This window comes from Embleya sp. NPDC050493, assembly GCF_044458105.1.
Lineage (GTDB): Bacteria > Actinomycetota > Actinomycetes > Streptomycetales > Streptomycetaceae > Embleya.
This window is the reverse complement of the sequence record NZ_JBITHP010000012.1, coordinates 241,941-297,822: the sequence shown is the minus strand read 5'-3', so window position 1 is coordinate 297,822 and position 55,882 is coordinate 241,941. Positions and strand designations below refer to the sequence as shown.

Sequence of the window (55,882 nt, the reverse complement as noted above, 5' to 3'; positions counted from 1 at the left end):
AGTCATCGCAGTCGAAGGATGCGCGCGTTCGCCGACCGCGTCGACTGGCTGACCCTGGTATTCCTGCCACCCTATGCTCCCGATCTCAACCCGGTCGAGGGCGGTTGGGCGCACCTGAAGGGCGGGGCCCTGGCCAACCTCGGCGCCCGCACCCTCGACGAACTCGTCACCGTCGCACGCCAAGGCCTGCGGGACATCCAACACCACCCCGCACTCCTCGACGGCTTCCTCGCCGCAACCGCCCTGACGCGATGAACACTAACAACCGGATCCGCAAAGCTCAGTATGTCCTGCTGCACTGACGGACCGTCACCACCCCCGATCACACAACTCTCAGCCCGGAATCACCGCCGCGCGGAGGGAGAGGATGTCCGGGAGGTGTTGGGCGATGCGTTCCCAGTGGTCGCCGTCGTGGTGGCCGCGGTAGATCTCGCCGCTGCGGGAGCCGAAGTACAGGCTGGTGTCCTCGGCGTCGTCGGTGCACATCGCGTCGCGCATGACGGCGGTCCAGAAGTCGTCGGGGAGGCCGTCGGACAGGGCCGTCCAGGACTTTCCGGCGTCGTCGCTGCGGTAGACGCGGCATCGGCCGTCGACCGGGAAGCGCATCATGTCGGCGGTGAGCGGGACCACGTAGACGGTGTCCGGGCGACGCGGGTGGACCACGATGGTGAAGCCGAAGTCGGCGGGCAGACCGTCGGCGATCGACTCCCACGTCGCGCCCGCGTCGTCGCTGCGGTAGACGCCGTGGTGGTTTTGCAGGAACAGCCGGTCGGGGCGGTCCGGGTGCCGGGCCACCTTGTGCACGCACTGGCCGTATTCGGGGTACTCGTCGGGCTGGAACGTGACGTGGATGCCGGTGTTGGACGGGCGCCAGCTCGCCCCGCCGTCCTCGGTGACGTAGACGCCGCCGGTGGACATCGCGACGACGATCCGGCGCGGGTCGGTGGGATGCGGGAGCACCGTGTGGATCGCCTGGCCGCCGAAACCGGCCTCCCAGTGCGGCCGGTGCGGGTGGTCCCACAGCGCGCGCACGAGTTCGAAGGAACGCCCGCCGTCCTCGGAGCGGAACAGCGCGGACGGTTCGACACCGGCGTAGAGCACGTCGGGTTCGGATTCGGCGCCGGCCACCAGTTGCCACACCCGCTCGACCGAGGCGCCCGCATCCGCCGGGAAGCCGACCCGGCCCAGGTCCGGCTCGCGCCAGGTCTCACCGAGATCGTCGCTGCTGACCACGATCGGGCCGAAGTGTTGGTGGACCACGCCCGCCAGCACCCGGGGTGCGCTTTTTCGGGTGTCGATCGCGACCGAGTAGACGCCCGTCATCGGGTGGTGCGGTCCGGTGTACGCCCAGGATCCGTCGTCCCGCGAGCGACCGATCCACAGGCCCTTGCGGGTGCCGATGGCGAGCAGGACGGAATTCGTCATGGTGACCTCCAGGCAGCGTTCCGTACACGGGCACGCTACGCGGCACCGGTGACATTCGCCCGATTCGACGCGATCCGGGGCACTCTCGCGCACTCGCGACGTGCGGAGCCCGTGACGCACACGCACCCTCGGCACGAGCAACGCACACCCTCGGCACGCGCCCCTGGGCACGCTCGGCCCCGGCCCGCACACCCTCGACACACCCGCTCGGCTCGCGCACCCTCGACACACCTGCTCGCCTCGCGCGCTCGCCCACCCTCGCCTCGCGCGCTCGGTAGCGCACCCTCGGTCGCGCGCCGTCCGCCCCTACGGCAGTGGTCGTCGACCGGCGAAGCCGAGGTCGAGGCGGTGGTACCAGCCCAGCCGGCGGTCGCCCTCCAGCCAGCACAACAGCACGGGTACGCCGTCCAGATCGGCCGGGAAGTCCACGAGCAACGGCGCGAAGCCCTTGAGCTCCGCGCCGGTCTGCTGGACCTGGGTCATCAATTCGTCGAGCCGCGCCTGCATGCCCTTGAGTTCGGGCAGCCCGCCCAGCTCGGTTCGCGCCTCGCCGCGCTCCAGTGCCACCGCGACCTCCGCGGCGTCCGCCCGGACGGCGACCAGCTCGTCGAGCACCGGCAACAGCCGGTCCAACTCCGCACGCGCCTCCTCGACCGTGAACAGACCCATGCGGCACAACCTCCCGTGTCGTGCGCCGGCCGACGATGGCGCGCGCCGATGGTACTGCCGCCGGCGCCGCCACGCGCCGGCGCCCGCGAACAGGGTCGGTGTCCACGGGATGAACCGGCGCCCGGGATCGGGATCAGCCGAACTATCCGGTCTTCTCGTCCACGCCGGGAAAGGAGCCGTGGTTGGTGTGCACGCTGAAGATGCCGCCGGAGGCTTCTGCCCGACCGGTCCGGTCCCGTTCGATCAGCAGGCCCTCGTGACTCGTGGTGTGGCCGCGTTTGCCGACCGCGACGGTGAGCACCGCGACCACCGCGATCAGGCCGGCGACGAAAGTAATGATCGTGATCACGATGGCGCTCCCTGGAGGTTTGCCCGGTCCGACGTCGCAACGGACCGATCTGCACGGTCCGGCGTCTCGGACTGCCCGGTCCGACGTGACGGTCGTTCTACATGATCCATGCCCGCTCCGGTCCCGGTGACCCATTTCCCGCACAACGAGCCGCCAGCGCCCGCAATCGGGCCTCGTCGCCGTCGGTGGACGAGTCCAGCCGCAGGATCTCCTGGACGAAGCGGCGGTTCATCGGCCGGCAGCGGATCTCCTGGGCGGCGACCGCCTCCGCTTCGAGGAGCGCGCCGACCGCCTCGCCACGGCGACCGACCGCCGCGAAGGCGCGGGCGAGGTCGATCAGGTGCCGCGCCTGCCGGCCGCGCGGGAGCACGGCGAGTGCGGCCGGGGTGAACCGGCCGGCGATGGCCCGCGCGTACTCGCCGAGCAGTACGTGGGTGGTGACCCGGTGCAGCGGGACCTGGATCGCGCCGGGGTCGGCCCGCTCCGCCCCCTCCAACAGGTCACGCGTGGCGGGCCGATCGCCCAGCCGGGCCGTGGCCAGCGCGGCCCCGAGCCGCAGCGTACGCAGCGCCGCCCGGCCCGGCCGGCCGCGGGCATCCAGCGCCGGGGCCAGGTCCGCCTCCGCCCCCAGCGCGAACTCGACGGCCGCACCGGCGCCTTCGTGCCCGACCATGGCATCGGTGAGCCGATGGGCGGCCCGGGCCAGGACCACCACGTCGGCGCTGCGGCCGGCCGAGGTCACCGCCCGGTCGGCCGCACGCCAGGCCAGATCCGGCTCGCCGTACACGTGCGCGACGGCGGAGGCCAGAGCGAGCGCGGCGGAGCGCACGACGGTCGACGTGAGCGCCGCGCCCCCGGAACTCCCGTCGGGTCCACCCGCCGACACCGTCGCGCCCGCGGCCACCCTCCCGCTCGGCCCAGAGGCAGGTCCCCCGCGCGCTCCCACGGCCACTCCCCCACCGGCCCCCGCGGTCGCCCCCAGGACGGACGACACCACACGATCCAGGCATCCGTAGTCCGCCGCCGCATACGCGGTCCACCCGTAGGTCAACTCCCGCCGCAGTACCCCGAGGTCGGCCGGGACGGCGGCGGACCCGACCGCGAGCGCCGTGTCGGCCCGGCGCAGCGCCGTCCGCACCGCGGCGAGCGGATCGTGGTCGTGGTACTCCCGGTTCGGTTCGGCGGGCAGCAGTCGGTCGATCCCGATGTGCAGGACGAGCGCGGCCTTGGCGAGCACCGACAGGCGCGGGTCGGCCTGTCGGTGGCCGGCCTCCACGTCCTCGACCCAGCGCACGGATCGGCCCATCAGACGGGCGAATTCGGCCTGGGTCAGACCGCGCCGCGCGCGCCAGTAGGCGATTCGTCGGCCGATTCCGGGCGCCGGATGCATGTCGGGCCGCTCCTTTGGGTATTGCCGAGTGCGCGCCCGGTGACCGAGTCGCCGCGCGCCGCCGTACGTTCGTCGTTCTGTGCCGTTTGTGCCGCACGGGCGGGAAGTTCCCCACGCAGACTGCGTGGATTCTGTCGGGTGCCCCGCCGGTACCTTCGGCCGGGTCGCGGCAACCGCATTTCGGGCCGGGTTGCCCTTGCGGGAGAGTCGATGAGAAAACTGATGCGTGTCCCCGGGGTCGGTCGAACCCGAGCGGCTCGCTCGCGGCCGGGTCGTACGCTGTCCATCCGAACCCTGCTGGTGTTGTTGACCGTGGTGCCCTCGGTGGCCATGGTCGCGCTGTGGGGCATCGCCACCTACCGCTTGGCCGACCACGCGAGCAACCTGGACAACGAGGTCTCGGTGGCCGAGCGGGCCGGTACACCCAGTTACAACACGATGGTGAACCTCCAACTGGAGCGGCGGCTGACCGCGGCGTGGATGGCCAAGCCGTCCCCGGCGACGTCCGAGGCGTTGCGCGCGCAGCGGGTCAAGACCGACGAGGCCGTACGGCTGTTCGTCGCCTTCGCCGGCAGCGGTGCGCGGGAAACGCCCGGGCACGTGGTGCGCCGGGCCCACGAGGTGGCGCCCCAGCTGGCGCAACTCGCCGACGTCCGACGCCAGGTGGACACGACCGGCGCGACCGGGCGGGACCGTTGGTTGGGCTACTACACGAAGCAGGTGGCCAACCAGATCTCGATGGTCCAGGCGCTGGCCGAGACCTCGGACACCGATGTCACCTTCGCGGGCCAGTTCCTGGTCATCCAGTTCCGTGCCGGTGAGGCGCTGGCGCAGGAGGACATGACGGTCTCGTTCGCGCAGCCCGGCGGTCGGTTGACCCCGCCGGACTTCGCCGCGTTCGTGCAGAACGTGGGCGTGCGTCGGCACACCCTGGAGGACGAGGTCGAGCCGTACCTGCCCGCCGGGCTGCGTCCCACCTACCTGGCACTCACCGAAAGCCCGGCCTGGCGGGACCTGGCCGCGATGGAGGACGCCATCATCGCGGCGGTCGACGCCCCCCGGGACCAGCGGGCCGCGGCCGGATCCGGGATCGCCCTGCCGGCCGAACTGGCGAAGTGGCGGGAGACGTTCGACCAGATCGCACTGCCGAACTCGGCCTTCGACTTCGCCCGGGTCGATCAGGTCTTCGCGGCGGGCGACGAGGCCACCTCGGAGACCTGGAACCAGGTGTATCTGCTGAGCGCGATCGGCCTGGGCTTCGTGGTGATCGGCGCCCTGCTGTGCTGGCGGGTGACCCGCTCGGTGCGGCTGCGGTTGTCCCGGCTGCGCGACGCGACGGTGGAGCTGGGCTCGCGGCGACTGCCGGTGATCATCGACCGGTTGCAGCGCGGCGAGCGGGTGGACCTCGCCGTCGAGGCACCGGACGTTCCGGCGGGTCCGGACGAGATCGGCCAGGTGGCCTCGGCGTTCAACACCACGCAGCGTGCCGCGCTCGACGGCGCGGTGCAACTGGCACGCCAGCGCGAAGGTTTTGCGAAGGTGTTCGTCAACACGGCGTTGCGCACCCAGTCCCTGGTGAACCGTCAGATCGGTGAGCTGGACGCGATGGAGCGCCGCCACCAGGACCCCGAGTTGCTGCGCGAGTTGTTCACCATCGACCACCTGGCCACCCGCCTGCGCCGCTACGAGGAGAACCTCGTGGTGCTCACCGGCAACCGGCCGGGTCGACGCTGGAGTCGCCCGGTGCGCATCGTCGACGTGGTGCGCGGCGCGGTCGGCGAGGTGGAGGACTATCACCGGGTCGAGGTGTATTCCGACCGCGACCTGCAACTGTCCGGGCCGGCCGTGGGCGGGTTGATCCACCTGCTGGCCGAGCTCGTGGAGAACGCGACCACGTTCTCGCCGCCGGACACGCCCGTGCACGTGCGCGCGGTGTCGGTGGCCAAGGGCCTCGCGATCGAGATCGAGGACCGCGGCCTGGGCATGTCGGCCGACGAGTACGAGGCCGCCAACCGACAGTTGGCCGTCCCGGTCAGTTTCGACGTGATCGCGCTCGCCGAAGACGTGCGGATGGGCCTGTTCGTGGTCGCCCAACTCGCCGATCGGCTCGGTGTGGAGGTGACGCTGCGGCCGTCGCCCTATGGCGGCACGCTGGCGATCGTATTCCTGCCCGAGGAGTTGATCACCCGGAGTTCCGGCGCACCCGGTGAACCGGACCGAACCGCGGGGCCGTTCGAGCACGCCCTGGCGGCGGAGTCGGACCCGGAATCGCAGCCGAACTCGCAGTCCGCGGCCGAGTCGGCCTCCGAACCGGCCCGAGTTGCGGCGGCGGGGTCCGCGCACGCGTCCGAGGACGACGCCGAGTCGGGCTCGCCCGATCGGCAACACCCCGAGCCGGTGGTGCGATCGCTGGATCGGGTCCCGGCCACGCCCGAACCCGCCCGGCCCGCGGCGCCCACCCCCGCCGCCGCCGAGGAGACCACCGCCGACGGCCGTCGGGCCCTGCCGCGTCGGGTCCGGCAGCGCAATCTGCCGATGCCGCTGCGTGCCGAGCCGGCCACCGGGAGCGACAGTGACCCACGAACCGGGTCGAAGCCCTCCTCTCCGCGTGAAGCTGCGGCTACCTTGTCCTCGTTCCGGTTCGCGAGCCAACGAGCACGCGAGGCATCCGAACCGAACGCGGCCGGCGACGAGTCCGCGATCGAGACCGAACCCGGAACCGGGACCGAACCCGCACCGGGTCCGAACCCCGCCGCCGGAAGCACCACGCACCCTGGGGAACCGTCATGACGAACACGCACGATCTCGCCGGCGGCACGGCCACCACCGCAACCGACAGTCGCCTGGACTGGTTGTTGACCGACCTGGTCAAGCGCGTGCATCAGACCCGGCACGCGATCGTGTTGTCCGAGGACGGGCTGCTGATGAGCCGGTCCGAGACCATCCCGCGCGACGACGCGGAGCAGTTGGCCGCCGCGGCGGCCGGGTTGCAGAGTCTGGCACGCAGCATCGGCCGTGGTTTCGCGGGCGGTTCGGTGCGCCAGACGCTGGTCGAGATGGACGACGCCTTCCTCTTCCTCACCGCCGCCGGCAAGGGCGCGCATCTGGCCGTGCTGGCCGAACAGAGCGCGGACGTGGGGGTGGTCGCGTTCGAGATGAACATGTTGGTGAAGAAGGTCGGCGAGTACCTCGGGACGCGCCCACGCGGCAGTGATGCCGGCGATCCGGCGGGCGGTCGGGCATGACGTCCCGCTGGGAGCAGCCCTGGGACGAGGACGCCGGTCCGCTGGTGCGGCCCTACACGCTCACCCGGGGCCGGACCAAGGCCGTGCGCGACGCGGATCTGACCCTGATCACGCTGGTCACCACGGTCGCGCCGGACGAGCCCGCGGGCCGCGCCCAGGCCGCGGACGATCCGTCCGCGGCCGCGCGCCGCAAGGCTCGGGACGGGCGCGGCCGGCAGCCCGAGCATCAACAGATCCTGGAACTGTGCCGGGAGCCGCAGGCGGTCGCCGAGGTGGCCGCGCTGATCGATCTCCCGGTGAGCATCACCAAGGTGCTCGTCGACGACCTGCTCCGCGACGGCCTGGTGACCGTGCGCGCCCCGCTGGCTCTGGCCCGAACCCCCGATCCCGCCCTGTTGAAGAAGGTACGTGATGGTCTCCTTCGGCTCTGACCGGCTGCCCGAGCATGCGGCGGCGGTCAAGATCCTGATCGCGGGCGGGTTCGGGGTCGGCAAGACCACCCTGGTCGGCACGGTCAGCGAGGTACCGCCGCTGCACACCGAAGAGGTGATGACCGAGGTCGGCGTGGGCGTGGACGACATCGCGGGCGTCGAGGGCAAGTCGCGCACCACGGTCGCCCTCGACTTCGGTCGGATCACCCTGTCCGAGGACTTGGTCCTGTACCTGTTCGGGGCGCCCGGTCAGGAGCGGTTCTGGTCGTTGTGGGACGATTTGGCGATCGGCACGCTGGGCGCGATCGTGCTGGTGGACACCCGGCGCCTGGACGCCGGCTTCGGCAGCATCGACTTCTTCGAGCGCCGGGGCATCCCGTTCGTCGTCGCCATCAACCGCTTCGACGCGGCCGTGGAGTACACGGTCGAGGAGGTCCGCGACGCCCTCGACCTCGGCCCGGCCGTACCGATCCTCCCCTGCGATGTGCGCGTGCGCTCGTCGGGACGGGACGTGCTGCTGGCGCTGGTCGACCACCTGATGGCGGAAGCGTCGCCGGCGAACGCGGGACGGGCCGAGTTCAGCCCGTCCGGCGTTTGAGGACAAGCGGGCTGTAGCCCGTCCGGCGTTTGAGGACAAGTGGGCTGTAGCCCGTCCGGTGCGTGAGGACAGACGGGCTGTAGCCCGTCCGGCGTTTGAGGACACACGGGCTGTAGCCCGTCCGCGTTGAGAACAGGCAGGCAGCGGCCCATCCGGCTGCGAGGGGCGAGCGGGCCGCGAGTCGGCCCGCTCGCCACCGGTCACCGTCCCGGGGCCCCTGCCCGGACGCCCGCCAACCGAGCGGCCGAGGTGCCGAGCCCGCGCGGCCCGTACCCCACCCGCGGCACCGTCGGCGGCTCGGCCCCGGCCCGCGCCGCCGACCCACCCGCAGGCCCACCGCGGGCCGCGGGCACGTGTGCGAGGCGGTCACCGGCCGGCTGCCAGGGAAAGGGCACCAGCGGCTTCGGGTCCGCGTAGCGCAGGCAGTCCTGGTGCCACTTCAGGATCGCCGCGTTCCAGTCACCGAGCGCCATCGCGTACCCGTCCAGTGCCGCCCTGGCCGCCGCGTCCAGCGTCAAATCGTCGTACATCGCAGGGAGTTCCACGGCGACCACCCGCTCGAATTCCCGCATCCTGGAGGTCATCAGGTCGTTCACGATCGCCAGCGATTGGGCGAAGTCGCAACCGAAGAAGTTCTGCACCACCAGCAGCAGGTTGTGCAGTTCCCCCTCGACCTCGATCTCCTTGCGGTAGGAAAACACGTCGTTGATCATCCAGCCGAAGTCCGCGGCCGAGTTCTCCATCGCCTGCACCGCGCGCGAGCGGTACGCCTCCTCCGGCACCACCTCGTCGTGCGAGAGCCGGGACAGGCTCTTGGTCAGGTCGGAACCGAACGTGCGGCGGCGCATCTCGATGTAGTCGACCGGGTCAGGAATACGATTGAGCGCCATGTTGGCCAGCTCCCACAGCCAACTGTCCATCATGTCCTCGATGGTGCGCCGGAACCTGCGGCGCGACGCGGGCGGCATCGGCCCGGCGGTGCGCGTCCACAGGTCCACCAGCGAGCGCTCGATCGCGTCCGTCGGTACGGGAGTCGGCTCGCCGTCGATCGGCATCAGCGTCTTGAGCCGCTCGGTGTACACCTTCGCGCCGGCCTGGTCGAGCGAGCGGCCGAACACGATCGGGTAGTAGTCGTCGCCGTAGGTACCCCAGGCCAACCACCCCGACGCCACGTCGAGTTGGTCGAGCGACGCGTCCGGTGCGATGCCGGCCGCGCACAGCGGCAGGTCGAATCCACGCAGCGCCCGCTCGTCCCAGATGCCCTCGCGGGTGATGCCCATCCGGGCGGCCCACTCGACCAGGTTCTCCCGCGAGGTGTCCAGGTGTCGGTTCAGTCGCGGTGCGAACGGCAGGTAGAAGTCCGGGATGTCGTACGGCTCGACCGGTTGGAACGGCACGTGCGTGAACGCGCGCAGCCCGTTGTGCAGCCCGGCCACCAGGCCCGGCAGGATCCGCGCGGCCGAGGTGCCCATCCCCTGCGGCCCGGCCAGGACCCCGGTCACCGTCGGCACCGCGGGCCCATCGGCGGAACCGGCGCCCGCACCGGCCCCGTTCATGTACCGGCTGGAACGCATGTGCCACTCGTGTCCGCCGGACTGCCAGTCCTGCAGGCCCTTGACGTAGGCCATCACGTCCATGCAGGACTGCGGGTCCAGGCCGTGTTCGAGGAACAGCGGCGGGAGTTCGGTGAACGTGGTGTGCTCGAACTGGTGCAAGCGCGAGGTGAGCAGTTCGTTGACCGCCTCGGCCGCCTCCTGGGTGGTGCAGCCGAGGAACTTCTCGAAGACCAGGATCGCGTTCGCGTTCTCGCCCTCGTTCTCCACCTCGCGCTGGTACGAGAACAGGTCGTTGCGCAGGTGCACGCCGTCGGCGAAGGTGTCCTTGAGCACGCGCAGCGGACGTGAGGCCGCGATCACCGCGGGCACCTCGGCGTTCGCCGCGTACTCCACCAGGTTGGCCGACCACGGCGCGCCGCCCACCTTGCGACGCATCTCGATGTATTCGACGGGGTTGGCGATCCGGCCCTCGTTGATGTTGGCCAGTTCCCACATCGACTCCTCGAGCAGTGCCTGGGTGCTCTCGGCGAACCGCTCCCGCCAGTCCTGCGACATGCTCGGCACGGTCCGCGCCCACAGGTCGGCCAGGCCCTCCTCGACCTGGTTGGTCGGCGCGGGGATCGCGGCGGTGGAGTCGACCGGCATGAAGGCGCGCAGGCGTTCCAGGTATGCCTTGGCGCCGGCCATGTCGTGGGTGCGCTTGAAGATGTCCAGGAAGTGGTCGTCGAAGAAGAAGACCCACACGTACCAGTCGGTGACCAGGTCCAGTTGCGGCCCGGTGCAGTCGGGATGGGTGTACGCGCACAGCAGCGCGTAGTCGTGCGAGTCGAAGTCGTGCTCGTCCCAGATGTTCGAGCCCTCGATCATCCGCATCCGGCGGGCCCAGGCCTTGGAATGCTCGCGCGCGCCCTCCAGGTGAGGGTTCAGTCGCGCGGGATACGGCACGTAGAACTGCGGTAGTTCGAAGGGTTGTGGCATCGGTGCGCCCCTTTCGCCAGGGCACACGCTAGGTCGCCCGAACCCGTCCGAGCGGGCGACGAGTCGGTTCTCGCTCGATCTGGTGAAACGGGCCGCGACAGGCTTAACGATCTTGTTCGGCGGCCACACGGACGAGCGACGCGACGAACCGGTCCACCACGTCCGCGTGCGCCGGGTCCGGGCGGTGCGGGCGGACCGCGTACACGCTGCGCCGCGGCGGCTCGCTCGGCCGATGCAGGGTCGGTTGCGGGTGGAGTGCCCGGGGTCAATGGTGGGATGGATGGCGGACGGGTGAGGATGGGCGTCATGACGACATCGCATCGCCTGACCCACATCCCGGCGCCCGAGGGTGTGCGACCGGGCAACGGCTACACCAACGTGGTCACCGGCACCGGCCGGCTGGTCGCGGTCTCCGGGCAGGTCGCCTTCGACGAGGACGGCAACCTGGTAGGCAAGGGCGACCCGGGCGCGCAGGCCCGCCAGGTGTTCGAGAACCTGCGGCGCTGCCTGGCCGCCGCGGGGGCGACCTTCGACGACGTGATCAAGCTGACCTACTTCCTCACCGACGTCGGGCATCTCCCGGCGGTGCGCGCGGCTCGCGACGAGTTCGTCGACACGACCCGGCCGCCGGCCAGTTCGGCGGTCCAGGTGAGCGCCCTGTTCCTGCCCGATCTGCTCTTGGAGATCGAGGCGTTCGCGCTGGTCGCGGACACGAACGAGGACACGAGCCACGACCCGAGCGGAGCCGGCGCATGAAAGTCGCCGGTGCGGTCCCGGCCGGATGGGCATGGCCGACGACGCGCCGGCGACGGTCGGACACGAGGTGACGTTCCGGAACCGGACGCCGCGTACGGTGGCCGGCGCGGTCGGGGCCGGGAGCGCGGCCGAGGCTGCGCGTGGTGTGGACGCCGTCGTGCTGTTCGTCTTCGACAGGCCGGCCGCCGAGGCGGTCCTGCTCGGGCCGGACGGAATCGCGGCCGGCCGCCGCACCCGGCACGCTCGTGATCGATGCGACGACGCCGGCTCCCGAACAGTCGCGCCGGGTCGCGGCGCGGCACACGCGGCACCTGGTCACCGAACATCGCGAGGGCGGTGACCGGTCACCGCATCGAACGGCGGGCCGACCCGTACCAGCCGTGAATCGCCGCCGAAGGTGTGCCGGCATCATGGCCGGGCAGGTCGGCCCGCCGCGCGCGGGCCCCCGACGGTCTCCGAAGGGTGGCGGCAAGTGCTCGTGCAGGTGCGCGTGGTCGGCGACGAGGGCTGCGAAGTCGCGTCATTGCAACGCTGGTTGGCGCTGGACCCGGACGTCTCGGGCGGCACCGCGACCAGTTACGCCGAGGACGCCACGGTCGGCGCCATGGGGTCCACGCTCGATGTGGTCAACGTCGTGCTGAGCAATGGCATCGGTCTGGGCGGCCTGGTGGTGGCGATCGCCGGCTGGCGCCGCTCGCGGGCACCGATGGCGGGCCCGGGCGGACCCGACATCGTGATCCGGCGCGGCGACGTCGAGGTGGTGTTGTCGGGCGCGACGGAGGCGGACATCGGTCGGGCCGTACGCGCGCTGGAGGAGCCCGGGGATCCGGCGTGACGGTGCCGGTGCGGCGACACCCCGACCCGGCGGCCTCGTGTGCGGTCTCCCGGTGGGCACGCACGAGCCGACTCCGCATGCGTTTCGGAGGTGGCTCTCGGCCGCGCCACGGCGCCGTGGCCTGCTGCTCCCCGGTCCCGAACGCCCCCGACCGGCCGGCGCCCCGATCGACGGCAAAACGCCCGACGGTCGGCCATCCGGCCGACCGTCGGGCGTGGTCCCGCCTTCGACTACACCAGCGCGTCCACCGGGTCCGCCACCAGGACGCCCGCCGCGACCGCCTCGTTCAGCCATTCCGGGAACTCCAGGAGGAGTTGGTCGTACAGTTCCGCGTCGGTGAGCAGCCTCGGGTCGTGTCCCGCGTGGAAGAAGCCCGCGTTGTCGACCACACGCTGCTCCGGCACGGTGAGTTCGTCCAGCTTGCGGAGGAAGTCGAAACCCTTGGCCTCCGGGTCGCCGAAGCCGATGAACTGCCAGAAGATCGGCAGCCCGGCGGCCTCGCACAGCGCCTTCGCGGCGGCGGGGCGGCTGGTCGGCGCGCCGTCGGTCTGGAAGATCACCAGCGCCGGGTCGGTGCTGCCGGACGCGCGGTAGTGCTCGACCACCTTGGCGATCGCCCAGTGGTAGTTGGTCCGGCCCATGTGCCCGTAGGAGCCGTGCAGTTCCTCGATCCGGCCGACGTGATTGCCGGGGTCGAGGTCGGCGACGCCGTCGACGTCGGTGGAGAAGAACACCAACGGCACGACGGCCTCGCCGAGTTGCGCGGACAGCGCGAGCGTCTGGTCGGCGAGGTGCTGGACGGTGCCGTCCTTGTAGTAGGAGCGCATCGAGCCGGAGCGGTCCAGGACGAGGTAGACCGCGACGCTGCGGCCGGCGAGGCCGCACTTGGCCACCGCCGCCGCGGCGGTCTCCACGCGAGCGCCGAGGCCGGGCGCGACCTCTTCGACCCGGGCTGGCGGCACCACCGCGACGGTGGTCGGAACCGGCGCTGCCTCGGCGATCACGAACGGCTCGGCCTCGACCTCGGTCGCCGACACCTCCGCGGCGGCCGGTTCGACGACGGTCTCGACCTCGACCTGTTCGACCTCGGCGGGTGTCGTGATCGACTGTGCCGGTACGGGAATCGATGTCGGCGTCGGCCCCGACGCGTCGAACTCCGCCCGGGACTCCGGGATGACGACCGGCTCCGGGAGAACGACCGGCTCCTCGAGGGCGGTCGGCTCCTCGGAGCTGGTCGTCTCCTCGACGGCGACCGGCTCCGCACGGGTGGCCGGTTCCGGCTCGACCATCGGCTCGCGGACGGCGACCGGTTCGTCGACGGCGACCGGCTCGGGCTCGGACGCGATCACCGGTTCCGGGCTCACCGACTCCACGCGCGTCGTCGTCTCGACGCGTGTCTTCGGCTCCGCTCCGGCGACCGGCTCGGGCGCGACGACCGGGGACTCGGTCGGCGCGCCGCCGAGGTCGGTCGGCGCGGCGGCCACGTCCGTCGTCTCGGGTGTCTCCGCCGCCTCGCGGGACGTCCGCGAACGAAAGACGTTGCGCAGCAGACTCCTCAAACCCATCGGCGAATCCTTACCTGTGTGGGGGACGCCGTCCCGATGATCAGGACGGTTACGTAAGGCTAGTCATGGCCCCGGCCGACGCGTGGGCGACCCGCGCGTACGACACCCCGACGGACCCCCGAACAGCCGAAGCCGGCCCACCCGTACGCCGGCTGCCGACCCCTCACACCCCGGCAAGCAGTACGAACGCCGCGTCCACCGCCGTGCACGCGGCCGAGACGTCGTCGTCGGTGAGCGCCGCGGACACGAACCAGCACGCCGAACCGACCGCGTCGACGTGTACTCCGCGCTCCAACAGGGCGTGCCGGAACAGCGCGTAGCGCGCGTCGTCACTCGCCGCCAGGTCCCGGTAGTTGCGCGGCACCATGCCGTCGGCCGAGAAGACCACCTGGAACATCGCCCCCACCCCTGCACCGCGCACGGAATCGCGTGATCCCTGGCGGCTCGCCGGATCGCCTCCATCACCCGATTCCCGGCCGCGTCGATGTGCGCGATCACCACCGGCTCGGCGAGTTCGCCCAGCGTGACCGGCGCGCCGGCCGCACACAGCGGCGAACCGTTGTACGTCCCACCGTGTTTGATCCGATTCGCGCCGACCTCGTCCATGATGTCCCGGCGCCCGGCGAAGGCCGCGATCGGCAACCCGCCGCCCAGCGCCTTCGCGTACACGGCGAGATCCGGGAGCACGCCGAACAGGCCCTGTGCGCCGCCCGGTCCGGTCCGGAAGCCGGTGCACACCTCGTCGAAGATCAACACGATCCCGCGCCGGGTGCGTTCTTCGCGCAGCGTCTCCGAATAGCCTGGCACGGGCATCGTGCACGCGTTGTCGGCCACGATCGGCTCGCGGATCACCGCGGCCGGTTCGCCACGATGCGCGTCCAGGATCCCGCGCAGCGCCGCGGCGTCGTTCCACAGCCAGACCACCACGTCGGCGACCACGCCGGGGCGGGCACGCCCGGCGAGTACGGGTGCGCGTGCGGCCGGGCGTACGGTCCCGCCTCGGCGGCGGTGGGCCGGTTCGAGACCGCCAGTGGGTCCGCCCATCCGTGGTGGTGGCCCTCGAACTTGAGTACCTTGTCCCGACCGGTGAAGCCGCGCGCGGCCCGGACCGCGCCCTGGATCGCCTCCGACCCGGAGTTGGCGAACCGGACCAGGTCGGCGCACGGGATCATCGGCCGCATGGTTTCCGCCAGTTCGATCTCCGGGACGGTGCCCGCGCCGAACATCGTGCCGCTCGCCGGGACGTCGGACCCGGCCGCGCCGATCGCCGGATTCGCATGGCCGATCACCGCGCAGCCGTACGAAATCAGTTAGTCGACATACTCGTTCCCGTCCACATCCCGAATGTGCGCGTCCTTACCGCGCGCGATATGGAGCGGATAGGGAAAGGGACCGGTGCTCGTCGAGCGTGCGGAAGAAGCCGTTCAGCCCGCCAGTGAGCGGCGGGCGCGCTCGAAAAGGAGCCGACTGGTTTCGGTCGACTCGGCCGAGATCACGGAATTCGCCACCTTCGCTCTCGACACCCGCCATGGACACTACGCAAGGTTTCCCTCCGTACCGTCGCGGTGAATGCGAACGGATCAGCCGTACCAATTCCGAGGGGTTCACCCATGATCGGGAAGGTCGCCGTCGTCACCGGCGCGGGCAGCGGTGTGGGGCGCGCGTGCGCGTTCGCCCTGATCGACCGGGGCCGGTCGGTCGGTCTGGCCGGCCGGCGCAAGGTCGACCTGGAGGAGACCGCCGCGCCGGCCGGCGCCCGTTCCCGGTTCGCCCTGCCGGTGCCCACCGACATCACCGACCCCGACGCGGTCGACCGACTGTTCGCCGCCGTCGTGGAGCGGTTCGGCCGGCTGGACCTGCTCTTCGACAACGCCACCGACACGATGGCCTACGTACCCACCGAGGACGTCGAACTCGCGGACTGGCGGCGGGGGCTCGACTCGATCGCCACCGGCGGATTCCTGTGTGCGCGGGCCGCGTTCCGGATCATGAAGGAGCAACAGCCGCGCGGCGGCCGGATCATCAACAACGGGGCGGGTCAACAGCGGCGGTTGGGTGGCCAGTTCACCGTGCGCGGCGAGTTCGATCTCGACCGACGGGGGCGGATCCGGACGGCTCGGATCCACACACGCGGCGATCGACCGCTCGCGCAGTCCGGAGTCCGGAGTCCGGAATCCGCAGTCCGGAGTTCACCCAGTGGTCCACCTCGACTTCGAGCCGGGATACCAATTCACCGGGCAGGAAGCCCGGTGACAGCAGATATCCGCACTCGGCGAATCCGTCGATCCGGCTTCCACGGTCGGCATTTTCGGCATATGGAATTTCCCCCGCGTCGATGGTGCCGGGCAGCCGGCCCATCGGTGGAAGCGGGAATACCGCCTCGCATTTCTCGGGTGGAGAGTACGTGACCCACAGGAAAATGGAACATGATCGAGCCAATACAAGAAATATCCATTGCCGAGGAGATCCATGCACACATTCGACAGCTTGGCCGGAACATCTCCCCGGCGGCCGGAGCGGCCGGGGGTGGCCATCCGTTGGCCGAAAACGGCGCAAGGGCGTCGAAACACGTCGAGCGCGCCCGGGTGTTCGACCCACGGCCGAACACCCGGGCGCGTCGGCCCACACGAGCGGAGCAGACCCCGGCCGGTTCAGCCCATGAAGGTCAGCCGTACCGTCCGGTCCGGGTTGTCCCGGTTGGTGTCCACCATCGTGACCGACTGCCAGGTACCCAGCGCGAGTTCGCCGCCGATCACCGGCAGCGTCGCGTGCGGCGGCACCAGCGCGGGCAGCACGTGATCGCGCCCGTGCCCGGGACTGCCGTGCCGATGCCGCCACCGGTCGTCGGCCGGCAGCAGATCCGCCAGCAGCGCAAGCAGGTCGTCGTCGCTGCCCGCCCCGGTCTCCAACACCGCCACGCCCGCGGTGGCATGCGGCACGAACACATTGAGCAATCCGTCCCGGCCGCCGGCCACCTCCCGCAGGAACTCGGCACACATACCGCTCAGGTCGTACACCCGCTCCTGCCGGCCGGTGCTGACCCGGAAAACCTGCGACACGACACGCTCACTCATCCCGCCATGCTCGCGCAGCCACACCCCGGTTCCGCGTCCTCGACACGGTCGCGGTGGGGATTCCTTTGCCTTCGGCCGAATGCGTACGGACAATATGGAGCAGTACCTACCTGTCGGTAAGGATGGCTCGGGATCGGTGGGGATCGGCAGGGATCGCCAGGAACGGGAGACGCGCATGGCTCGGCGTTACCAGTGCGGCCTCGATGCCGCCATGGATGTCATCGGCGGCAAGTGGAAGGCGTTGATCCTGTGGGCGCTGCATGTCCAGGAGCGGCGCTTCGGTGAGTTGCGCCGGGCGGTGCCCGGTATCAGCGAGAAGATGCTGATCCAGCAGCTGCGCGAGATGGAGGGCCGGGGAATCGTGCACCGCGAGGTGTTTCGCGAGGTCCCGCCCAAGGTGGTCTACTCGCTGACCCCGCTGGGACGCTCGCTCAACGAGGCGCTGTTGCCGCTGGGCGTGTGGGGGCACGAGAACGTCGAGCAGATCGTGGCCACCGCGCCCGCGACGGCCGGCGCACAGAACCCTGCGCAGCCCGCCGCGTAGGCCGTTTCCGGGCGAAGTTTGCGGCATCGGCGAATGCCGAGAATAGCGTCGAGGGGTCTGATATAACCGCGCGGACGCACTCTGGGTGAGTCCTTGTTGACTTTTCGTAGCGCTCGCCGTAATTATTTCGGCAGCGAATATCCGGATTGTCTGCGACGTCTTCGTTGAGCCGCCGGGGTGTGAATATATGACCGAATACGTCCGAGTGTCCGAACAGTTGGCGCTGCCACGCGGTCCGGTCGATCCGATCATGGCCTCCGCCCGGCGGCTCGACACGTACCCGGTGCACGTGTGCCTCGACGAGGCCACCGCGCTCGCGCGGCTGTGCACCGAGATCGACGGTCGGCGCGTCGCCCTGATCACGGACGACACCGTCTACCGGCTGCACGGGCACCGGCTCGCCGAACGCCTGTCCGCGACCGGGCTGGACGTGGTGCACACCTCGTTCCCGGCCGGCGAGGCGAGCAAGAGCCTGCCCACCGCGAGCACCCTGCTGGACTGGCTGGCCGGCACCTCGCTCGTCCGTCGCGACATCCTGCTCGCGGTCGGCGGCGGCGTGGTGATGGACACGGTCGGCTGGGTGGCCAGCGCGTACATGCGCGGCATCCCCTACATCAACGTGCCCACGACGCTGCTCGCCCACGTGGACGCCGCGCTCGGCGGCAAGGTGGCCATCGACCATCCGTCCGCGAAGAACCTGATCGGCGCGTTCTACCAGCCCAGGGCGGTGGTCTCCAACGTCGGGTATCTGAGCACCCAGGACCGTCGCGGGCTGCGCGCCGGGCTCGCCGAGGCGATCAAGACCGGGATCATCGCCTCGCCGGAGTTGTTCGAGCTGATCGAGCATCGGCATGCGGCCATCCTGGCCGCCGAGCCGGTGCCCACCGCCGCCCTCGTGCATGCCTCCAGCGTGCTCAAGTGCCGGTTGATCGCCCGTGATCCCTATGAGCGCGACCTTCGCCGGCCGCTGAACTTCGGGCACACCGTCGGCCACGCGGTGGAGACCGCGACCGGCTACGGCCCGGTCCTGCACGGCGAGGCGGTCGCATTCGGAATGGCCTGCGCGGCCCGGATCGCCGAACGACGCGGGCTGCTCGACCCGGCCCTGTGCGCGCGGGTGACCGGGCTGCTGGACCGGGTGCGATTGCCCACCACGCTGGCCGGATTGCCCGCTCGGCTCGATCCGGCGACCACCGTCGAGGCGCTCGGCCAGATCCGCAAGATCCGAGACGGCCGGCTGCGGTTCGTGCTGCCCACCGCGCTCGGCGAGACGGTGATCACCGACGACGTGAGCGACGAGGAGATCCACGCCGCGCTCGTGGTCTCCCCCGCCGCCGAGGTCTCGTTCGCTCGCAGCCACGGAGGCACCGATGACTGAGCTGGATGTGTTCGTGGTCGGCGGCGTCGGTGTGGACATCATCGTCCGCGTGCCGGAACTGCCACTGCCGATAAGCGATTTCAAGGTCCCGCCGATCCGGCAGTACGTCGCGCATACCGGCAACGGGGTGGCGCTCGGCTGTCGGGCGCTGGGCCTGCGCACCCACTTCGCGGCCGTGCTCGGCGCCGACCCGGAGGCGGACTTCGTGCTCGCCCACTACGCCGAGCAGGGCCTGTCCTTCGCGCACGTGTCCCACCCCAGCGGTACCCCGCGCAGCGTCAACCTGGTCGGCCCGGACGGCGAACGACTCTCGCTGCACGACAGCCGGCTGCCCGCGGACCTGGTCGTCGACCCCGAGTTGTACCGCCCCGCGCTCGCCCGCACCCGACATGCACACGTGTCGATCGGCGGTTGGTCCCGGCCCGCGCTGGCCGAGGCGATCGAGGCGGGCGTGTCCACCTCGACCGACCTGCACGGCTGGGACGGGAAGGACCCCGGCCGGGCGGACTTCGCGTACGGGGCCGACCTGGTGTTCACCTCCACGAACCGGCTCGGCGACCGGGTCGAGGAGGCCGCGCGGGACGTGCTGGCCCGGGGCCGGGCCAAGATCGTGGTCGCCATGGCGGGCGGCCGGGGCAGCTTCCTGGTACTGGCGGACCAACCGATGCGGCACGTACCGGCGCTGGCCATGCGGGTCGACGAGGTGGTGGACACCAACGGCGCCGGGGACAGCTACGTCTCGGGCTTCCTGTACGCCTACCTGGCCGGCCGCGACTGGGCGGGCTGCGCCGCCGCCGGCACCCACGCGGGCGCGCACGCCGTCCGGACGGCGGGCACGCACACGTCGTTCATCACGGCGAAAGAGTTGGACCGTGCGCTCTCCTGACGGGGGCGGGAGAGCGGTCGGCGGGTGCCTCGCAGGACGGCCCGGGAGGCGGGTCTCAGGGCGCCTCGGAGACCGGCCGAGGCGGCGGGTCGGTGGGTGTGGCCGGCTGGACGATGCCGGCCGGGGTGACGATGGCGTCGCGAACGGTACACCCCGCGCGGACCGTGGCGCCGGGCAGCAGCACCGAGCGCAGTACGCTCGCGCCCGGCTCGATCCGGCAACCGGGGTGCACGACGCTGTGCTCGACGTGCGCCCCCGGCGGTATCTCGGCGCCCAGCAGACTCCCCTCGACGTAGCGCGGGTAGCCGTCCGGCAGACCCGCCAGGGTGCGTGGGAGCGCCTCGGACCCGATCGGGTGCGGTTGCTCCGCGAGCCGCAGCTGCTCGGTGCGGTAGCGCTCGACCGTGCCGATGTCGGCCCAGTAGTCGGGCACCGGGTACGCCGTCACCCGGCGGCCCCCGGCGATCATCGCGGGCAGCACGTCGCGGCTGATGTCGTGTTGCCAGCCGTCCTCGCCGAGCGCGGCCAACTCGGCCAGGACCTCGCGCAGCGCGTCGATCCGGAACACGCAGAACGCGGTGAACACCAGGTCCGACGTCGGCCGCGCGGGCTTTTCGACCAGCGCTCGGACCCGCAGTTCCGAATCGGTCTCGACCATCCCGAACAGGTGCACGTAGCGACGCTCGATCCGCTGCACGCCGATCGTGCAGTCGGCGCCCGCGGCCCGGTGCGCGGCGACCAGCGGCGCATAGTCGAACACGTAGACGTGATCCGCGTGTTGCACCAGCAGGTCGCTCGCCCCCGGGGCGAACAGGTACTCCGCGTTGGCGAGCAGCGCGTCGGCGGTGCCGCGTTCGGCCGGGCGCGCGGGCAGGATCGCCCCCGGGCCGCTGCGGGCCAGTGCGTCGTGTGGGCCGAAGTGCAGCCGGGTGCCCGGATGTTCGTCCCAGTGCGTGACCAGGTGCCGGACCAGGTCGGATTCCCGGTGCTGGGAGAGCAGGACCAGTTCGGGCAGGCCGGAGCGGATCGCGTTGGCCACGCTGAAGTCCACCAGCCGACACGACGCGGCGTACGGCACCAGGGGTTTGCACACGTCGGCGGTGAGCGGGCCCATGCGCTCGCCCAGGCCGCCCGCGAGCAGCGCGCCGCGTACTCCGTCGAGCGTCACCAGGTCCGCCCCTGGGCCGGTCCGGCGGGTATCAGGGTGCGCAACAGTGCGAGCGACGTGGTGATGCCCTGCTCCGTGGGCAGTAGGGCGTCCTCGTGTTCCACGTAGATCACTCCCCGGTAGTCGTCGTCGAGCAGCGCGGCCACGATGGCCGGCCACGGCAGTTCGCCGGCGCCGAGTGCGCGGAAGCGGATCGCCGGGCCGGGGCCATAGCGCGACCAGCCGGCGCCGCGCGGCGATTCGGAGCCGGACCAGCGCTGGAGGTCCTTCGCGTGCACGGCCGCGAGCCGCTCGCCCCAACCGCGCACGGCAGCCACCGGGTCGTGTCCGGTGGCGGCGAGGTTGGCCGGATCGAGGCACAGGCGAACACCGCTCACCGCCGAGAGCAGTGCTCTCGCACTTGCCGGGTCGTACGCGACCTGCTTGGGGTGCGGCTCGAACACGACCCGCACGCCCACCGCGTCCGCGAGATCCAGGATCGGCCGCGCGGCAAGCGCCCACGCATCCACGTTGTCCTGCCAACTCGCGTCGCTGCCCGACCAGGACAACCAGCGCGCCAGATCGGGCACCCCCAGCATCAACCGGGCCAGCGGTGCGCCGAGCCCGGCGGCCAGCCGTACCGTGTCGAGCGCGGCGCGCAGCCCGTGCGCCCGCTTGGCCTCGGCCGTCCCGACGAGCACCGGGTCGGTGTGCGGCCCGTGCGGCCCCAGCACCAATTGGGTGTCCCGGCTGTTGCTCACACAGCCCACCTCGACCCCGGCCGCCGCGCATTCCTCGCGTACCTCGCGATGCAGCCCGGGATCGGTGAGCCGCCCGCGGTCCACCAGCGCGAAGTGGGCGTCCGCGGGCAGATCAACCACGCCCACCCCGGCATCCCGGGCCACCCGCAACGCCCCGCTCAGCCCCACGGGCGCCAGTGCGGCCAGACACAGCCCGAGCCGAATCGGCCCGGCCTCGTCCGCGCGTGCGTGCGTTCGGCCGGCGGCGGATTCCGTCCCGGGCTGCCGGTGTCGCGGGACGCCTCGTGGTGCCCGTTCGTGCGGTTGCCCGGTCATCGGCGATCCCCCTCGCTCGGCTGTGCCCCGGCCCATCAGAGGTTGCGGATATGTGCCCAACTCTTGGGTGGTGAACCCTCGTTCGCCAGCAGCGCGGCATACACCGCGGCGACCGGATCGGCGATCACGGTCGGCGGTTCGGCCGCGCCCAGTTCGCCGACGATCCGCCGGCTCAGCTCCGCGGCGTACGGCGGACACCCGCGGAACACGCCGCCGTTGAGCACCGCCCGCCAGGTCCCGGTCAGCCCGGCCGCGTCCCGGGCCGCGCGCACGCCCGCGATCAACTCGTCCAGGCCGGCTCGCACCACCTCGCCCGCCACCGCGTCGCCCGCCTGCCAGGCCGCGCACACCTCCGGGGCGAGTGCGGCCACCGCCGCCTTGGGGAACGGCTCGGCGGCCAGTCGGCGCGCGAGTTCGCGCGGGCCCGATGCGGCGAACAACGACGTCGGCCGCCCGCGCCCGTCCGCCCCGCGCACGGCGGCCCGCAGGCCCGCCTCGCCGAGCGCGTACGCGCTGCCCTCGTCGCTGCCCAGATACTCGCACCCGCCGATCACGACGGGTGGGCCCGCGTCCGGCCCGGCACTCGCCACGCAGGCCGAGCCGGTGCCGGCCACCACCACGACGCCGCGCCCGGACAGCGGCGGCGTCAACAGCAGTGGCGGCACGTCGCCGGAGACCACGAGTCGGCCCAGGAAGCCCTGCTCGCGCGCGAGCACCGCCAGTCGGTCGATCGCCTCGGGCGCGGTGTCCATGGTGATCGTCGAACTCGCGAACCAGCCGACCGACGCGCCGGCCAGGTTTGCGGCCATCTCGGACAACAGTTGCGCGAGCGTCTGCTCGGCCGCCGCCCCGGCCGAGGCGGGGTTGACCGACTCCCGGGTGTACCGGATGGTGTCGAGCACGACGGCCGTGGTGCGCGTGCCGCCGGCGTCGATCGCCCAATATCTGCCGGCCCGGTATCCCACGGTCGAAAGCCTCCCCGGTCCGTCGAAGCGCGATGCGCCGAAATCCAATGCTCCAGGTCACGCTACCCGTGCGGGATGCCGGCCGAGAGTGGTGACGGGGCAGTACGGTGGGCGGCACTCTGGGTCACCCCTCACGGACGGAGCGTCGATGCGGCACGGCGGCGGTGTGCTCGGGCTGGTGGCTCCCGCGACGAGTTGGGGGCTGTTCTGGGGTGGTTGGGCCGCGTTGATCCCCACGCTCAAGGACGAACTGGCGCTGGACGACCGGCAACTGGGCCTGGCCCTGTTCGCGGTCCCGGTCGCGGCGGTACCCGCGATGTTGCTCACCGGGCCGCTCGCGCGGCGACTCGGGCCGCGCACGCTGCCGTTGGTGACCGCCGCGTTCGCGCTCGGCACCCTCGCCGTCGCGATGGCCGGATCCCGGTGGACGTTCGCCGCCGCGCTGCTCCTGATCGGTGCGGCCAGCGGCGCGATCGAGGTGGCGCTGAACGCCACCACCGCCGCACGCGAGGCGCTCACCGGCGAGCGGCTGTTCAACAAGGTCCAGGCGGCCACCCCGCTGGCGATGGTGCTCGCCGCCCCGGGGGTCGGCCTGGCCCTGCATCTGGGCGCGTCCGCACGGGCGATCCTGGTGGCGATCGCCGTGCTGGTCGCACTCAGCGCGATCCTGGCGATCGACCGGCGGCGGTGGCAGGAGCAGGAGCCGGACCCCGAACCGGCCGCGCGGACCGACCGCGCGCACGGCCGGCTTCTGGTCGCCCTGCTCGTGGTCGGCGCGGTCGGCGGCACCGTGCTGCTGATGGAGAACACCGTCGAGCAGTGGGGCGCGATCCATCTCGCGGACGACCTCGGCGCGGGTTCGTTCCTCGCCGCGTGCGGCCCGGCCGCCTACATGGCCGGCCTGTCCGTCGGTCGCATGCTGGCCCAGTGGCGCGGCGAACGCGTCGGCGACCGGGCGTTGGTGCTCGTCGGCGGGGCACTGGGCGGCCTCGGACTCGCCGTCGCGGCGGCGGCCTGGTCCACCGCGAGCACGCTCGCCGGGTTCGCGCTCGCCGGCGTCGGGCTGGCCCCGGTCGTGCCGACGCTGCTCGCGGCGACCGGGCGCGCGGTCGCCCCGCAGCAGCGCCCACAGGCGATCTCGCTGGTCACGACGGTTTCGTACGCGGGCTTCCTGGGCGCTCCGCCGCTGGTCGGCACCTTGGCCGGGCACCTCGGCCTGGGCACCGTCCTCGGCCTCGTCGCGCTGTGCGGGGTGGTGGTGGTGACGGGCAGTCAGGCACTGCGGCTGCTGCCGACCGAGGGGACCGGTGATCCGGAGGCCGACGCGGGTACCGATCCGGTGGACCCCACGGATCCGGCGGAAGCGGCGGACCCGACCGTGGGCCCGGCGGGCCGGAGCGTGGACCCGGCGACGGATCCGGCGGGCCGGACCGACCGTGCGGACGACCGAGGTTCGCCGCACGGCCCGAGCCGATCGCACGGGTCGAGTGAGCCGAGCGGATCGCGCGAATCGGGCGGGCCGAGCGGTTCGCACCGGCCCGACCGGCCCAACGGGTCGAACCGGAAAGGGGTTTCCCGATGACCCGGGTCCTGGTGTTCGGGTCGGGGTACATAGCCGGCCACGTCGGTACCCGGTTGAGCCGCCTCGGCCACGGTGTCGTGCTCGGCTCGCGGCGCCGCCCGCGCACTCCGGAGACCCGCGGGCTGCGCTGGCTCCCGGTGGACGTCGCCGATCCGGGCCAGGTGCGTACCGTCGTCGATGCGGTCCGCCCGGACGCGGTGGTGGCCGCCCACGGGCCCTCGGACATCACCTGGTGCGAGGCCGATCCGGCCGGGGCGGCGGCCGTACACGCGGCCGGGGCCCGGCATGTGGTCTCCGCGCTCGCGGGTCGGACCGCGCGGACCCTGCTGATCTCCACGGACAACGTGTTCGCCGGACACGCGGACAGCTGTGCCGAATCCGACCCCACCGCGCCGGCCAACGCCTACGGCCGCGCGAAACTGGCCGCCGAGACCGCCTATCTGGCCGGCGGCGACGCGCTCGTGCTGCGGGTCAGCCTGGTGTACGGGTGGGACCGGGCCGGTCTGCGGCCGAACTTCTTCACCACGTGTGCCGAACGCCTCGCCGTCGGCGCACCCGTCGCGGTGCCGGACCAACACTGGAACACGCCCGTGCTGATCGACGACGTGACGGCCTGGACCACCGCGCTGCTCGACTCGCCGCACACGGGCGTGGTGCATCTGGGCGGTCCGCGCCGACTCTCCCGGGTCCGGTGGGCCCGGCACATCGCGACGACCTACGGCGTCGACCCGGCGCTGGTGACGGCCGTGCCGCAGGGGGACACGGCGTACGCGTGCCGCCCGCGCAACGCGTGCCTGCACAGCGAGCGCGCCGCGCACCTGCCCGAACTGCGCGGGCTGGCACCGGTGGACGTCTTCGCCGCGGATGCCGCACTGATCGCCGCGCCGGCGGAGCACCCCTCGCCCGGGCCGCACCGGACCCCCGACACCCCCGACACCGCAGCGGCAGCCGACACCGACGCCACAGCCACCCTCGACGCCTCAGCCGCCTTCGACGCCCCCGTCGTCTTCGGAAGGGACCAGCCCTGATGGACCGTCATCTGTTCCTGGCCAGCAAGCGCGCCGCCGTCAGTTTCGCCCCGGATCCCGAGTGCGGCACGTTGCGACCATGGCTCGCCCCCGGTGGCACCGGAAACGTGGTCGCCGAGCAGGCGGGCGTGCTCGACGTCACCTGGATCGCCAGCGCGGATACCGACGACGACCATCGGGCGGCCCGGGAGAATCCGAACGGCCTGGACCTGCGGTTGCGTTCCGGCCGTGACATCCGGGTCCGCCTGCTCCGGCACGATCGGGACACCTTCGAGGTGGTGCAGAACTTCCTCACCGCACAGCTGATGTGGGCCGCGAACAACTACGGCTGGGACAGGTGGAAGACGCCGACCTTCGGGACCGAGACCTACGCCGCGCTGGACCGGTTCGCCCGGTTCACCGAGGACTTCGCCGGTGCGCTGCTCGCCGACTCGGCCGACGTGGCGGACCCGGCCTACCTGGTGCACGACTACCAACTCGTCGGCGTACCGGCCAGGTTGCGCGCCGTGCGGACCAGCGCGCCGATCCTGCTCTTCGTACACATCCCGTGGCCGTCGCCGGACTATTGGCGGATCCTGCCCAAGGCGATGCGGGTCGGCATCCTGGAGGGCATGTTGCCCGCGACCACCATCGGCTTCTTCGCGGAGCGCTGGTGCCGCAACTTCCTGGACTGCGTGGCGGATCTGATACCCGACGCGGAGGTGGACCGGAACGCGGGCGTGGTGCGTTGGCGCGGCCGGCGCACCGGGGTGCGCACGATGCCGCTCGGCTACAGTCCGCTCGCCCTGGAGGCGGACCGGCCCCGCCTCCCGGAGGGGATCGCGGAGTGGGCCGGCGACGCGCCGCTGGTGGTGCACAGCGGCCGGACCGACCCGATGAAGAACGCCGAGCGTGCGGTGCGAGCCTTCGTGGCGGCTCATCGCCTGGAACCGTCGGTGCGCTCGTCCAGGTTGCTGATCCGGATGAATCCCAATCGGCTCTACGTCGAGGCGAACGCCGAATACCTGCGCCGCGTGGAGTACACGATCGCCGAGGCGAACGCCGAACTGGGCCCTGACACCGTGCGGTTGCACTGCGACAACGAGGTCGAGCACACCATCGGCTGCTTCCGTCGGGCCGACGTGCTGATGTTCAACTCGACAGTGGACGGCCAGAACCTGAGCACGTTCGAGGCACCGCTGGTCAACGAGCGGGATGCGGACGTGATCCTGTCCGAGATGTGCGGTGCGGCGGAGATCCTGGGTCCGGTCTGCCGCACGGTCAACCCCTTCGACCTGGTCGAACAGGCCGAGGCGTTGGTCGCCGCGCTGACCGCACCCGCCGCCGAGCGCAAGGCGGCGGCCGAGCGGCGGCGCCGGGTGGCCGAACCGTGGACCCTGGAGGCCTGGGTCCGCACCCAGTTGGCCTGGCTGGACGCGGACCACCGCGATGACTGAGCCGGCACGCGAAGCGTCAGCCGGGGCCGTGCAGGTCGCGCAATACCAGTTGGGCAACGCGGTGTTGGTGCGCGGCGAGGGCATTCGTTCGTGGGATTCCACCGGCCGGGAGTATCTGGACTGCGTGTCCGGGACGTTCAACCTGGTGCTCGGGCACAACCATCCCGAAGTGATGGCGGCCGTGCGCGCACAGACCGAGGAACTGGTCTTCGCCTCCTCCTCGTTCCGCACCGAGCCCACCGACCGACTGATGTGCGATCTGGTGGACCTGGCACCGGCCGGCCTGACCCGGGTCAACCTGCGCAGCAGCGGCGGTTCGACCGCGAACGAGGGCGCGATCAAGATCGCCCGACACCACACCGGGCGGCGCGATGTGATCGTGCCGTTCCGGGGCCACGTCGGGCAGACCATCGCGGCCACCGCGTTCAACGGCAGCAGCCGGATGCGCGCGCCGTTTCCGGCACATGCCGCCGGCGCCCTGCACGTGCCCGACGCGTACTGCTTCCGCTGCTTCTACCGGCAGACGCCGGACACCTGCGGAATGTTGTGCGTGGAGCGGATCGAAGACTTCATCACGTACGCGAGTTCCGGCAGCGTCGCGTGTGTGCTGATCGAGCCGATCAGCGGGATGGGCGGCAACATCGTGCCGCCGCCCGGGTATTTCCAGGCGCTGCGGGCGCTGTGCGACGAGCACGGGATCGTGTTGATCTTCGACGAGATCCAGACCGCGTTCGGCCGGACGGGCGAGATGTTCGCGGCGGACCACTTCGGCGTCGCCCCGCACATGATGACCGTCTCCAAGGGCCTGACCGGCAGCGGCCTGCCGCTCGCGGCGATCCTGACCGAGGAGCGGATGGCCGACTGGGACCGGTCGCTGCACGGGTTCACCTACGGCGGCCACACGCTTGCCGCGGCTGCGGCCGTGAAGACGTTGGAGATCGTCCGCCGACCCGGGTTCCTGGCCAATGTACGCCGGGTCGGGGCGATCCTGAGCGAGCGGCTGCGGGCGCTCCAGCGTGAGCACCCCGTGCTCGGCGACATCCGCGGGCCGGGCCTGATGATCGGCGTGGAACTGGTCCGCCCGGACGGCGCAAAGGCACCGGAGCTGGCCCAGGCGTTCCAGCGCCACCTGCATGCGCGGGGCATCCTCACCCGCGTGTCGGAACACGGCCTGGGCAACGTCATCGAGTTGCGCCCGCCGCTGATCCTGACCCCGACCGACGCGCATCTGATCGCGGACGGGTTCGGCGAGGCGCTGGAGATGTTGCGGACGCAGACGGCGCACACGGCGCCGACGGCGCCGGCTTCGGCGACGCGCTTGGGTTCGGGTTCGGCTTCGGCGCCGCGCACGGATCCGGATCCGGCTCCGGCGCCGCGCACGGCTTCGGCGGCGCACGCGGGTCCGACTCCGGCTCCGGCGGCCCGTACGGCTGCCGCAGCACCCACCGCCGCCGCGGCGCGGTCGGGCACGGAGACGCGGTCGGTCCCGGAGACGCGGTCGGATCGCCCCGCCGCGGGTACACCGTGCCCGCCGGTTCGACCGGCCGAGTCCGCGGCGGCGACCACGACCACCCCCTCGGACTCGCAGGAATGAGGGTCGAGTTGGGCCCGGACGGCCCCTGTCTGCGGCACGACCGGCCGGACCCGCCGGCGGGTGAGCACCGGGTGTCGATCCGGGTCGAACTGGCCGGCCTGTGCCGCTCCGACCTCAAGGAGGTGGCCCGCGAGCGGCACGGCCCCAGCCAGTTCGGGCACGAACTCGTGGGCGTGATCACCGAATCCACCCTTCCGGATCGGCTGCCCACCGGTCGGCGGGTGGCCCTGGACCCGAACGTACGGCTCGCCCGCACCACCGGCTTCGCGACCGAGATGTACGCGGCCGGGCCGGCCGACCGCCTGCTCACCGCACTCCCCCGGGTCCCGGACCTGCTCCCCTCCCGACAGGCCGTGTTCGCCGAACCGCTCGCGTGTGCCGGGCACTGCGTCGCGGCACTGGCCGGCCACCTGGGCACTTCGCCGGCCGGCCGCCGGGTCGTCGTGCTCGGCGCGGGCGCGGCGGGTCTGCTGATCGCCCGCCTGGCCGAACTCGCGGACGCCGACGTCACGTTGGCCAATCGCAGCGCCGACCGGGCGAAGTTCCTCCGGGACCGGGGCTTCGAGGTGTGCGCCATCGCCGCGCTGCCCGCCTCCACCTTCGACGTGGCGGTGATCGCCACCAGCTTCGTCCGCCCGGACATCCTGGCCGAGGCCCTGCACGTCCTCGTCCCGTCCGGTCTGGCCCTGCTCTACGGCGGCACCGCGCCCGGCGACGAACTGTCGGGCCTGCCCGTCGACCTGGACCATGTCCGCCGGCACGAACACGCGGTCCACACCACGTGGTCCGGCCGCCCGGTCACGGTCGCCGGCAGCTACGGCACCACCTCCGCCGACTTCGCCACCGCCCTGACCACTCTCCCGACCCTGCCCGTGGAACGCCTGATCACCGACGAGATCACCCTCCCCGAACTCCCCACCGTCCTCCGCGAGCAACTCACCGGCCGCCCCCTCGGGAAAACCGTCATCCGGCCGTAGATCCGCATTGCCCCTCGTCAGCCACGCACAGCCGGGCGTTCTTCGAGCCTGGCCACAAGTCGCTCCCATCGCTCCTTGAGCTCGGTCGGGGAATATTCGGCGAGCACCCGTCGCGCCTCCACCAACGGCCCCAGCTCGGGGCCGGGTTCGGCCACGCCCCGAAACAACAGCGCCGAGGCCGCCGCGGCCTGGGCGGTGACGGCGCCGGGTTCGAGGGCGGGCGGCAGGTGCCCCGCCTGACCGTGCAGCATGCGTGCCCGCAAAATCGCGCTCTCCCAGACCCGCATGCTCTCCAGCCTGACCTGAGCCGCAAGTTCGTCACACACCGCCTGAAGATCGCTGCACACCTGCTCGTGCGCACAGAGCTTGACCTCGACCCGACGCGCCAACCGCGCATACCTACGGTCGGCCCGACGCAGCCGCCGACGCGCCTCGACGGCACTGTCCGCGTAGGGATTGTGGGCAACCACCTTCATGGCCATCGCGGTGAGCGCGAGGACCAGCATCAGGACGGCCACCGAACCGGCCGGGTAGCGCTGCGCGATCGTCGCGTCGGCCTCCTTGGCCGCGTCTCCCACCCGCAACACGGCCCACATGCCCACCGTGATCAGTACGCTCAGGAGATAGAGCACCGGTAGCAGGAAACCGGTCAGGACCGCCATCCCCGGCCGGTCCCGGAGTCGTTCCCGCAGCGCGTCACGCAGGCGGTGCAGCGGAGACGCGATCACGTGCCCGGCCAGCAACATCGCCACCGCGAGGGCCACTCCGGGCAGGAAGGAGACGACCTGCTCCGCGCGCGACGGCGACTCGCCGTCGACGGTCAGGTCCTGGAAGACCTGCTTGAAGAACCACGCGTCGAACGCGCCCAGGGCGAGCACCATCGGCCAACGCAACATCCGGATCCAGGCGTCCCGGCGACGCCGGTCGTGCGCACCGTCCTCGTGATGGCGTGCCTCGACGGCCTCGTGGGCGCTCCGGGCCGCCGGCAGGGTGTTTGCCGACTCGAATCGGGCCAGGGCCCGGACCGCCTGTTCGCTGTCCGAGTGGGCCGCGATCACCTTGGTGCGGCCCCGGCCGAGCCGCTCCCGGTTGTGTCCGACGATTTCGGCGACTTCCCGAACCGCACGCAACAACACCTGCATCTCGCCGTTGTCCAGCAGTTCGGCATCGTGCGGGGGTGCCTGTTCGGCGTGGTGCACGAGGTTCCTGATCTCACAACCGCAGCCGTGTTGGCAGGTCGGCGATCGGTGGGTGATGGACACGCTGGACCTCTCGTTGTCTCGGATACGACGAAGCGCTACGTGGTGTCGATACGTGGTGTCGATACGTGGTGGTGGTGCGGGGAAGCGCTACCGGAAAGTGCTTGAGAAGGCGGCGGGAGGGGTCGGGGCGGCCACCCCGACCCCGGTCTGCGCCGCGGTCAGCGCTGCACGGTCGCGACGATCTCGACGCGACGGTTGCAGGCCATGGCCCGGTAGTCGGGCACCGTGCCGCGATATTCGGGGCTGCACATCGGATGGCGGTCGGCGTCTCCTCTGGCGGTGACGTCCGTGACGCCGCGCTTGAGCAGCTCGGTGCGCACCGCGTCCGCCCGGGCCTGGGACAACTCCTCACCGCGGGCCTTGCTGCCGCGCGAATCGGTGTTGCCGGTCACCACCACGCGCACCCGTCCCAGCCGGGTGAGCGTGCGCGCCGCCGCGTCCAGTTGCGCCAACGCCTCCGCCGAGAGTTCGGCTCGGTCGGTGGCGAACAGGAGCGAGTCCGGCAGCACGATGGTGGTCACCGGTCCGGTGGTCGTCGTCTTGCCCGTGGGGAAGTCGATCGGCGGTTCGGCGAGCGGATCGGCGGGCCCGCCTGCCGGGACGGTCCGCGCGGCACCTTCGACCCGGCACGAGGCCGCCTTCGCGGCGGTACACATGCCCTGCCACAGGTCCACGAGCCACGCGGTCTGCGCCGACGACGGCGGATTGCCCGTACCGAGGTGGCCGATGCCGCGGATGGCCACGTCGATCCCGCCCAGGTCCGGCAACTCGCCCGCGCGGGCGCAGGCTTCGATGATCGTGGCGATCTCGGCGCGGTCGAAGCCGACCGAACGCAGGTCCGCGCAGCCGGTGTTGACCAGCCCGTCGGTGGCGATCAGCACACGCCGTCGGCCCTGGGCGCCGAGTTGTTCGCGGGTGGCGGCGAGCGCGCCCAGGACGTCGGTGTTCGGGGTACGCGCGGTGCCGCCGGCGATCTCGCCGATGCGCTGTCGGAGGCAGTTGGTGCGGCGCTGCCGCTCGTCCGCACGCCGCCGGGCGACGCCGTGCACGGGGGTGACGACCGCCCGATCGACCTCCCATCCGATCGAGGTTCGGGTGCCGTCGAAGCCGGAGACGGACAGATCTCCGCCTTCGAGCGCTTCGGGGGCCAGGTAGTCGGCCGCCAGCAGGGTGGCCGGCCAGTCCGGGACGTCTCGACCCGCCACGGTGTCCTTGCCGGCTCGGGTGGATGCCGTGCGGTCCACCAGAACGACGGTGTGCGCCGCGTCGGCGTCCCGATCGTTGTCGGTCTTGCCCAACCACGCGCAGGGGCGCGCCTGGGGGGTCTCGAAGGCACCGCATCCGGTAGCGGTGCCGAGCATGGTCAAGGTCATCGCGATCGTGACCGCGATCCGGCGTCCGGGAGACGCCGCCGTCTGGGCAGTCACCGTGTCCTCATTCCTGGCGATCCGAAGTTCCTGGTGACCCGAAGTTCCGGGCGACTCGGAGTTCTGGGTGATCCGCAATTCCGGGCAACTGGAAATTCCTGGTGATTCGAGGCGGAATCCACATTCGTAGCTGTTCCGAAGCCACCCACCCGGCGGTTACTGGAGGTGTCCGGCCCACCGACCCACGGGAGTTGCGATGTCAGCCGGCCCGAACCCCGGTACCTCGACCACGACCGACCCGACCACCGGTGCTCCGAGGACCGAACCGACCTCCGCCGCACCGACGCCGAGCCCGGCCCGCGCCGCCCGGCCCGGTACCGGGCCCTCGGACGCGCGTTCCGACCTCGCCGTGCTCGCCACCCTGCAATCCGCCACCCAGTTCGCCGACACGAAGGTCGGCATCCTGGGCGCGGTCCAGGCAGGGATCCTGGCGACCGCGATACCCCGAGCCGATGCGATCCGCGATGCCTGGGAGCGGGGTGGTGCGTTCGGGTGGTTCGCGGTCGTCCTGCTCGCGGCGCAGGTATCCGGGTTCGTGGCCGGGATCTACTGCGTGGCCCAGGCGTTGCGTCCCCGGTTGAACCCGCCGGCCGCGCCCAACCGGTTCAGCCTGCCGCTGCTCGCCGCCGGGGACGGCGCCCCACCCACCGGTGTGGATCGTTGCGAGCAACAGGAGATCTGGCAGTTCGCCCGGGTGGTGGCGGAGGTGGCGATGACCAAGCACCGCCATGTCACCCGGGCGATCGTCTGCACGGGCATGATGGCCGTCACGGGCGGATCGTGGTTCCTGGTCGGGCCGTTGCTCGGATGAACCCGCGCCACCCGATGGCCGGCGGGGGGATCGGGCCACCGCGCGGTTCCCTGCTCAGCTCTCGTCGAACCGGGGCAGCGGCTCGGACGGTCCGGAACGAGGTGTCAGGGCACCCGGCATCGGCAATCCGAACACCTGCATGGCGCTCTTGAGTTGCTTCTCATTGGTGACCACGAAGTCGAAGATGTCCATCTGTTGGTAAGCCCTGGTCTGCGCACTCAGGTAGTCGATGAACGACTGCACCTGCCCGGTGCGCTGGTCGAACATCCGGGCCACCTGGACCGCCGCCTCCTCCGGGCGCTCGGCGAGCAGTACCGCCCACGGCGTGATCCAGGACAACGTCTCCACCTCGTGCGGCGTCAGTGCCCGGGTGCGGGTGCCGTCGGCGCCGCCCTCGATGCCGGTGACCAGACCCTCGGCCAGGAAATCCCGCCAGTGCGCCGACACTTCGCGCAGCCGGCGCACGCGCAACCGGGACAGGTCGTACTCGTGCTCGATCTGTTGGCGACGCAGCGCCGCCTCCTGTTCCCGGTCGCGTACCTCGGGCGCCGGTCGTACCTGGGCCAGGGTCGCGCAGCGCACCAGCCCGTTCTCGAAGCACTCGCCCTCCGCGAGCGCCGCGTTGACGGCACGCTCGGCGTCCTCCACCCGATAGGGCTCGTGCTCCTGGGCGGGCTTGCGGATGCGATCGGCGAGCCGGTCCGAAAGCCCTTCCTGGTATGTGTCGATGCTTCGGTGCAGGGCCGCTTCGTCGTAGCGGCCCTCGGCGCACCAGTCGCAGCGAACGTCGAGGTGGAACATGAACCCGTTGCCCCTGGCCGGGGTTTCCAGGGAGATCGTGGTCGTGCGATGAACGGTCAGCACCTCGGGCAGGTCGACGCCGCCGTGGGTGGGTGAGCCGAAGAGCGAACGCAGCCAGGTCCTCAGCCCGCGGCGGCGGGGCAACCCGCCGGAGGTGCGAGTCGTGCCGGACGAGAAGCTCATGCCGACCACCTTTCCTGAACGAGAATGTCGATGTCCGAGGCCGCGCCGTTGCCGACCCCTTGGTGGTCCCACAGGCGCAGGTGGAACCGAAGCCGGGCACGCAGTCCTTCGTCCGGGGCCGCGCACAGGTCGCCGACGAACTCGGCGACCGCGGCCACCAGATGCTCGTCGTCGCCGGCCCGGTCCACCCACTGGCGAACGATGTCCCAACCGCGGCGCCGGACGCCGTCGTGTGCGCTGTGCATGATCCGCCGGGTGAGCCGCAACAGGTCCGCCCGCGCGTTGGGTTCGTGCAGCAATCGGGTCAGTGCCGGCACGTTGCGGTCGGCCGGCAGTCGGCTGATCAGTTGCAGGCACATCGCGGCGTCGATGTGCAGCAGGGGGAAGGGCGACTCCGACCACAGGGCCAGCCGGTGCAACACCTGGGTGGTCGATCCCGCGAGGTAGAGCTCGCCCACCGCACCGCGCACGCTGCGCTGTCGAGACCTGGCGATCCGCTCCAGGCCGTCCAGTGCGTCGACGGGGAACAGCGCGCCGATGGTGGTGCCGTACGCCTCCAAGGCGCACTCCTGATACCTGCGGGTGGCGGACCAGCCCTTGAGCAGACGGCGGATGCGGCCGGCGAGTCGATCGTCGGTCGCGGCCCGTTCCAGGGCCCAGGCGGCGGCCTTGATCCGCCGGACGGCCAACGGGTCGGTGCGCACATCGGCGGCGGCCCAGTGTCGGAGCAGCTCCGACTCGACGAAGTCGAAGTCGAAGGTGGCGAGCAGCCCGACCGCCTGCGCCGCAGGCACCCGGATGCGCTCCTCGTCCCGCACGACGAGTTCGGCCAGCCACTCCAGGAGGGGAGCGCGCGCACCGCCGTGGTCGTGCCACAGCACTTCGAGGACGACCGGCACGAGGCCGCGCTGGCGCACCACCACACGACAACCCGGGTCGTGCGGCACCTTGCGGACCCGGCCGCCGGTGGGGTCGGTGAACCCCACCTCCTCGTGCGCCGTCCAGTCGTTCAGGCTCTCGTGGAACAACGGCATCTCGGGTGGCGAGGAGGGCGAGCGCACGCCGTGCAACAGTGCGGCCAGTCGTTGCGACTCCTGGCTCACCCGGGTCAGCGACAGGCCGTCGAGCACGACGCAGGCCAGCAGGAATGCCTTGGACCACAGCGAGATGCTCTCGTCCGGACCACCGGCGGGTGACCCCTCGCCCGCGAGTGGTCTCGCCGGGGGGCCCAGCAGCGACTGCGCGCGCGTGCGCAACCTGGCGCGCAGCCCCTCGGCCAGCTCGTCCGGTGGCACGTCATTGAGTTCGTCGAGCGCCAACTGCTCGGCCAGCGCCACGACCTCGGTGAACCGTTGCAGGCGCCCCAGTTCGTCCACCACCGCTTCGGCGGCCAGCAACTTCGCCGGGGCGTCGGGGCGTTCGGTGAGGCGATGGCACAGGTGGCGTTCCAGAACCGCTTCGCGTTCGGGTGGGCAATGCTCGACGAGGTAACCGGCGAGTTCGTCCCGGTCCGGGTGTACGCGCTTGTCGAGCACGATCACCAGGGGCCGGTCCCGGGTCTGGACGCCGAGACGGTGCAGGAGTTGCGGACGCAGCCGCCGCGCCCACCCGGCGCCGTCGCCCTCCAGCACGTGTGCGCAGCCGTGCTCCAGTCGACGGGTGCCGGCCAGATCCCGCGGATCCAGATCCGGATCCAGCACCACCACACCCCCGCGTTCGAGATCCTGGCGGGCCTCCTCGGCGGCCAGCCGCGCCGTGGTGCCTCGGCCGGTGCCGACGGCGCCGCACAGGATGGCCACGCCCTTGGCCTTCAAGGTGGCGACGAGCGTCGAGTGCGAGGCCGGTCGCTCGTACGTCTCGCGCAATCGGTCCAGGGTGTCGCCGGGTATCGGCCCGTCGACGGGGTCGATGGGCCGGCCGGCGTCGGAGTAGAAGTTCTTGATGATGGTTTCCGCCGCGTAGGACCCGGAGCCGTACGCGACGCCGGCGGCGCGGATCCGGGTGGTGCCCTGCACATGCGCGCCCCCATAGGCGTTGCCCAGACCGGCCCGACGCAGGTCGCGGTTGTTCGCCGCCTGTGCAGCCTCGGCCTCGATGTCGTCGTCCGGGACTTCGGTGGACGGCGGCGCCGCGCCCGCATCGCCGTCGGGCGCGGCGCCGCCGGGGGCGTCGCGTTCGGCGCCGTCGGCAACGGGAGACGTCGTGGAATTCGGTGTGCCGGAGTTCGCGGGTGGGTCGCCACCGGTGCTCGGGGTGCCGCTTTCGCTGTCCATGACCTGCCGTGTCCGTCAGTCGCGTTCGTTGATGGTGATGTTGTGCGCCGCGTGGCTGCGGTCACCGAAGGTGACGCCGCCGACGTCCTTGATCTGGTGTACGTGCGTGCCTTCGCCGGAACTGCGCGAGCCCCGCCGCTCCGATGCGGCCCGGGGGCGGCGCTCGTCGCCGATGCCCGGGGCGGCCGTGGCCACGTCGTCCTCGGTGGCGAATCCGCGCAGTTCGGCGGGTCGGTGCTCCGGGACGTGCACCCAGCCGTGGCTGTCGAACTCCTTGGCCCGGACCGTGATTCGGGTGTACTGCTCGGGGTCCAGGCCGTTCTCGCGCAGGCGGACCACGTCCTGAAAGACCGAGTCGGACACGATGACCACCAGGTCGGTGGTCCGCGTCTGCGCGAGCACCCGCTTGAGTACGGGCGCGTCCAGCAGTCGGGCCACCGCGATCGGGGTCTGCCCGGCGTGGCCCAGTGCGGCCGGGCGAGCCACCCCGACGTGGACCGCCATCCGCAGCCGCAGTCGATCCCGGGTCGGCACATTGGCGTTGCGTTCCGCCAGGCAGCCTGCGAGGTGTCGGACGAAGTCGCCCACGATCACACTCTCGTGCGTGTCGGGGGGCAACACCGCGAACTCCTGGTCGCCCTGCGCCTGGCGCACCCATCGGGAGCGGTCGATTCCGCTGCGTGCCGCCGCACGGTCGAGGATGTCGAGCAAGTCGGCCTGTGCACACTCCTGTTGCGGGGTATCCAGCCTGCTGTACTGCTCCACGTCGGTGGCCAGGCACAGCAGGCGCGAGATGGAAAGGTTCGAAGTCATGGGCAACTCGTCCGTTTCAAAGGGGAAATGCGCGACGGAGAGCGCGCGGTGGGGTCAACTGTGCGACCGGGTATCGGAAAACACCCAGCGAGTCGTACTAATACGCGTTTGCCGGAGCCGGCCGCCCGAGTGCGAGCCGGTCAGCGGCCGTCCGGGGGAAGTTGGGCCAGGGCGCGCAACCGGGCCGGGTCCAGCACGGTGGTGCGCCGATAGCCGGTCGTCAGCAGGCGCTCCTCGCGCAACTCGCGCAGCGCCTTGTGAATGGTGACCTCGGCCGAGCCGACCAGCGCGGCCAGTTCCGGCTGGGTCAGCGTGACGCCGATGACGACTCCGCGCGGCTCCGGAATACCGTGCTCGGCGGCCAGTTCGGCAAGGACGCGGGCCAAGCGCACCTTGACCGGATAGCCGCCGAACTCGATGCGTCGGCGGTTCGCCCAACGCAACTTCTGCGCAACGACGCCGGCGATCAATATGGCCGCCTCGGGGTGATCTCCGAGAAACTGTCGAAGTTCCGAGCGTCGCACCACACTTGCGGCGATCGGGCCGCAGGCGGTCACGGTCGCCGACCTCGGCGCGTCGTCCATCGCCGCCAGTTCCCCGACCACGTCGCCGCCGACCCGAATGGCCAGCAGCGACTCGTGCCCGTTCTCCAGCGCGGCGGTGACCTTGGTGATCCCGCTGCGCAGCAATACCGTGTGCTGCGATTCGTCGCCCTCCCGAATGATCGTTTCCTGGGGCAGATATCGACAACGGGTGCCCAGCCGAAGCAGTTCGCGGCAGACCGGCGTGGAGAGCCGGCCGAGGAAGCTGCGGGCCGGCCACTGTTCGATCGGGGTGGAATCGGCCGTGCTCGGGCCCTCGGGAATTCGTCGATCCTCGGCTTCGTCGTTCGGCGACAACGGCACCCCTCTCGATCCGGGAGGACATGGATATCGGTTGGAACGGCCGTGATCCACCCCCCGGTTCCACGAAGTTGCCCCGTAGTGGTGTGCGCCGTGGTGCGTGCGGCGCGGCATGTAATCACGGCGCAGCACGGGCGCACACAGGCGCGAGAACGGCGCTCGGCGGAGGAGCGCGCGCACTCCTCCGCGATCGAGGGCACGCCGTAGGATCCCGAACATGACGATTTCGTTGGGCGATGCCGCCCGCAAGCTTCTCGACGGGGCTCACCCGGCGGTGTTGGCCACCGTCAATCGCGACGGTGGGCCGCAGACTTCGGTGGTGTGGGTCGGGCGCGACGGGGACGACGTGCTGATCTCGTCGGAGGCCGGCCGTCTGAAGGAGCGCAACCTGCGTCGGCAGCCGCGCGCGAGCCTGACCATCTACGATCCGGCCGATCCCGACGTCTACCTGGAGGTGCGCGGCACCACCACGATCACCGAGGACGTCGACCGTCGGCTCGCCGTCGCGTTGGCCGAGAAGTACGAGGGCCCCGGTGCGGGCGAGGAATACCTGGCGCTGCCCCCCGAGTCGGTCCGAGTCGTCATCCGCCTCACCCCAACCCGACTCACCGGCACCGCAACAACCTGACCACCCCTCACACCCCCACCCCCCAAAAAAAGCCGACAGCCGACCAAGCCCCCACAGCCCCAGCAAGCCACCACACAGCCCAGGCAAGCCATCCACGCCCCAGGCAAGCCACGACACAGCCCGGACACGCCATCTACACAGTCCAGGCAAGCCGTCCACAACCCAGGCAAGCCATCTACAGCCCGAGCACGCCATCAACAGCCCAGCCAAGCCATCCACGGCCCGAGCACGCCATCAACAGCCCGGGCAAGCCATCGACAGCCCGGCCGGCGTTTGAGGCCAAATAGCCGGGCCGGCGCTTGAGGCCAATCAGCCCGGCCGGCGCTTGAGGCCAATCAGCCCGGCCGGCACTTGAGGCCAATCAGCCCGGCCGGCGCTTGAGGCCAAAAGCCCCCGCTACCGAAGCCGCAAAGCCCAACGCGCCCCATTCCGGCTGAGATCAACCCGCCCCAGCGGCCCCACATCCAGGTGCCAAAACACCCCCACAGCCCCGCGCAGCGCATGCACCGCGACAGCCCGCGCGACGATCGTGTGCGTAACCGCGACCACCCGCCCGTGCCCGCCCCGCGCCTGCTCGTCGAGCCAACTCGCGGACCGGTCGAGCACCGAGGCCAGCGACTCGCCGTCGTGCGGGGTCGCCTCCGGTTCGGCAAGCCACGCGGCCACCCCCGCCGGATCCGCGGCCAGCACCTCGTCCAGCGTCCGCCCCGCCCAGGTCCCATGGTCGCAGTCGCGCAGCGCCGGCTCGATCAACGCATCCGCCAGACCGATCGCGACGGAGGTCTGCGCGCAGCGCAACTCCGGCCCGCGCACCACCCGAAGCAACTTCCCGCCGACCGGCGGCGCCAACCGCTCGGCCGCCGCCCGACCATGCGCCGTGATCGGTTCGTCCAGTGGGAAGGCGGCCCGCCCGGTGGCGGCGGTGGCGGCGTGGCACAGCAGGGTGACCCGAGTACTCACAACACGCCCCTGCGCAGCCGGCGCCCGACCGACCCGGCACGACCCACCCAACCAGCCCGACCCACCCGACCCGCCCAACCAGCCCGACCCACCCGGCCCGTCCGACCAGTCCAACCAGTCCAACCAGCGCGATTAGCCCGATCTGCCCGATTCACCACGATCCACCCCGCCCGATCCGCCCGATCCACCCGGTTCAAGACTTGCACAAAGATCTCGGCCGGCGGCCCGCGCCCGTTGACCCCGTCGGCGGGCGACCCCTAGATTCCGATCGACCTCGCGTCGCGACGAGGAAGCCGGTGAGACTCCGGCACGGGCGCGCCACTGTGATCGAGCAACCGACCCCGCGCGAGCGGGATCCGGGGCCGTGAGTCAGACCCTCCCGCGACGCACCCCGTATCCGGGCGCGTTGCCCCGAAGGAGGATTCCGTGGCTCAGGCCGCCGTTCCCCGTCCCGCCGTCACACCGATCACGATTCCGGTCAAGGCGATCCTGCCCTGGGCCGCGTTCGCCGGGGCATTCCTGCTGTTCCTCGTCTACTTCGTCGCCTCCGAACAGGGCGCGGTCGCGCTCTTCTCGGGATCGGGTGTGCACGAGTTCGTGCACGACGGACGACACCTGCTCGGCTTCCCCTGCCACTGACGGTTGCCCGGTCACACCGCGCGACACGTAGGGAACAGGTATCGCGCGACCCGTCGACGAGGCGGGTCGCCATACAGGAAGTCGACATCACGCATGGTGCGAAATCTGTTGATCCGCGGCATGCTCACCGGCGTGCTCGCCGGGGTTCTGGCGTGGGTGTTCGCGTGGGTCTTCGGTGAGCCGGAGGTCCGGAACGCGATCGCATTCGAGGAACACGAGGCGGGTGCGCACGGCGACCATCCCGAAGAGGAGATCGTCAGTCGGGGCGTGCAGAGCACGATCGGCATGCTGACCGGCGTGGGGGTGTACGGGATCGCCATCGGCGGCCTGTTCGCTCTCGTCTTCGCCTTCGCCTACGGCAGGATCGGGCCGTTCCGCCCTCGTGCCACGGCCGGGCTGCTGGCGCTGCTCGGGTTCGTGACGGTGATCGTGGTGCCGTTCCTGAAGTACCCGGCGAACCCGCCGGCGGTCGGCGACCCGGACACCATCGGGCGGCGCACCGCGCTGTACTTCGGCATGCTCGCGCTGTCCGTGCTGTTCGCGGCGGCCTCGGTACTGCTCGCCCGGCGGCTGACCCCGCGGCTGGGGGTCTGGAACGCCGTCCCGCTCGCGGTCGCGGCGTTCGTGGTCGCGGTCGGCGTAGCGATGTGGGCGATGCCCACGGTGAACGAGATCCCCGCCGAGTTCTCGGCCACGGTGGTTTGGCGTTTCCGGGTCGCCTCGCTCGGTATCCATACCGTCATCTGGACCACGTTCGGCCTGGTCTTCGGGCTGTTGGCGGAACGCGTACTCTTCCCCGTCGCCGATCCGCGACCCGAATCGCGGGTCCCGGCCGCCGCCGGTTGACCGGGTCGGTCCACGAGCGCCGGCCGGGCCTCCCAGGCCCGGTCGGCGCTCGTGACCGCCACACTCAGGGTGTGAAGTGATCGAGCGCCGCGAAGCGCACGCCCGTGAGGTTTTCCGATACGTCCCACAGGCGCGCGGCGACGGCCTCGTCGAGGGCTTTCGGGGACGGGGTCATCCGCTTGGGGCCGGGCCCGTAGAACTCCCCACCGCGCGCCTCGGGCGAGGTCGCCGCGTACAGCGACGGGATCGCGCCCTTGTCCGCGGACTGGAGGAACAGCCGCATCATCAGGCTCATCACGCGGGGCAGGGCACCGATGTTGGTCGCCGTGGTACCCGGGTCGCTGGCCACGCTGACCAGGTCGACGCCGGCTCCGTCGGCGCGACGTTGCAGTTCCAGGGTGAAGAGCAGGTTCGCCAGCTTGGACCGCGCGTAGCTCGAGTTCCGGCCGTACTTGCGCTCCGCTTGGAGGTCGTCGAAGTCGATCTCGCCTTCGGCGTGGTTGTCGCTGGACACCGTCACGACCCGCGCGCCCGGGCCGGCCACCAGGAGCGGCAGGAGCAGTCCGGTCAGCGCGAAGTGGCCGAGATGGTTGGTGCCCAACTGCTTCTCGAACCCGTCGGTGGTGACCTGGCGCGAGATCATCCCGACCCCGGCATTGTTGACCAGGATGTCGATCCGGTCGAGCCGGTCGACCAGCGTTTTGGCCAGGTCTCGGACCGAGGCCAGGTCGGCCAGGTCCAACGGGACGTACTCGACACGGGTGGACGAGGCGCGCTTGCGGATCTGCGCGACGGCCGCGTTGCCCCGTTCGGGGCTGCGGCAGGCGACGAACACGTGGGCGCCGTGCAGGGCCAGTTCGAGCGCGGTGGGCAGGCCGATGCCGCTGTTGGCGCCGGTGACCACGGCCGTGCGGCCGGTCAGGTCGGGAATGTTCACCGTCGGATCCCCTCTACGCCGTGCGTGCGGCATCCAGCAGGGCCCGGACCGCCGCGGTCGTCCGGGTCGCGTTCTCCTCCGGGGTCGCCTTGCGCAGGTCCTCGGACAGCACCTCCACCGACAGCGGGACGTCGACGCCCTTGTCCGCCAGGGTGCGCACGATGCGGATCAGGTCGAAGTCGCCCTCGCCCGGCAGGAGCCGGCTGTTGACGCAGTCCTCCTGCAGACTGCCGTTCGGCTCGGCGGCTCCGTCGCACAGCTCCACGCCGGTGATGTGCCGGGCCTCGACCCGGTCCAGGGCGGCGAAGCCGTGCGGGTCGCGGGACAGGTGCCACGCGTCGATCAGGAGCCCGCCGTTGGGTCGGTCCGCGGCGATGACCACCTCGGCCGCGACGCCGTAGTGGAACGCGGGGAACACGGCGAAGGGTTCCAGCTCCATGGTCAGCCCGCGCACGGCGGCCCGGTCGCACAGCGCGGCGAAGCGTTCGGTGATCTGCTCGATCGGCGGCAGCTCGGCCGGCGGGAAGAACACCGCCGACGTCTTCACTCGAGTGGCCCCGAACAGGTCGGCCCAGGCGAACAGTTGCTCCTCGGACGCGCGCGCGTTCGCGCCCTCCTCGCCGTCGGCGTGCCAGCCGAGCAGAAGCTCCAGCTCGCCGACCACGACGCCATACTCTTTGAGGATGCCCAGGATCGTCGCCTCCGACTCGGTGGCCAGGAGCGGTTCGAGCTCGTAGCCGCCCATGCCCATCCCGGTGGAACCGACCCCGGCCACCGCGGCGACCCGCTCCCTGAACGAGTCCCGAACCGGTTCGGGCCAGATCGAGCCCGCCAGGTGCGGGTGGGCGAAGAACGGATTCCGCTGGTCGAGAAGGCTCATGTCGTCGTGATCTCTCTCATCCGTGGTGTTCGGTGTCGGGCACGTCGTCGATTCGGATATACGCCTCATTGAATCCGTGCCCCGTGACGCGGTGCCAGGGCTGCGTACCCCTAAACGCGACCGATGTCCCCCTATCCGGAGCAGCCTCCGCGCGCTTCGCGCGCGAACCCAAACGCCTTTCCGCACACGGGAGTTGAACCTAGGGGCACACCCATGGCACTTAGGGGTCGATTCCCCTGGCTCGCCCTTCACCCACATGACATCAATGAAATGTATTAGGCGCCTTCGCGTCCCGATTCCAATCGATTTCAAGAATGGGGTTCGACACCGTGACATTCACGCTCACCGCCGGTCGGCGGGTCAGCCTGGAGGAAATCGAGTCGGCCGTACGGAACTCGATTCCCGTGGCCGTGGACGACGATGTCCGCAAGCGGGTCCGCCGGTCCCGGGAAACGTTGGTGTCCTTCGTGGACGCCGGGCGAGTGGTCTACGGGGTCAACACCAGCATGGGTGGATTCGTCGATCGGCTGGTGCCGGTCTCGATGGCGCAGGAGTTGCAGGAGAACCTGATCAACGCGGTGGCCACCAACGTCGGTGCGCACCTGGACGACCACACCGTTCGCGCGATCATGCTGTCCCGCATCGTTTCCCTGGCGCGCGGGAATTCCGCGATCTCCGAGGAGAACTTCGACAAGCTGATCGCGGTGTACAACTCCGGGGTCGTGCCGTGCGTACCGGAGAAGGGCTCGCTCGGCACCAGCGGCGACCTCGGCCCGCTCGCCTCGATCGCGCTCGTCTGCGCCGGTCAGTGGAAGGCGCGGTTCGACGGCGAGACGCTCTCCGGCGCCGAGGCGCTGAGCCGGGCCGGCCTGAAGCCGATGAAGCTCAGCTTCAAGGAGGGCCTGGCGCTGATCAACGGTACGTCCGGCATGGTCGGCCTGGGCAGCCTGGTCTACCAGCGGGCCCGCCGTCTGCTCGACGTCTACCTCCGGGTGTCGGCCCTGTCGATCGAGGGGCTGCGCGGCATGACCAAGCCGTTCGATCCGCGGGTGCACCAACTCAAGCCGCACCTCGGACAGCGGGAAGTCGCCGCCAAGCTGTGGGAGTTGCTTGCCGACTCGGGACTCGCACGCAACGAGCAGGACACCGAGGACGTGCTCGCGAGCGAGATGGGCACGATCGTCAAGAAGGGCTCCGAACCGATCGAGGACGCGTACTCGATCCGCTGCACGCCGCAGATCCTGGGCCCGGTGCTGGACAGCATGAACACCATCGCGGGCACCCTGGCGGACGAGTTGAACTCGTCCAACGACAACCCGCTCGTGCTGCCCGACGAGGACGACGTCTTCCACAACGGGCACTTCCACGGGCAGTACGTGGCGATGGCCATGGACCACCTGGTGATCGCGCTGGCGACGCTGACGAACCTGTCGAACCGCCGCGTCGACCGGTTCATGGACGCAAGCAACAGCAACGGTCTGCCTCCGTTCCTGTGCCGCGAGGAGCCGGGGCTGCGGCTGGGTCTGATGGGCGGTCAGTTCATGACCGCCTCGGTGACCGCGGAGACCCGCGCACTGGCCGTGCCGATGTCGATCCAGTCGCTGACCACGACGGCGGACTTCCAGGACATCGTCTCCTTCGGGTTCGTCGCCGCGCGCAAGGCCCGGGAGGTGCTCACGAACGCCACCTACGTGGTGGCGTTCGAGCTGCTCTGCGCCTGCCAGGCCGTGGACATCCGCGGCGTGGAGGGCCTGTCCTCCGGTACGCGGGAGCTGTACGAGCGGACCCGTGCGCTGGTCCCCTACCTGGATCGGGACATCACCGTGACCGACTACGTCGAGGCGATCGCGCGCGAGATCCTCTCCTGAGTACTGCGGCGAGTGTGGGGCGGCCCCGCCCTCTCGTCGACGGACCACCCCAGAGAAGAAACCGAGAGCGCCGCCGATTCCAACCCCCGGGAATCGGCGGCGTTTTCGTTGGGTCGGTGGCTTCCCAAAGCGGCCGCCCGCCACGCGAAGCGCCCCTCGATCGACCAGCGATCGAGGGGCGCACCCGAATACCGGTTCGGTCAGCCGGAGTTGTCCCGCTGGGCCGCCCGCAGCAGGTCGGCCACATCCATGCTCCGCAACGCCGCGCCGCGATCCTCCTCGACCGGCCGGTCCGGGGCCGCCGCCCCGTCACCGGCCTCGGTGAGCGCGAGCAGCGCGGCCAACAAGCCTGTCTCGCGCAGCCGACCGAGCGGGATCCTCGCCAACGCCTCGCGAACGGAGGCCTCCTCCCGATCGGCGGCCGGCAACGGCTCCGCGTCGGGTACGAGCTCGGACAGCAGGTAGCGAGCCAACACGTGCGGATCCGGATAGTCGAACACCAGCGTGGCCGGCAGCCGCAGTCCGGTCGCCGCGCCGAGCCGGTTGCGCAGCTCGATCGTGGTAAGCGAGTCGAACCCGAGGTCCTTGAAGGCCCGTTCGGGCGCGATCGCCCCCGCCCCGGAGTGGCCGATCACCACTGCGGCCTGTTCCCGGATCAGCTCCAGGACGGCCGCGCCGCGCTCGTCGGCGGGCAACGCGGCCAGCCGTTCGGGCAGGCTCGGCGCGTTCGTCGCGTCGGTCGCCGCCCGTACGGTTCGCCGCGCCGGGCCGCGAACCAAGCCCTGGAACAGCGGCGGCAGTTCACCGCTCGCGGCGAGTATCCGCAGGTCCAGCGGCACCGGCACGACGGTGGCCTCGTCGAACGTGGCGGCGGCGTCGAGCAGCGCGAGGCCCTGGTCGGGAGTCAGCGCCTTGGCGCCCTTCTTCGCCATCCGCGCCAGGTCGGCCTCGCCCAGCGCGCCGCCCATGCCGCCGTCGCTTGCCCACAGTCCCCAGGCCAGCGACTGTCCGGGCAGGCCCAGGTCGCGCCGATGCTTGGCCAACGCGTCCAGGAACACGTTGGCTGCCGCGTAGTTGCCCTGCCCGACCCCGTCGAGCACCCCGGCAGCCGAGGAGAACAGCACGAATGCCGCCAGGTCCGCGTCCCGGGTGAGTTCGTGCAGGTGCCAGGCCGCATCCACCTTGGGGCGCAGGACGGTATCCATCCGCTCCGGAGTCAGCGCAGCGAAGACCCCGTCGTCGAGCACGCCCGCCGTGTGGATCACCGCGGTCAACGGGTGCGCCGCGGGGACGTCGGCCAACAGGTCGGCCAACGCCGTACGGTCGGACACGTCGCAGGCGACCACCCGTACCTCCGCGCCGAGCGCGCGCAGCTCCGCCACCAACTCCCGGGCACCGGGCGCGGCCGAGCCGCGCCGACCGACCAGGAGCAGCCGGCGAGCGCCATGACGGGTGATCAGATGCCGGGCCACCAAAGCGCCGAGGGCGCCCGTACCGCCGGTGACCAGGACCGTGCCCTCGGGATCCGGGCGCCGCGGCATGGTCAGGGCGAGCTTGCCGACGTGTCGGGCCTGGCTCAGGAAGCGGAACGCCTCCGGCGCCCGACGCACGTCCCAGCTCCGGACCGGGAGCGGGCGCAGCGCCCCGGTCGCGAACAACGCGGTCAATTCGGCCAGCATCGCCTGGATCCGGTCGGGTCCGGCGTCCATCACGTCGTACGCCTGATAGCTGACGTTCGGGTGGTCCGCGGCGACCTTGTCGGGGTCGCGCAGGTCGGTCTTGCCCATCTCCACGAAGTGCCCGCCGTGCGGCAGCAGGCGCAGCGAGGCGTCCACGAACTCCCGGGCCAGCGCGTTCAGCACGACGTGCATGCCCGCGCCGTCGGTGGTGTCGAGGAACTGCTCCTCGAAGTCGAGGGTACGCGAGTCGGCGATGTGCGCGCCGTCCAGGCCCAGGCCCGCCAGCGTGTCCCACTTGCCGCGTGACGCGGTGCCGAACACCTCGGCGCCCAGGTGTCGGGCCACCTGTAGGGCGGCCATCCCCACGCCGCCGGTCGCCGCGTGCACGAGTACGCGCGCGCCCGCCCGGGTGTCGGCCAGGTCGACCAGTCCGTACCAGGCGGTGAGGAACACCAGCGGCACGGTGGCCGCCTGCTCGAACGACCATCCGTCCGGGATCCGGGCGAGCAGCCGATGGTCGGTCACCGCGACCGGCCCGAAGGCGTTCTCGAAGATGCCCATCACCGGGTCGCCCGGGCGCAGCCCGTCGACGCCGGGACCGACCTCCACGACCACCCCGGCGCCTTCGCCACCGATCCGGCCGCCGCCCGGGTACATGCCGAGCGCGACCAACACGTCGCGGAAGTTGACCCCCGCCGCGCGCACCGCGACCCGGACCTGGCCGGTCGCCAGGGCGACGTCGGGCTCGTCCGAGGCCACCAGGGCCAGGTGGTCCAACGTCGTGCCGGCGGCTTCCAGGCGCCAAGCTCCCGGGGGCGGCACCAGGCCCGCACCGGAGGCGGCGGTACGCAAACGCGCCACATAACCCCTGCCGTCGCGGATCAGGGCCTGCGGTTCCCCGGCGGCCACGATCGCGGGCAGCACCCGGGCCACCGCGGCCGGGCCGTCCGCGTCGACCAGGACCAGACGGTCGGGGCTCTCCGCCTGCGCGGCCCGTACCAGGCCCCATACCGCGGCGCCGACCGGATCGGTGAGGGCCTCACCGTCGAGGGCCATGGCGCCCTGGGTCAGCACCACCAGCCGGGCCCGCCCGAACCGCTCGTCGGCCAACCAGTCCTGCACGGCGGCGAGTACGCGCGAGGTGACCGCTCGTACCGCGTCGGGCACCCCGGCCGGGTCGTCCAGGGCATGCGGCGCGCACGGAAGCAGCACCGTGTCGAGCCCGGCCAGGGTGCCGGACGCGACGGCCTCGCCCAGCGCGGCCAGGCTCTCGTACGAACCGGGCAGATCCGTGCCCACCGACACGAACGACGGCGCGCCCACGAACGCATCGGCCGGACCGATCGGCTCCCACGCCATCCGGAACAGCGAGCCGTCGAGGGCTGATTCGTCCGCCAACTGCTCGGCGGACACGGGCCGCGCGACCAGCGACTCGACCGACAGTACGGGCCGGCCGTCGTGGTCGGAGACCTCGATCGAGGACACCTCGGCGCCCTGGACCCGCCGCAGCCGGACCCGCAGCGACGCGGCGCCCGCGGCGTGCAGCCGGACCCCGTTCCAGGAGTAGGGCAGCAGGGTGGCCCCGCCCTCCTCGGCCAACGCCTCGGCGTGCAACGCGGCGTCCAGGAGGGCGGGATGCAGCCCGTAGCGACCGGCTTCGCCGCGTACCGACTCGGGCAGCGCGACTTCGGCGAACACTTCCTCGCCACGCCGCCAGGCCGCCCGCAAGCCCTGGTAGGTCGGCCCGTATCCGTAGCCGCGGCCGGCCAACTCCGCGTAGCAACCCGACACATCGATCGTTGTGGCGCCGACCGGCGGCCATGGTTGCGGGTCGGCGGCCGGCGGCTCCGCGTTCGCGGCCGGACGCAGGACACCCTCGGCGTGCCGCGTCCACCCGCCGTCGACCGCGTCCTCGGCCCGCGAGTGCACGGTCAGCACCCGTCGACCGCTCTCGTCCGGTCCGCCGACCTGTACCCGGACCTGGACGCCGCCCTCCTCGGGCAACACCACCGCCGCCGCCAGGGTGAGTTCCTCCACGATCGCGCAATCGACCTCGTCGCCGGCCCGGACCGCCAACTCCACCAGTGCCGACCCGGACACCACCACTCGACCGAGGATCACATGGTCGGCCAACCAGGTCTGGTTCGCCGGCGAGAGTCGGCCGGTGAACAGCACGCCGTCGGACTCCGGCAGAGCCATCATCGCGCCCAGAAGCGGGTGATCCGTCGCGTCCACTCCGGCGGACGTCACATCGCCCACCCCGACCGCCGGCGTCAACCAGTAGCGCTCTCGCTGGAACGCGTAGGTGGGCAACTCGACGTGGCGAGCACCGTGATCGGCGAAGAACGCGTCCCAGTTCACCGGCACGCCGCTCACGTGCAATTCGCCCACGGCCGCCAGGAGTGTCGCCATCTCGGAGCGGCCCTTGCGCAGCGCCGGGAGCACCACGTAGGCGGCGCCGTCCTCGGCCACGTTCTCCCGCACCATCGCGGACAGCACGCCGTCCGGCCCGAGTTCGACGAACCGGGTCACACCACGCGCGGTCAGCGCGCGCACACCCTCGGCGAAGCGCACCGCCTCTCGCACATGGCCGACCCAGTACTCGGCGTAGGTGACGTCGGCGCTGCCGCCCGTGACGTTGGACACCAGCGGAATCACCGGCGACGCGTACGAAACCTGCTGCGCCACCTCGCGAAACTCGTCGAGCATGGGTTCCATCAGCGCCGAGTGGAACGCGTGCGAGGTGCGCAGCCGCTTGCTCCGGCGCGTGCCGAACCGGGCGCCGAATTCGGCGACGAATCTGGTGACGGCGGCCTCTTCGCCGGACACCACCACGGAGTTCGGCCCGTTGACCGCCGCGAGATCGACCAGGTCGGTCAGCCACGGCGCGATCTCGTCGGGATCCGCCTCCACCGCGACCATCGCCCCGCCCGCCGGCAGTTGCTGCATCAACCGGCCGCGTGCCGCCACCAGTCGCGCCGCGTCGGACAGCGACAGGACACCCGCGACGTGGGCCGCGCTCAACTCGCCCACCGAGTGGCCCATCACCACGTCCGGTCGGATGCCCCACGATTCGAACAGGCGGTACAGCGCCACCTCGACCGCGAACAGCGCCGGTTGGGCTCGCGCCGTGTCGTCGAGACCCGCCTTGTCACCCCACATCACCTCGCGCACCGGACGGTCGCTCCAGCGGTCCAATTCGGCGCACACGGTCTCCAGAGCCGCGCGGAAGACCGGGAACGCCCGGGCGGCTTCCCGGCCCATGCCCAGCCGTTGACTGCCCTGACCGGTGAACAGGAAGGCTGTACCGCCGACATGCGCGGTGCCGCGCAGCACGCCGGGAGACGGCGTCCCCTCGGCCAGCGCCGCCAGCCCCCGCAGGAACTCGGACCGATCCATCCCCGACACCACCGCGCGATGCTCGAACGCCACCCGCGTCGTCGCCAGGGCCCGGCCCACGGCGGCGAACCCGTCCTCGTCCGGCCCGATGTGCGACCACAGCCGACGGGCCTGGGCCCGCAGCGCGTCCTCGGTCCGGCCGGAGAGCACCCACGGCACCGGGCCGGTGTGCGGCGGTTCGGGTGCGGCAGCCGGTGCCTCGGGCGGCTGCTCCAGGATCACGTGCGCGTTGGTGCCGCTGACGCCGAACGACGACACGGCCGCCCGCCGCGGTCGACCCACCTCCGGCCACGCCCGCGACTCGGTCAGCAACTCCACCGCGCCGGCGGACCAGTCCACCTCCGGTGTCGGCTCGTCCACATGCAACGTCATCGGCAACACGCCGTGCCGCATCGCCTCCACCATCTTGATGATCCCCGCCACGCCGGCGGCGGCCTGCGCATGCCCGATGTTCGACTTGATCGACCCCAACCACAGCGGCCGGTCCTCGGGACGATCCTGCCCATACGTCGCCAACAGCGCCTGCGCCTCGATCGGATCACCCAATCGCGTACCGGTCCCGTGTGCCTCCACCACATCGACATCACCGACGGACAGCCCCGCACCCGCCAACGCCTGCCGAATCACCCGCTGTTGGGCCGGACCGTTGGGAGCGGTCAACCCGTTCGACGCGCCGTCCTGGTTCACCGCCGAACCCCGCACCAGCGCCAACACCCGATGCCCGTTGCGCAGGGCGTCGGACAACCGCTCCACCAGGAGCATCCCCACGCCCTCGCTCCAACTGGTGCCATCGGCGGCGGCGGCGAAGGACTTGGAACGGGCGTCGGCCGCGAGGCCGCGCTGCGCGCTGAAGTCGACGAACGTCTTGGGCGTGGACATCACGGTCACCCCGCCGGCCAGCGCCAGCGAGCACTCCCCCGACCGCAACGCCTGCGCGGCCAGGTGCAGGGTCACCAGCGACGACGAGCACGCGGTGTCCACCGTCATCGCCGGACCCTCCAGGCCCAGCGTGTAGGCGAGTCGTCCGGAGGCCATGCTCCCCGCGCTGCCGATGCCGAGGTAGCCCGCCAGTTCGTCGGGCGCCTCGGCCAGACGGGTGGCCCAATCGTGGTACATCACGCCGGCGAACACGCCGGTACGGCTGCCGCGCAGCGTCGTGGCGTCGATGCCCGCCCGTTCCACGGCCTCCCAGGTGGTCTCCAGGAGCAGCCGGTGCTGCGGGTCCATGGCCAGCGCCTCGCGCGGGCTGATGCCGAACGGCGCGGGGTCGAAGTCCGCCGCATCGTGCAGGAATCCGCCCTCGCGGACGTAGCTCTTGCCGAGCTTGCCCGGTTCCGGGTCGTAGAGGTCGTCCACGTCCCAGTCCCGATCGCCGGGGAAGCGGGTGATGCCGTCGCGCCCGGAGGCGACCAGCTGCCACAGGTCCTCCGGCGACCCGACGCCGCCGGGGAACCGGCAGGCCATGCCCACGATGGCGATCGGTTCGTCGCCGCCGACCGACGCGGGCGCGGTGATGCCGACCGCGGACTCGCTGTTCGTCGCCTTCGACCGGATGAAGTCGGCCAGCGCCTTGGGCGTCGGATAGTCGAAGGTCAAAGTGGCGGGCAGGCGCAGCCCGGTCGCGGTGCCGAGCGCGTTGCGCAGTTCGACGGCGGCGAGCGAGTCGAAGCCGATCGTGGTGAAGGCCCGGTCCGGGTCGATCGACGCGGCGCCCTCGTGTCCGAGCACGGCGGCGACCTGGGTGCGGACCACGTCGAGGACGTATGGATGCCGTTCACCGTCCGGGAGTTCGGCCAGCCGGCGGGCCAGCGCGCCGGCCCCCGTGGCGCGGCCGGCGCCCGCTCGGCGGACGGTGGTGGGTACCAGTTCACGCAGCAACGCCTGCACCCCGCCGGGGCGGTTGCGCAGCGCGGCCGGGTCGATCCGCAGTGGCAGCAACGTCGCTCGGTCGGTGCCCAGGGCGCGGTCGAACAGGGCGAGGTTCTCGGCCACGGACAGGGTCACCAGGCCGGAGCGGTCGGCGCGGCGCAGGGTGGCGTCGTCGAGGCGCCCACCCATGCCGTCGGTGCCGCCCCACAGGCCCCAGGCCAGGGAGGTCGCGGGCAGGCCGGCCGCTCGGCGTTGTTCGGCCAGGGCGTCCAGGAAGACGTTCGCCGCCGCGTAGTTGGCCTGTCCGGGAGCCTCCAGGACGCCCGCGCCGGAGGAGAAGAGGACGAACGCCGACAGGTCGAGGTCGCGGGTGAGTTCGTGCAGGTGCCAGGCCCCGTCGACCTTGGGCCGAAAGACCGCGTCGACGTCGTCGGCGGTCAGCGCGCCGATCAGGTTGTCGGCGACCACGCCGGCGGTGTGCACGACCGCGCTCAGCGGGTGCTCGGCGGGTATGGCGGCGAGCAGCTCGGCCACCGCCGTGCGGTCGCCCACGTCGCAGGCGGCGATGGTGACCCCGGCGCCCAGTTCGGTCAGTTCGGCCCGGAGTCGGTCCGCGCCGGGTGCCTGCGGTCCGCGTCGACCGACCAGGAGCAGCCTGCGTACGCCGTGTTCGGTCACCAGGTGGCGGGCCAGGTGGCTCGCCAGGCCGCCCGTGCCGCCGGTGATCAGGACCGTGCCGTCCGCGGGCCAGGGCGCGGGCTGCGGGCTTTCCGTGACGCGCGCGAGTCGCGGTACCAGGACGGTATCGCCACGCAACGCCAGTTCGGGTTCGCCGGCCGGCAGGTCGGGCAGTGCGGCGGCGCCGTCGAGGTCCGCGAGGACGAACCGGCCCGGGTGCTCGGCCTCGGCCGAGCGCACCAGGCCCCACAGCGGGGCCAGGGCGGGATCGGCGGGCTCGTCGTCGGGGCCGGTGGCCACCGCGCCCGTGGTGACCAGCACGAGCCGCGAATCGGCGAAGCGTTCGTCGCTCGACCAGTCGCGCAGCAGGTCGAGAAGCCGGGTGGTGGCCGTCCGCGCGGCGACGGGCGGGGCGCCCTCGGCCGGTTCGAGGCGTACGACCACCGCGTCCGGCACCGGGTCGCCCGCGGTGATCGCTGCGCCGAGCGCGGCGAGGTCGCGGTGGTCGGTCCCCAGCACGACCCGGGTTCCCCGGGTCGTCTGCGGCGCGGGCGCCAGGGGTGTCCAGCGCACTCGCAGCAGCGCGTCGTCCCGGGTCGCCCGGGCACGTTGCAATTGCCCGGCGTCGACGGCGCGGACCGCGATCGAGCGTACGGTGGCCACCGGCTCGCCGTCCGCGTCGGCGATCGACGCCGACACCGCGTTCGGACCGGTCGCGGTGATCGCGACCCGCAGCGCCGCGGCGCCCGCGGCGTGCAGGCGGACGCCGGTCCAGGCGAACGGCAGGCGGGTCCCGCCGCCGTCGGCACGGTCGTCGGCGAACGCCATCGCCTGGAGCGCGGAATCCAGCAGCGCGGGGTGCAGGCCGAAGCGCTCGGCGCGCGAGCGCTCCCCGTCGGCGAACGCGACTTCGGCGAACACGTCACCACCGCGACGCCACACCGCGCGCAGGTTGCGGAACATCGGGCCGAACTCGTAGCCGTTCTGCGCGTCTTCGCGATAGAAGTCGGTGATGTCGATCGGCTGGGCCCCGACCGGCGGCCACGTCACCAGGTCGAACGCCGCGGCGGCCGGCTCCGCGCCCGCGCTCGGCGCCAGCACGCCGCTCGCGTGCCGGGTCCAGTCGTCGCCGTCGTCGGCCCGCGCGTGCACCTCGACCGACCGTCGGCCGGTATCGTCCGCCGCGCCGACGGTGATCTGCAGGGCCACGCTCCCGCTGTCCGGCAGCGCGAGGGGCACCTCCAGGGTGAGTTCGTCGACAGTGGCGAAGCCGACCTCGGCACCGGCCCGGATCGCCAGTTCCACGAACGCGGTCCCGGGCAGCAGCACGACGCCGGAGATGACGTGGTCGGCCAGCCAGGGCTGGGTCTGCGTGGAGAGCCGGCCCGCGAGCACCACGCCGTCGGAGCCGGCCAGGCTCACCACGGCGCCCAGAAGCGGGTGTTCGGGGTTGCGCAGTCCCGCCGCGCGGACATCCGCGGGTGCGGTCCCGTCCAGCCAGTACCGGCGGCGCTGGAAGGCGTACGTGGGCAGTTCCACTCGTCGGGCGCCGCGGCCGGCGAAGAAGGCCGCCCAGTGGACCGGCGTGCCGCGCACGTGGGCGGCGGCCACGGCGGCGACGCATTCGTGTTCCTCCGACCGCCCTGCCCGCAGGACCGGTACGAACAGCGTGTCCGGGCCGTCGGCGGGCAGGCAGGCCGGGCCGAGCGCGGACAGGACCGGGTCCGGGCCCAGTTCCAGGAACGTGGTCACACCCTCGGCGCCCAGCCGGCGCACGGTGTCTCGAAAGCGCACGGGTTCGAGCACGTGCCGCACCCAGTACGCCGCGTCGGGGGTGAACGGGCGCCCGGTGATGCCGGACACGACGGGGATGGCCGGCGTCCGGTAGGTCATCGCCTCCGCGATCCGCCGGAACTCGTCGAGCATCGGTGCCATGAGCGGCGAGTGGAAGGCGTGCGAGGTACGCAGGCGCTTGGTTCGGCGGCCGGGGAATCGGGCCACGACGGCGGCGACTTGGTCCTCGTCGCCGGAGATCACCACCGAGTCGGGGCCGTTGATCGCGGCCAGGCCCACTCGATCGTCGAGCAGCGGCCCGACCTCGTCCTCGCTTGCCTCGATCGCGACCATCACGCCCGTCGAAGGCAGTTCCTGCATCAGTCGACCACGCGCCGCGACCAGCAGGGCGGCGTCCTCCAGGGACATCGCGCCGGCCACATGGGCCGCGCTCAGTTCGCCGATCGAGTGTCCGGCCAGGTAGTCGGGGACCACGCCCCACGATTCGAGGAGTCGGTACAGGGCCACCTCGATCGCGAACAGCGCGGTCTGCGCGTATGCGGTCTGCTCCAGGAGGGCGGCTTCGGGCGTGTCGGGCGCGGCGAACAGCACGTCGTGCAGCGGAGGTTCGAGTTGTATGTCGAGGTAGTCGGCGACGTCGTCGAGCGCGCCTGCGAAGACCGGGAAGGTGTCGTACAGTTCCCGGCCCATCGCCAGGCGTTGACTGCCCTGGCCGGTGAACAGAAAGGCCAGCCGCCCGGCCGCCGCCGTGCCGCGCCGGATGCCCGGCGCGGCTTGGTCCTCCCGGATCGCCCGCAGCGCCCCCATGAGTTCCTCGCGGTCGCGGGCCACGATCGCCACGCGGTGTTCGAGGGCGGTTCGGGTGACGGCGGTCGAGTAGGCCACGTCGAGAGGTGTGGGCGCGTCGGCGGAGTCGAGCAGGTCGTACAGGCGACCGGCCTGGGCGCGCAGGGCCGGCTCGTTGCCGGCGGAGAGCAGGACCGGGTTGATCCGGTCCGCATCGGGTTCGGCCTCGGGCTCGCCGGCGTCGGTCGGCGGCGCCTCCTCGATGATCACGTGCGCGTTGGTGCCGCTGACACCGAAGGACGAGACGCCGGCCCGGCGAGGTCGGTCGGTCGTCGCCGGCCACGGCTGGGGTTCGGTGAGCAGGCGCACCGTTTCGGCGGACCAGTCGATGTGCGGTGAGGGCTCGTCCACGTGCAGGGTCCGCGGCAGTTCGCCGTGCCGGATCGCCTCGACGATCTTGATCACTCCGGCCGCGCCGGCGGCGGCGCCGGTGTGGCCGATGTTGGTCTTGACGGAACCGAGCCACAGCGGTCGCTCCGGCGAGTGGTCCCGGCCGTAGGTGGCGATCACCGCCTGCGCCTCGATCGGGTCGCCCAGGGTGGTGCCCGTGCCGTGCGCCTCGACCACGTCGACCTGGTCCGCGGTCAGGCCGGCGTCGGCGAGCGCCTGGCGGATCACCCGTTGCTGGGCCCGGCCGTTGGGCGCGGTCAGGCCGTTGCTGGCGCCGTCCTGGTTCAGGGCGGATCCGCGCACGATCGCGAGCACTCGGTGCCCCTGCCGGCGGGCGTCGGCGAGCCGTTCCAGCACCAGGACACCCGCGCCCTCGGCGAAGTTGGTGCCGTCGGCCGCGGCGGCGAACGCCTTGCAACGCCCGTCGGGGGCCAGGCCGCGCTGCCGGCTGAACGTGGTGAACGTACCCGGACTGGTGATCACGGTGACCCCGCCGGCGAGCGCGAGCGTGCA

43 protein-coding genes, 1 pseudogene and 1 riboswitch (1 of these 45 running past the window's edge) are annotated in these 55,882 nt (G+C 71.7%); of the genes and pseudogenes, 21 read left to right on the top strand and 23 right to left on the bottom strand.

Annotated features, from left to right (window positions below):
- On the top strand, window positions 1-255 hold a 255-nt coding region (locus tag ACIBM5_RS24150; RefSeq protein WP_396008706.1), incomplete at its 5' end, for a transposase.
- Window positions 256-333: 78 nt separating this feature from the next.
- On the opposite strand, the gene ACIBM5_RS24145 is transcribed toward ACIBM5_RS24150, so the two are convergent.
- The 4 genes from ACIBM5_RS24145 to ACIBM5_RS24130 all read right to left on the bottom strand — a co-directional run bounded on the left by ACIBM5_RS24145 (window position 334) and on the right by ACIBM5_RS24130 (window position 3,833).
- Complete coding sequence (locus tag ACIBM5_RS24145) at window positions 334-1,425, bottom strand: WD40/YVTN/BNR-like repeat-containing protein (protein ID WP_396008705.1); 1,092 nt, start codon at window positions 1,423-1,425, stop codon at window positions 334-336.
- Between the two features lie 306 nt (window positions 1,426-1,731).
- On the bottom strand, window positions 1,732-2,094 hold the full coding sequence (locus ACIBM5_RS24140; RefSeq protein WP_396008704.1) for a DUF2203 domain-containing protein: 363 nt from the start codon (window positions 2,092-2,094) through the stop codon (window positions 1,732-1,734).
- A gap of 142 nt (window positions 2,095-2,236) precedes the next feature.
- On the bottom strand, window positions 2,237-2,443 hold the full coding sequence (locus ACIBM5_RS24135; protein WP_396008703.1) for a hypothetical protein: 207 nt from the start codon (window positions 2,441-2,443) through the stop codon (window positions 2,237-2,239).
- Between the two features lie 97 nt (window positions 2,444-2,540).
- Window positions 2,541-3,833 (bottom strand): helix-turn-helix domain-containing protein, encoded by a 1,293-nt coding sequence (locus ACIBM5_RS24130; RefSeq protein WP_396008702.1) that lies wholly within the window; start codon window positions 3,831-3,833, stop codon window positions 2,541-2,543.
- 210 nt (window positions 3,834-4,043) lie between these two features.
- Between ACIBM5_RS24130 and ACIBM5_RS24125 the strand changes: the two genes are divergently transcribed.
- Genes ACIBM5_RS24125 through ACIBM5_RS24110 form a run of 4 tightly spaced genes read left to right on the top strand, consistent with a single transcriptional unit; the run spans window position 4,044 to window position 8,107 of the window.
- Window positions 4,044-6,623: a nitrate- and nitrite sensing domain-containing protein gene (locus ACIBM5_RS24125; RefSeq protein WP_396008701.1), complete on the top strand. Its 2,580-nt coding sequence runs from the start codon at window positions 4,044-4,046 to the stop codon at window positions 6,621-6,623.
- Window positions 6,620-7,078 carry a roadblock/LC7 domain-containing protein gene (locus ACIBM5_RS24120; RefSeq protein WP_391586198.1) on the top strand — a complete coding sequence of 153 codons (459 nt, stop codon included), beginning with the start codon at window positions 6,620-6,622 and terminating at the stop codon, window positions 7,076-7,078. The genes ACIBM5_RS24125 and ACIBM5_RS24120 overlap by 4 nt, the downstream gene beginning before the upstream one ends.
- Entirely contained in the window at window positions 7,075-7,509 is a 435-nt protein-coding gene (locus ACIBM5_RS24115; RefSeq protein ID WP_391586199.1) for a DUF742 domain-containing protein, read from the top strand. The genes ACIBM5_RS24120 and ACIBM5_RS24115 overlap by 4 nt, the downstream gene beginning before the upstream one ends.
- Window positions 7,490-8,107 (top strand): GTP-binding protein, encoded by a 618-nt coding sequence (locus ACIBM5_RS24110; protein WP_396008700.1) that lies wholly within the window; start codon window positions 7,490-7,492, stop codon window positions 8,105-8,107. The genes ACIBM5_RS24115 and ACIBM5_RS24110 overlap by 20 nt, the downstream gene beginning before the upstream one ends.
- Before the next feature lie 200 nt (window positions 8,108-8,307).
- On the opposite strand, the gene ACIBM5_RS24105 is transcribed toward ACIBM5_RS24110, so the two are convergent.
- Window positions 8,308-10,641: a germacradienol/geosmin synthase gene (locus ACIBM5_RS24105; protein ID WP_396008699.1), complete on the bottom strand. Its 2,334-nt coding sequence runs from the start codon at window positions 10,639-10,641 to the stop codon at window positions 8,308-8,310.
- A 297-nt stretch (window positions 10,642-10,938) separates the two neighbouring features.
- Between ACIBM5_RS24105 and ACIBM5_RS24100 the strand changes: the two genes are divergently transcribed.
- Window positions 10,939-11,397: a RidA family protein gene (locus tag ACIBM5_RS24100; protein WP_396008710.1), complete on the top strand. Its 459-nt coding sequence runs from the start codon at window positions 10,939-10,941 to the stop codon at window positions 11,395-11,397.
- 472 nt (window positions 11,398-11,869) lie between these two features.
- The gene (locus ACIBM5_RS24095; protein WP_396008698.1) at window positions 11,870-12,232 is read left to right on the top strand and encodes a hypothetical protein; all 363 of its coding nucleotides are present in this window, start codon (window positions 11,870-11,872) and stop codon (window positions 12,230-12,232) included.
- Between the two features lie 230 nt (window positions 12,233-12,462).
- Here ACIBM5_RS24095 and ACIBM5_RS24090 read toward each other — a convergent pair whose 3' ends face one another.
- The 4 genes and pseudogenes from ACIBM5_RS24090 to ACIBM5_RS24075 form a co-directional block, all read right to left on the bottom strand.
- Entirely contained in the window at window positions 12,463-13,797 is a 1,335-nt protein-coding gene (locus ACIBM5_RS24090; protein ID WP_396008697.1) for a VWA domain-containing protein, read from the bottom strand.
- 163 nt (window positions 13,798-13,960) lie between these two features.
- Window positions 13,961-14,218: a hypothetical protein gene (locus tag ACIBM5_RS24085; protein ID WP_396008711.1), complete on the bottom strand. Its 258-nt coding sequence runs from the start codon at window positions 14,216-14,218 to the stop codon at window positions 13,961-13,963.
- Between the two features lie 38 nt (window positions 14,219-14,256).
- A pseudogene (locus tag ACIBM5_RS24080) lies at window positions 14,257-14,631 on the bottom strand (aminotransferase class III-fold pyridoxal phosphate-dependent enzyme); the annotation flags it as partial.
- Window positions 14,632-14,645: 14 nt separating this feature from the next.
- Window positions 14,646-15,086: an aminotransferase class III-fold pyridoxal phosphate-dependent enzyme gene (locus tag ACIBM5_RS24075; protein ID WP_396008696.1), complete on the bottom strand. Its 441-nt coding sequence runs from the start codon at window positions 15,084-15,086 to the stop codon at window positions 14,646-14,648.
- Window positions 15,087-15,407: 321 nt separating this feature from the next.
- On the opposite strand from ACIBM5_RS24075, the gene ACIBM5_RS24070 reads away from it, so the two are divergent.
- A complete protein-coding gene (locus ACIBM5_RS24070; protein ID WP_396008695.1) occupies window positions 15,408-16,205 on the top strand; it encodes an SDR family oxidoreductase in 798 nt (265 codons plus the stop codon).
- 243 nt (window positions 16,206-16,448) lie between these two features.
- Here ACIBM5_RS24070 and ACIBM5_RS24065 read toward each other — a convergent pair whose 3' ends face one another.
- Window positions 16,449-16,871 carry a YjbQ family protein gene (locus ACIBM5_RS24065; RefSeq protein ID WP_391586208.1) on the bottom strand — a complete coding sequence of 141 codons (423 nt, stop codon included), beginning with the start codon at window positions 16,869-16,871 and terminating at the stop codon, window positions 16,449-16,451.
- 175 nt (window positions 16,872-17,046) lie between these two features.
- Between ACIBM5_RS24065 and ACIBM5_RS24060 the strand changes: the two genes are divergently transcribed.
- From ACIBM5_RS24060 to ACIBM5_RS24050, 3 genes are all read left to right on the top strand, one after another.
- On the top strand, window positions 17,047-17,415 hold the full coding sequence (locus ACIBM5_RS24060; protein WP_391586209.1) for a winged helix-turn-helix transcriptional regulator: 369 nt from the start codon (window positions 17,047-17,049) through the stop codon (window positions 17,413-17,415).
- Between the two features lie 187 nt (window positions 17,416-17,602).
- Window positions 17,603-18,793 carry a 3-dehydroquinate synthase gene (gene aroB / locus ACIBM5_RS24055; RefSeq protein WP_396008694.1) on the top strand — a complete coding sequence of 397 codons (1,191 nt, stop codon included), beginning with the start codon at window positions 17,603-17,605 and terminating at the stop codon, window positions 18,791-18,793.
- Window positions 18,786-19,679, top strand: a complete 894-nt coding sequence (locus tag ACIBM5_RS24050) for a carbohydrate kinase family protein (protein WP_396008693.1) — start codon at window positions 18,786-18,788, stop codon at window positions 19,677-19,679. The genes aroB and ACIBM5_RS24050 overlap by 8 nt, the downstream gene beginning before the upstream one ends.
- A gap of 55 nt (window positions 19,680-19,734) precedes the next feature.
- On the opposite strand, the gene ACIBM5_RS24045 is transcribed toward ACIBM5_RS24050, so the two are convergent.
- Genes ACIBM5_RS24045 through ACIBM5_RS24035 form a run of 3 tightly spaced genes read right to left on the bottom strand, consistent with a single transcriptional unit; the run spans window position 19,735 to window position 22,867 of the window.
- Window positions 19,735-20,847: a sugar phosphate nucleotidyltransferase gene (locus tag ACIBM5_RS24045; RefSeq protein WP_396008692.1), complete on the bottom strand. Its 1,113-nt coding sequence runs from the start codon at window positions 20,845-20,847 to the stop codon at window positions 19,735-19,737.
- A complete protein-coding gene (locus ACIBM5_RS24040) occupies window positions 20,844-21,902 on the bottom strand; it encodes a sugar phosphate isomerase/epimerase family protein (RefSeq protein WP_396008691.1) in 1,059 nt (352 codons plus the stop codon). Before ACIBM5_RS24040 ends, ACIBM5_RS24045 begins: the two co-directional genes overlap by 4 nt.
- A 35-nt stretch (window positions 21,903-21,937) precedes the next feature.
- A complete protein-coding gene (locus ACIBM5_RS24035) occupies window positions 21,938-22,867 on the bottom strand; it encodes a BadF/BadG/BcrA/BcrD ATPase family protein (protein WP_396008690.1) in 930 nt (309 codons plus the stop codon).
- A 148-nt stretch (window positions 22,868-23,015) separates the two neighbouring features.
- Here ACIBM5_RS24035 and ACIBM5_RS24030 point away from each other — a divergent pair, with 148 nt between their 5' ends.
- Genes ACIBM5_RS24030 through ACIBM5_RS24010 form a run of 5 tightly spaced genes read left to right on the top strand, consistent with a single transcriptional unit; the run spans window position 23,016 to window position 29,484 of the window.
- A complete protein-coding gene (locus tag ACIBM5_RS24030) occupies window positions 23,016-24,449 on the top strand; it encodes an MFS transporter (protein WP_396008689.1) in 1,434 nt (477 codons plus the stop codon).
- Complete coding sequence (locus ACIBM5_RS24025; RefSeq protein ID WP_396008688.1) at window positions 24,446-25,477, top strand: SDR family oxidoreductase; 1,032 nt, start codon at window positions 24,446-24,448, stop codon at window positions 25,475-25,477. The genes ACIBM5_RS24030 and ACIBM5_RS24025 overlap by 4 nt, the downstream gene beginning before the upstream one ends.
- Window positions 25,477-26,913, top strand: coding sequence for a trehalose-6-phosphate synthase (locus ACIBM5_RS24020; protein ID WP_396008687.1), 1,437 nt, complete (start codon window positions 25,477-25,479; stop codon window positions 26,911-26,913). The genes ACIBM5_RS24025 and ACIBM5_RS24020 overlap by 1 nt, the downstream gene beginning before the upstream one ends.
- Window positions 26,906-28,507, top strand: a complete 1,602-nt coding sequence (locus ACIBM5_RS24015; RefSeq protein WP_396008686.1) for an aspartate aminotransferase family protein — start codon at window positions 26,906-26,908, stop codon at window positions 28,505-28,507. Before ACIBM5_RS24020 ends, ACIBM5_RS24015 begins: the two co-directional genes overlap by 8 nt.
- The gene (locus ACIBM5_RS24010; protein WP_396008685.1) at window positions 28,504-29,484 is read left to right on the top strand and encodes an alcohol dehydrogenase catalytic domain-containing protein; all 981 of its coding nucleotides are present in this window, start codon (window positions 28,504-28,506) and stop codon (window positions 29,482-29,484) included. Before ACIBM5_RS24015 ends, ACIBM5_RS24010 begins: the two co-directional genes overlap by 4 nt.
- Window positions 29,485-29,501: 17 nt before the next feature.
- On the opposite strand, the gene ACIBM5_RS24005 is transcribed toward ACIBM5_RS24010, so the two are convergent.
- Both ACIBM5_RS24005 and ACIBM5_RS24000 read right to left on the bottom strand, forming a co-directional pair.
- The gene (locus ACIBM5_RS24005) at window positions 29,502-30,746 is read right to left on the bottom strand and encodes a hypothetical protein (protein ID WP_396008684.1); all 1,245 of its coding nucleotides are present in this window, start codon (window positions 30,744-30,746) and stop codon (window positions 29,502-29,504) included.
- A gap of 158 nt (window positions 30,747-30,904) precedes the next feature.
- Window positions 30,905-32,173: an OmpA family protein gene (locus ACIBM5_RS24000; protein WP_396008683.1), complete on the bottom strand. Its 1,269-nt coding sequence runs from the start codon at window positions 32,171-32,173 to the stop codon at window positions 30,905-30,907.
- A 196-nt stretch (window positions 32,174-32,369) separates the two neighbouring features.
- Here ACIBM5_RS24000 and ACIBM5_RS23995 point away from each other — a divergent pair, with 196 nt between their 5' ends.
- Window positions 32,370-32,984 (top strand): hypothetical protein, encoded by a 615-nt coding sequence (locus ACIBM5_RS23995; RefSeq protein ID WP_396008682.1) that lies wholly within the window; start codon window positions 32,370-32,372, stop codon window positions 32,982-32,984.
- Window positions 32,985-33,038: 54 nt separating this feature from the next.
- Here the strand turns inward: ACIBM5_RS23995 and ACIBM5_RS23990 are convergent, their stop codons facing one another.
- From ACIBM5_RS23990 to ACIBM5_RS23975, 4 genes are all read right to left on the bottom strand, one after another.
- Window positions 33,039-33,968 carry a hypothetical protein gene (locus ACIBM5_RS23990; RefSeq protein WP_396008681.1) on the bottom strand — a complete coding sequence of 310 codons (930 nt, stop codon included), beginning with the start codon at window positions 33,966-33,968 and terminating at the stop codon, window positions 33,039-33,041.
- A complete protein-coding gene (locus ACIBM5_RS23985; protein WP_396008680.1) occupies window positions 33,965-36,241 on the bottom strand; it encodes a hypothetical protein in 2,277 nt (758 codons plus the stop codon). The genes ACIBM5_RS23990 and ACIBM5_RS23985 overlap by 4 nt, the downstream gene beginning before the upstream one ends.
- Before the next feature lie 15 nt (window positions 36,242-36,256).
- A complete protein-coding gene (locus ACIBM5_RS23980; RefSeq protein ID WP_396008679.1) occupies window positions 36,257-37,054 on the bottom strand; it encodes a hypothetical protein in 798 nt (265 codons plus the stop codon).
- Window positions 37,055-37,194: 140 nt separating this feature from the next.
- Window positions 37,195-37,953 (bottom strand): Crp/Fnr family transcriptional regulator, encoded by a 759-nt coding sequence (locus tag ACIBM5_RS23975; RefSeq protein WP_396008678.1) that lies wholly within the window; start codon window positions 37,951-37,953, stop codon window positions 37,195-37,197.
- 220 nt (window positions 37,954-38,173) lie between these two features.
- On the opposite strand from ACIBM5_RS23975, the gene ACIBM5_RS23970 reads away from it, so the two are divergent.
- Window positions 38,174-38,584 carry a PPOX class F420-dependent oxidoreductase gene (locus ACIBM5_RS23970; RefSeq protein ID WP_391586220.1) on the top strand — a complete coding sequence of 137 codons (411 nt, stop codon included), beginning with the start codon at window positions 38,174-38,176 and terminating at the stop codon, window positions 38,582-38,584.
- A gap of 396 nt (window positions 38,585-38,980) precedes the next feature.
- Here the strand turns inward: ACIBM5_RS23970 and ACIBM5_RS23965 are convergent, their stop codons facing one another.
- Entirely contained in the window at window positions 38,981-39,544 is a 564-nt protein-coding gene (locus ACIBM5_RS23965; RefSeq protein WP_396008677.1) for a histidine phosphatase family protein, read from the bottom strand.
- A 288-nt stretch (window positions 39,545-39,832) separates the two neighbouring features.
- Window positions 39,833-39,919: riboswitch (cobalamin riboswitch) on the top strand.
- Window positions 39,920-39,970: 51 nt separating this feature from the next.
- On the opposite strand from ACIBM5_RS23965, the gene ACIBM5_RS23960 reads away from it, so the two are divergent.
- Window positions 39,971-40,183, top strand: coding sequence for a CbtB-domain containing protein (locus ACIBM5_RS23960; RefSeq protein WP_391586222.1), 213 nt, complete (start codon window positions 39,971-39,973; stop codon window positions 40,181-40,183).
- 93 nt (window positions 40,184-40,276) lie between these two features.
- Window positions 40,277-41,029: a CbtA family protein gene (locus ACIBM5_RS23955; RefSeq protein WP_391586223.1), complete on the top strand. Its 753-nt coding sequence runs from the start codon at window positions 40,277-40,279 to the stop codon at window positions 41,027-41,029.
- Window positions 41,030-41,093: 64 nt separating this feature from the next.
- Here the strand turns inward: ACIBM5_RS23955 and ACIBM5_RS23950 are convergent, their stop codons facing one another.
- Both ACIBM5_RS23950 and ACIBM5_RS23945 read right to left on the bottom strand, forming a co-directional pair.
- Window positions 41,094-41,966 (bottom strand): oxidoreductase, encoded by an 873-nt coding sequence (locus ACIBM5_RS23950; protein ID WP_396008676.1) that lies wholly within the window; start codon window positions 41,964-41,966, stop codon window positions 41,094-41,096.
- 13 nt (window positions 41,967-41,979) lie between these two features.
- Window positions 41,980-42,846, bottom strand: a complete 867-nt coding sequence (locus ACIBM5_RS23945) for a sugar phosphate isomerase/epimerase family protein (protein WP_391586225.1) — start codon at window positions 42,844-42,846, stop codon at window positions 41,980-41,982.
- A gap of 329 nt (window positions 42,847-43,175) precedes the next feature.
- Between ACIBM5_RS23945 and ACIBM5_RS23940 the strand changes: the two genes are divergently transcribed.
- The gene (locus ACIBM5_RS23940) at window positions 43,176-44,714 is read left to right on the top strand and encodes a phenylalanine aminomutase (D-beta-phenylalanine forming) (RefSeq protein ID WP_396008675.1); all 1,539 of its coding nucleotides are present in this window, start codon (window positions 43,176-43,178) and stop codon (window positions 44,712-44,714) included.
- Window positions 44,715-44,914: 200 nt separating this feature from the next.
- On the opposite strand, the gene ACIBM5_RS23935 is transcribed toward ACIBM5_RS23940, so the two are convergent.
- Window positions 44,915-55,882, bottom strand: the 3' portion of a protein-coding gene (locus tag ACIBM5_RS23935; RefSeq protein ID WP_396008674.1) for an SDR family NAD(P)-dependent oxidoreductase. Its footprint extends 969 nt past the window's final position; only the last 10,968 of its 11,937 coding nucleotides appear in the window; its start codon lies beyond the right edge, outside the window; its stop codon occupies window positions 44,915-44,917.

Bases quoted from the DNA above. Each gene is read 5' to 3' on its own strand.
- ACIBM5_RS24040 (WP_396008691.1), bottom strand. From the start codon at position 21,902: ATGACCGGGCAACCGCACGAACGGGCACCACGAGGCGTCCCGCGACAC.
- ACIBM5_RS24110 (WP_396008700.1), top strand. From the start codon at position 7,490: ATGGTCTCCTTCGGCTCTGACCGGCTGCCCGAGCATGCGGCGGCGGTC.
- ACIBM5_RS23955 (WP_391586223.1), top strand. From the start codon at position 40,277: ATGGTGCGAAATCTGTTGATCCGCGGCATGCTCACCGGCGTGCTCGCC.
- ACIBM5_RS24010 (WP_396008685.1), top strand. From the start codon at position 28,504: ATGAGGGTCGAGTTGGGCCCGGACGGCCCCTGTCTGCGGCACGACCGG.
- ACIBM5_RS23995 (WP_396008682.1), top strand. From the start codon at position 32,370: ATGTCAGCCGGCCCGAACCCCGGTACCTCGACCACGACCGACCCGACC.
- ACIBM5_RS24105 (WP_396008699.1), bottom strand. From the start codon at position 10,641: ATGCCACAACCCTTCGAACTACCGCAGTTCTACGTGCCGTATCCCGCG.
- ACIBM5_RS24015 (WP_396008686.1), top strand. From the start codon at position 26,906: ATGACTGAGCCGGCACGCGAAGCGTCAGCCGGGGCCGTGCAGGTCGCG.
- ACIBM5_RS23970 (WP_391586220.1), top strand. From the start codon at position 38,174: ATGACGATTTCGTTGGGCGATGCCGCCCGCAAGCTTCTCGACGGGGCT.
- ACIBM5_RS24125 (WP_396008701.1), top strand. From the start codon at position 4,044: ATGAGAAAACTGATGCGTGTCCCCGGGGTCGGTCGAACCCGAGCGGCT.
- ACIBM5_RS23945 (WP_391586225.1), bottom strand. From the start codon at position 42,846: ATGAGCCTTCTCGACCAGCGGAATCCGTTCTTCGCCCACCCGCACCTG.
- ACIBM5_RS24030 (WP_396008689.1), top strand. From the start codon at position 23,016: ATGCGGCACGGCGGCGGTGTGCTCGGGCTGGTGGCTCCCGCGACGAGT.
- ACIBM5_RS23980 (WP_396008679.1), bottom strand. From the start codon at position 37,054: ATGACTTCGAACCTTTCCATCTCGCGCCTGCTGTGCCTGGCCACCGAC.
- aroB (WP_396008694.1), top strand. From the start codon at position 17,603: ATGACCGAATACGTCCGAGTGTCCGAACAGTTGGCGCTGCCACGCGGT.
- ACIBM5_RS24130 (WP_396008702.1), bottom strand. From the start codon at position 3,833: ATGCATCCGGCGCCCGGAATCGGCCGACGAATCGCCTACTGGCGCGCG.
- ACIBM5_RS24100 (WP_396008710.1), top strand. From the start codon at position 10,939: ATGGGCGTCATGACGACATCGCATCGCCTGACCCACATCCCGGCGCCC.
- ACIBM5_RS24145 (WP_396008705.1), bottom strand. From the start codon at position 1,425: ATGACGAATTCCGTCCTGCTCGCCATCGGCACCCGCAAGGGCCTGTGG.
- ACIBM5_RS24090 (WP_396008697.1), bottom strand. From the start codon at position 13,797: ATGGGTTTGAGGAGTCTGCTGCGCAACGTCTTTCGTTCGCGGACGTCC.
- ACIBM5_RS24020 (WP_396008687.1), top strand. From the start codon at position 25,477: ATGGACCGTCATCTGTTCCTGGCCAGCAAGCGCGCCGCCGTCAGTTTC.
- ACIBM5_RS24120 (WP_391586198.1), top strand. From the start codon at position 6,620: ATGACGAACACGCACGATCTCGCCGGCGGCACGGCCACCACCGCAACC.
- ACIBM5_RS24115 (WP_391586199.1), top strand. From the start codon at position 7,075: ATGACGTCCCGCTGGGAGCAGCCCTGGGACGAGGACGCCGGTCCGCTG.
- ACIBM5_RS23990 (WP_396008681.1), bottom strand. From the start codon at position 33,968: ATGAGCTTCTCGTCCGGCACGACTCGCACCTCCGGCGGGTTGCCCCGC.
- ACIBM5_RS24050 (WP_396008693.1), top strand. From the start codon at position 18,786: ATGACTGAGCTGGATGTGTTCGTGGTCGGCGGCGTCGGTGTGGACATC.
- ACIBM5_RS24070 (WP_396008695.1), top strand. From the start codon at position 15,408: ATGATCGGGAAGGTCGCCGTCGTCACCGGCGCGGGCAGCGGTGTGGGG.
- ACIBM5_RS24025 (WP_396008688.1), top strand. From the start codon at position 24,446: ATGACCCGGGTCCTGGTGTTCGGGTCGGGGTACATAGCCGGCCACGTC.
- ACIBM5_RS24060 (WP_391586209.1), top strand. From the start codon at position 17,047: ATGGCTCGGCGTTACCAGTGCGGCCTCGATGCCGCCATGGATGTCATC.
- ACIBM5_RS23985 (WP_396008680.1), bottom strand. From the start codon at position 36,241: ATGGACAGCGAAAGCGGCACCCCGAGCACCGGTGGCGACCCACCCGCG.
- ACIBM5_RS24065 (WP_391586208.1), bottom strand. From the start codon at position 16,871: ATGAGTGAGCGTGTCGTGTCGCAGGTTTTCCGGGTCAGCACCGGCCGG.
- ACIBM5_RS24140 (WP_396008704.1), bottom strand. From the start codon at position 2,094: ATGGGTCTGTTCACGGTCGAGGAGGCGCGTGCGGAGTTGGACCGGCTG.